At 36.1% G+C, this 57,671-nt stretch carries 44 protein-coding genes and 3 tRNA genes; 29 read left to right on the top strand and 18 right to left on the bottom strand.

Annotated features, from left to right (window positions below):
* Positions 1-60 precede the first annotated feature (60 nt).
* A complete protein-coding gene (locus AC2A1G_RS14295) occupies positions 61-1,416 on the top strand; it encodes a deoxyguanosinetriphosphate triphosphohydrolase (RefSeq protein WP_484047928.1) in 1,356 nt (451 codons plus the stop codon).
* A 1-nt stretch (position 1,417) separates the two neighbouring features.
* On the opposite strand, the gene AC2A1G_RS14300 is transcribed toward AC2A1G_RS14295, so the two are convergent.
* The 3 genes from AC2A1G_RS14300 to AC2A1G_RS14310 are packed head-to-tail and all read right to left on the bottom strand — an operon-like array spanning position 1,418 to position 7,681.
* Positions 1,418-3,010: a hypothetical protein gene (locus tag AC2A1G_RS14300; RefSeq protein ID WP_484047593.1), complete on the bottom strand. Its 1,593-nt coding sequence runs from the start codon at positions 3,008-3,010 to the stop codon at positions 1,418-1,420.
* Between the two features lie 3 nt (positions 3,011-3,013).
* Positions 3,014-4,828: an amidohydrolase family protein gene (locus tag AC2A1G_RS14305; protein ID WP_484047594.1), complete on the bottom strand. Its 1,815-nt coding sequence runs from the start codon at positions 4,826-4,828 to the stop codon at positions 3,014-3,016.
* Between the two features lie 6 nt (positions 4,829-4,834).
* On the bottom strand, positions 4,835-7,681 hold the full coding sequence (locus tag AC2A1G_RS14310) for a S8 family serine peptidase (RefSeq protein WP_484047595.1): 2,847 nt from the start codon (positions 7,679-7,681) through the stop codon (positions 4,835-4,837).
* 234 nt (positions 7,682-7,915) lie between these two features.
* Between AC2A1G_RS14310 and AC2A1G_RS14315 the strand changes: the two genes are divergently transcribed.
* Together AC2A1G_RS14315 and AC2A1G_RS14320 are read left to right on the top strand one after the other, a co-directional pair.
* On the top strand, positions 7,916-8,824 hold the full coding sequence (locus AC2A1G_RS14315) for an SPFH domain-containing protein (RefSeq protein WP_484047596.1): 909 nt from the start codon (positions 7,916-7,918) through the stop codon (positions 8,822-8,824).
* 172 nt (positions 8,825-8,996) lie between these two features.
* Positions 8,997-9,806 (top strand): T9SS type A sorting domain-containing protein, encoded by an 810-nt coding sequence (locus AC2A1G_RS14320; protein ID WP_484047597.1) that lies wholly within the window; start codon positions 8,997-8,999, stop codon positions 9,804-9,806.
* A gap of 73 nt (positions 9,807-9,879) precedes the next feature.
* Here the strand turns inward: AC2A1G_RS14320 and AC2A1G_RS14325 are convergent, their stop codons facing one another.
* Together AC2A1G_RS14325 and AC2A1G_RS14330 are read right to left on the bottom strand one after the other, a co-directional pair.
* Entirely contained in the window at positions 9,880-10,410 is a 531-nt protein-coding gene (locus AC2A1G_RS14325) for a DUF4136 domain-containing protein (RefSeq protein WP_484047598.1), read from the bottom strand.
* Position 10,411: 1 nt separating this feature from the next.
* Positions 10,412-10,594: a C1orf53 family protein gene (locus AC2A1G_RS14330; RefSeq protein WP_262148096.1), complete on the bottom strand. Its 183-nt coding sequence runs from the start codon at positions 10,592-10,594 to the stop codon at positions 10,412-10,414.
* Positions 10,595-10,637: 43 nt separating this feature from the next.
* Here AC2A1G_RS14330 and AC2A1G_RS14335 point away from each other — a divergent pair, with 43 nt between their 5' ends.
* A complete protein-coding gene (locus tag AC2A1G_RS14335; RefSeq protein WP_484047599.1) occupies positions 10,638-10,967 on the top strand; it encodes a hypothetical protein in 330 nt (109 codons plus the stop codon).
* A 4-nt stretch (positions 10,968-10,971) separates the two neighbouring features.
* Here AC2A1G_RS14335 and AC2A1G_RS14340 read toward each other — a convergent pair whose 3' ends face one another.
* Entirely contained in the window at positions 10,972-11,574 is a 603-nt protein-coding gene (locus AC2A1G_RS14340) for a hypothetical protein (protein ID WP_484047600.1), read from the bottom strand.
* A 67-nt stretch (positions 11,575-11,641) separates the two neighbouring features.
* Between AC2A1G_RS14340 and AC2A1G_RS14345 the strand changes: the two genes are divergently transcribed.
* The 3 genes from AC2A1G_RS14345 (at position 11,642) to hemL (ending at position 15,037) form a co-directional block, all read left to right on the top strand.
* Positions 11,642-12,544 carry a 1-aminocyclopropane-1-carboxylate deaminase/D-cysteine desulfhydrase gene (locus AC2A1G_RS14345; protein ID WP_484047601.1) on the top strand — a complete coding sequence of 301 codons (903 nt, stop codon included), beginning with the start codon at positions 11,642-11,644 and terminating at the stop codon, positions 12,542-12,544.
* 66 nt (positions 12,545-12,610) lie between these two features.
* A complete protein-coding gene (locus AC2A1G_RS14350) occupies positions 12,611-13,660 on the top strand; it encodes a glucosaminidase domain-containing protein (protein WP_484047602.1) in 1,050 nt (349 codons plus the stop codon).
* A gap of 102 nt (positions 13,661-13,762) precedes the next feature.
* Positions 13,763-15,037 (top strand): glutamate-1-semialdehyde 2,1-aminomutase, encoded by a 1,275-nt coding sequence (gene hemL / locus AC2A1G_RS14355; RefSeq protein ID WP_484047603.1) that lies wholly within the window; start codon positions 13,763-13,765, stop codon positions 15,035-15,037.
* Positions 15,038-15,342: 305 nt separating this feature from the next.
* Here hemL and AC2A1G_RS14360 read toward each other — a convergent pair whose 3' ends face one another.
* Both AC2A1G_RS14360 and AC2A1G_RS14365 read right to left on the bottom strand, forming a co-directional pair.
* On the bottom strand, positions 15,343-19,938 hold the full coding sequence (locus AC2A1G_RS14360) for a fibronectin type III domain-containing protein (protein ID WP_484047604.1): 4,596 nt from the start codon (positions 19,936-19,938) through the stop codon (positions 15,343-15,345).
* A gap of 158 nt (positions 19,939-20,096) precedes the next feature.
* Positions 20,097-21,017, bottom strand: coding sequence for an AraC family transcriptional regulator (locus AC2A1G_RS14365; RefSeq protein ID WP_484047605.1), 921 nt, complete (start codon positions 21,015-21,017; stop codon positions 20,097-20,099).
* A gap of 184 nt (positions 21,018-21,201) precedes the next feature.
* Between AC2A1G_RS14365 and AC2A1G_RS14370 the strand changes: the two genes are divergently transcribed.
* Together AC2A1G_RS14370 and AC2A1G_RS14375 are read left to right on the top strand one after the other, a co-directional pair.
* Positions 21,202-22,731 carry an aldehyde dehydrogenase family protein gene (locus AC2A1G_RS14370; RefSeq protein ID WP_484047606.1) on the top strand — a complete coding sequence of 510 codons (1,530 nt, stop codon included), beginning with the start codon at positions 21,202-21,204 and terminating at the stop codon, positions 22,729-22,731.
* 291 nt (positions 22,732-23,022) lie between these two features.
* Positions 23,023-23,412, top strand: a complete 390-nt coding sequence (locus tag AC2A1G_RS14375; RefSeq protein ID WP_484047607.1) for a DUF779 domain-containing protein — start codon at positions 23,023-23,025, stop codon at positions 23,410-23,412.
* 339 nt (positions 23,413-23,751) lie between these two features.
* Here the strand turns inward: AC2A1G_RS14375 and AC2A1G_RS14380 are convergent, their stop codons facing one another.
* Positions 23,752-24,945 carry a dicarboxylate/amino acid:cation symporter gene (locus AC2A1G_RS14380; protein ID WP_484047608.1) on the bottom strand — a complete coding sequence of 398 codons (1,194 nt, stop codon included), beginning with the start codon at positions 24,943-24,945 and terminating at the stop codon, positions 23,752-23,754.
* A 211-nt stretch (positions 24,946-25,156) separates the two neighbouring features.
* Here AC2A1G_RS14380 and AC2A1G_RS14385 point away from each other — a divergent pair, with 211 nt between their 5' ends.
* From AC2A1G_RS14385 to ychF, 3 genes are all read left to right on the top strand, one after another.
* Entirely contained in the window at positions 25,157-25,708 is a 552-nt protein-coding gene (locus AC2A1G_RS14385; RefSeq protein WP_484047609.1) for a ferritin, read from the top strand.
* A gap of 96 nt (positions 25,709-25,804) precedes the next feature.
* Entirely contained in the window at positions 25,805-27,772 is a 1,968-nt protein-coding gene (locus tag AC2A1G_RS14390) for an AAA family ATPase (protein ID WP_484047610.1), read from the top strand.
* A 99-nt stretch (positions 27,773-27,871) separates the two neighbouring features.
* Complete coding sequence (ychF, locus tag AC2A1G_RS14395) at positions 27,872-28,963, top strand: redox-regulated ATPase YchF (RefSeq protein ID WP_484047611.1); 1,092 nt, start codon at positions 27,872-27,874, stop codon at positions 28,961-28,963.
* 87 nt (positions 28,964-29,050) lie between these two features.
* Here the strand turns inward: ychF and AC2A1G_RS14400 are convergent, their stop codons facing one another.
* A complete protein-coding gene (locus AC2A1G_RS14400; RefSeq protein ID WP_484047612.1) occupies positions 29,051-29,926 on the bottom strand; it encodes a hypothetical protein in 876 nt (291 codons plus the stop codon).
* 273 nt (positions 29,927-30,199) lie between these two features.
* Between AC2A1G_RS14400 and AC2A1G_RS14405 the strand changes: the two genes are divergently transcribed.
* Positions 30,200-31,147, top strand: a complete 948-nt coding sequence (locus AC2A1G_RS14405; RefSeq protein WP_484047613.1) for a helix-turn-helix domain-containing protein — start codon at positions 30,200-30,202, stop codon at positions 31,145-31,147.
* An 89-nt stretch (positions 31,148-31,236) separates the two neighbouring features.
* A complete protein-coding gene (locus AC2A1G_RS14410) occupies positions 31,237-32,001 on the top strand; it encodes an SDR family NAD(P)-dependent oxidoreductase (protein WP_484047614.1) in 765 nt (254 codons plus the stop codon).
* Positions 32,002-32,086: 85 nt separating this feature from the next.
* Here the strand turns inward: AC2A1G_RS14410 and AC2A1G_RS14415 are convergent, their stop codons facing one another.
* Positions 32,087-33,235, bottom strand: coding sequence for a methionine aminotransferase (locus AC2A1G_RS14415; protein ID WP_484047615.1), 1,149 nt, complete (start codon positions 33,233-33,235; stop codon positions 32,087-32,089).
* Between the two features lie 86 nt (positions 33,236-33,321).
* Between AC2A1G_RS14415 and AC2A1G_RS14420 the strand changes: the two genes are divergently transcribed.
* The 5 genes from AC2A1G_RS14420 (at position 33,322) to AC2A1G_RS14440 (ending at position 40,014) form a co-directional block, all read left to right on the top strand.
* Positions 33,322-34,092, top strand: a complete 771-nt coding sequence (locus AC2A1G_RS14420; RefSeq protein ID WP_484047616.1) for a TIGR00266 family protein — start codon at positions 33,322-33,324, stop codon at positions 34,090-34,092.
* 249 nt (positions 34,093-34,341) lie between these two features.
* Entirely contained in the window at positions 34,342-36,240 is a 1,899-nt protein-coding gene (locus tag AC2A1G_RS14425) for a DNA topoisomerase IV subunit B (RefSeq protein ID WP_484047617.1), read from the top strand.
* A gap of 36 nt (positions 36,241-36,276) precedes the next feature.
* Entirely contained in the window at positions 36,277-36,756 is a 480-nt protein-coding gene (locus tag AC2A1G_RS14430) for a hypothetical protein (protein WP_484047618.1), read from the top strand.
* Positions 36,746-39,331, top strand: a complete 2,586-nt coding sequence (locus AC2A1G_RS14435; protein ID WP_484047619.1) for a DNA gyrase/topoisomerase IV subunit A — start codon at positions 36,746-36,748, stop codon at positions 39,329-39,331. The genes AC2A1G_RS14430 and AC2A1G_RS14435 overlap by 11 nt, the downstream gene beginning before the upstream one ends.
* A gap of 11 nt (positions 39,332-39,342) precedes the next feature.
* The gene (locus tag AC2A1G_RS14440; RefSeq protein ID WP_484047620.1) at positions 39,343-40,014 is read left to right on the top strand and encodes a rhomboid family intramembrane serine protease; all 672 of its coding nucleotides are present in this window, start codon (positions 39,343-39,345) and stop codon (positions 40,012-40,014) included.
* A gap of 89 nt (positions 40,015-40,103) precedes the next feature.
* On the opposite strand, the gene AC2A1G_RS14445 is transcribed toward AC2A1G_RS14440, so the two are convergent.
* The 5 genes from AC2A1G_RS14445 to AC2A1G_RS14465 form a co-directional block, all read right to left on the bottom strand.
* The gene (locus AC2A1G_RS14445; RefSeq protein ID WP_484047621.1) at positions 40,104-42,602 is read right to left on the bottom strand and encodes a pectate lyase family protein; all 2,499 of its coding nucleotides are present in this window, start codon (positions 42,600-42,602) and stop codon (positions 40,104-40,106) included.
* Between the two features lie 648 nt (positions 42,603-43,250).
* The gene (gene prmC, locus AC2A1G_RS14450) at positions 43,251-44,129 is read right to left on the bottom strand and encodes a peptide chain release factor N(5)-glutamine methyltransferase (RefSeq protein ID WP_484047622.1); all 879 of its coding nucleotides are present in this window, start codon (positions 44,127-44,129) and stop codon (positions 43,251-43,253) included.
* Between the two features lie 5 nt (positions 44,130-44,134).
* The gene (locus AC2A1G_RS14455; RefSeq protein ID WP_484047623.1) at positions 44,135-45,973 is read right to left on the bottom strand and encodes a hypothetical protein; all 1,839 of its coding nucleotides are present in this window, start codon (positions 45,971-45,973) and stop codon (positions 44,135-44,137) included.
* 3 nt (positions 45,974-45,976) lie between these two features.
* Positions 45,977-46,735: a peroxide stress protein YaaA gene (gene yaaA, locus AC2A1G_RS14460; RefSeq protein ID WP_484047624.1), complete on the bottom strand. Its 759-nt coding sequence runs from the start codon at positions 46,733-46,735 to the stop codon at positions 45,977-45,979.
* A gap of 103 nt (positions 46,736-46,838) precedes the next feature.
* The gene (locus tag AC2A1G_RS14465) at positions 46,839-47,450 is read right to left on the bottom strand and encodes an L-threonylcarbamoyladenylate synthase (RefSeq protein ID WP_484047625.1); all 612 of its coding nucleotides are present in this window, start codon (positions 47,448-47,450) and stop codon (positions 46,839-46,841) included.
* A gap of 102 nt (positions 47,451-47,552) precedes the next feature.
* Between AC2A1G_RS14465 and AC2A1G_RS14470 the strand changes: the two genes are divergently transcribed.
* From AC2A1G_RS14470 to AC2A1G_RS14490, 5 genes are all read left to right on the top strand, one after another.
* A tRNA-Met gene (locus tag AC2A1G_RS14470) sits at positions 47,553-47,625 on the top strand.
* Between the two features lie 46 nt (positions 47,626-47,671).
* Positions 47,672-47,744: transfer RNA gene (locus AC2A1G_RS14475), tRNA-Met, on the top strand.
* 46 nt (positions 47,745-47,790) lie between these two features.
* Positions 47,791-47,863 (top strand) — tRNA-Met (locus tag AC2A1G_RS14480).
* Between the two features lie 242 nt (positions 47,864-48,105).
* A complete protein-coding gene (locus AC2A1G_RS14485; RefSeq protein ID WP_484047626.1) occupies positions 48,106-48,501 on the top strand; it encodes a hypothetical protein in 396 nt (131 codons plus the stop codon).
* Between the two features lie 208 nt (positions 48,502-48,709).
* The gene (locus AC2A1G_RS14490; protein WP_484047627.1) at positions 48,710-49,072 is read left to right on the top strand and encodes a DUF2200 domain-containing protein; all 363 of its coding nucleotides are present in this window, start codon (positions 48,710-48,712) and stop codon (positions 49,070-49,072) included.
* Between the two features lie 73 nt (positions 49,073-49,145).
* On the opposite strand, the gene AC2A1G_RS14495 is transcribed toward AC2A1G_RS14490, so the two are convergent.
* A complete protein-coding gene (locus tag AC2A1G_RS14495; RefSeq protein WP_484047628.1) occupies positions 49,146-49,715 on the bottom strand; it encodes a hypothetical protein in 570 nt (189 codons plus the stop codon).
* 309 nt (positions 49,716-50,024) lie between these two features.
* On the opposite strand from AC2A1G_RS14495, the gene AC2A1G_RS14500 reads away from it, so the two are divergent.
* From AC2A1G_RS14500 to AC2A1G_RS14520, 5 genes are read left to right on the top strand one after another with little or no spacing between them, the layout of a single operon-like run.
* The gene (locus AC2A1G_RS14500; protein WP_484047629.1) at positions 50,025-50,390 is read left to right on the top strand and encodes a BlaI/MecI/CopY family transcriptional regulator; all 366 of its coding nucleotides are present in this window, start codon (positions 50,025-50,027) and stop codon (positions 50,388-50,390) included.
* A gap of 1 nt (position 50,391) precedes the next feature.
* Positions 50,392-52,242, top strand: a complete 1,851-nt coding sequence (locus AC2A1G_RS14505; protein WP_484047630.1) for a M56 family metallopeptidase — start codon at positions 50,392-50,394, stop codon at positions 52,240-52,242.
* Between the two features lie 12 nt (positions 52,243-52,254).
* Positions 52,255-53,949 (top strand): M56 family metallopeptidase, encoded by a 1,695-nt coding sequence (locus AC2A1G_RS14510; protein ID WP_484047631.1) that lies wholly within the window; start codon positions 52,255-52,257, stop codon positions 53,947-53,949.
* Positions 53,950-53,961: 12 nt separating this feature from the next.
* Positions 53,962-54,786, top strand: a complete 825-nt coding sequence (locus AC2A1G_RS14515; protein ID WP_484047632.1) for a GLPGLI family protein — start codon at positions 53,962-53,964, stop codon at positions 54,784-54,786.
* A gap of 1 nt (position 54,787) precedes the next feature.
* A complete protein-coding gene (locus tag AC2A1G_RS14520; protein WP_484047633.1) occupies positions 54,788-55,693 on the top strand; it encodes a GLPGLI family protein in 906 nt (301 codons plus the stop codon).
* 51 nt (positions 55,694-55,744) lie between these two features.
* On the opposite strand, the gene AC2A1G_RS14525 is transcribed toward AC2A1G_RS14520, so the two are convergent.
* On the bottom strand, positions 55,745-57,601 hold the full coding sequence (locus AC2A1G_RS14525) for a M61 family metallopeptidase (RefSeq protein ID WP_484047634.1): 1,857 nt from the start codon (positions 57,599-57,601) through the stop codon (positions 55,745-55,747).
* Between the last annotated feature and the right edge of the window lie 70 nt (positions 57,602-57,671).

A 57,671-nucleotide genomic window follows, 5' to 3' on the forward strand; every position in this document is an offset into this window, starting at 1 on the left:
TCTATAAAAAGTCAAATATTATTCCTTTAAAAATAAAATTTACTTTAATTTTGAAAAATGATGAATTTGAATCAGATTTTTACCAGTCAGCGTACCGGCAACAATCCAAATACAGCGGCCTCCCGCACCGATTTTCAGAGAGATTACGACAGAATTATATTTTCTTCTGCCTTCAGAAGACTGCAGAATAAAACTCAGGTTTTTCCACTTCCCGGAAGCGTTTTTGTACACAACAGATTAACGCATTCACTTGAAGTTTCCTCTGTAGGAAGAAGTTTGGGAAGTATTATCGGGGATTTTATTGTTAAAAATTTCGAATCCGTTTTGACCGAAGATTCAAAAAGCTTTTACACTCATAATCTCAGCAACGTAATTGCCGCAGCCTGTCTTTGTCATGACGTTGGAAATCCGGCTTTCGGACATTCGGGCGAAGATGCAATTGCCAGCTATTTCGATAGAAATGAAAATCAGATTAAAGATAAATTCAATGCAAAAGAATGGGCAGATCTGGTGAATTTTGAAGGAAACGCCAATGCTATCCGTGTTCTGACGCATCAGCAGCAAGGCAAAGATTTGGGCGGAACTCAATTGACCTATTCTACACTTTCTGCCATTGCCAAATACCCTTGTGAAGCCGTTGCCAGAGATAAAAAAATTCTTCACCGCAAGAAATTTGGTTTCTTCCAGAATGAGAAAGATACTTTTCTGAAAATTGCTGAAGCAACCCAGCTTGTAAAGGAAAATGATGAACCGTATATTTTCAAAAGACATCCTTTCGTGTGGCTGGTAGAAGCAGCTGACGACATTTGCTACAACATTATAGATATGGAAGATGCACACCGTTTGGGAATTGTATCGACCGCCGACTGCGAAAATCTTTTCTTTGAACTCGTGAAGTCTGAAACAGATGACATCAAAAAAGTAAAAGATAAACTAAGTTTAATTTCAAACGAAAACGAAAGAATTTCTTATTTAAGAGCCAAAGTTATTAACGCTTTAATTAATCAGTCATTGGAAATTTATAAAGCCAATTTCAGCAAAATTCTTGACGGAAGTTTAGATAAAGCCTTACTCGATATTTATAAATCTGAAAAAAACACTTTAAAGGATATTGAAACTTTTTCTATCAATAAAATTTACAATCATAAAGCGGTTGTTGAGATTGAAAACGCCGGATACAACGTAATGTATGAACTTTTAGATCACTTTATTCCATCAGTTTTAAAGTCCAAAAATGAGATTAAATCTTATGATAAAATGGCGTTGAAACTTCTTCCGCAACAGTTTGTTTATGAAGAAGGTTCAGATTATCAGAAGGTTTTGGGCGTGATCGATTTTGTTTCGGGGATGACAGATAACTATGCGACTGATTTATACAGAAAAATCAAAGGGATTGATATTGGAATGACGATGTAATTTAAAGTTTAACTTTCTTCATATTTTCACGGTTTCCATAGATGTTGAAAAGGTCGAGTTTAAAAACATAAGGCAGTTCGATCGTTTTGTTGTGATAGGAAAATACAATTTTAAAAGTGTGAATTCCCGATTGTTTTGCACCCAAGAGAAGCGATATTCTGTCGAAATCTTTGGGTTTTAAAGCATTTGAAATCGGGATGTCGAGGACATAATTTTTCTCTTGTGATCTGAGTTCCGCATTGTAATTGGCAGAAAATTCAAATCCGGCACCGTAACCTTCACGGTAAATGTCAATCGGCGTACTGAAGCGAATTTCCTGAGTTTTATTTTTGTCATCAAGATACGTTACAGTTCCGTAGACGTTGGCACCTTTGTCGACAAAATCGATATTCTTCAGCCTTGCAACTTTAATCACATTTTCGTTGTAGTAAAACCGATTGTATCTGTCAAAATCTTTTTCGAAAAAACGGCGGTCGATATTCTTTAAACTTACATTATCAATGAATTTTTCGTCTAAGTCAACACTTCCGCCTGGTCTTAATTCGGAAATATTTACTGTTGATTCAAAAGGTTTGTTCCAGTCGGGTTTTTGGTTGTTAGGAACAGTATTAAACTGGATTTTTAAATTTTTTGCAGTTCCGAAGCCGACGTTGTTCAAAGTGAATTTATCGTGTTTTCCGGGAACAAGCACAGGAGCGTTATTCGGACTGCTTTCGATAATTTTCAGATCAATTCTGTCAAAGAAAATTGCATCATCAGAATTGTTGGTGATCTTGATGTCAAACTGAGGAAAGTAAACATTAAAATAATCGATGAAACCGCCTTCGTAAGCACTTTTTCCTTTTACAATTCCGCCCGGTTTCTGTTCCGCAATAAGTTTCGATGAAGGATAGATTTCAATCGTGTCGTGATGCTGTTTAAAATGATAATTGGTATAATCGAAATCGCCGGAAAAGATGGAGGGATCTTCAAGTGCCTCAGTGGCTTTCGTTTTCAAATCTAAAAGAGACAGGTTAATATTGATGTCATTGTATTCAAAATTCATATTATTTCCGGAAAAATCTGTCTTAATTTTTTTGTTGGAAATCAATTTAAATGTCATCTTTTTTTCAAAATTTTGAATAGCAAAAGTGCTGTCAACCTCATTTTTAAAACGGAAAATAATATTCGAGGGATATTTAATCTGAGAATTTGAGAACTCGATGTTTGCATTGCCAAATTCATCCGTCACAAACTTTTGTCCGATATCCGGAATAATAATTTGAACGTCCTGAGTGGGCTTTCCATCAACAAAAACTGTGGCTTTCATATTTCTTAGATCACAATCAGAATCCTGCCAGCCGGGAGGATTTATAAGAAAAACGACAGCGAAAACAGCGATGGCACCACTGGCGGAAACAATTTTATTATCAAATTTAAAACTTCCGGGAATCGTTGCCGCAAAAGCCGCTGCCGCCAAAGCTAAAATTACCCTGAAAAATAATTTCTGCGACGAAGTGGGACAGGGAATGAAGATGAAGACCGCCAATAAAATCAGCAGGAAAACTGTACCCAAAATGATACTCCATTTCTTGAAATTCGTTCTCTTTTCCATGGTTTACTGAAAATTATTCTTCCATTTTTCTGAAAAATCAATTCCGTTTTGTCCCATAATTCCGGTGATGATTTTGTTGATTTCCTTTTGAGGTTTGTCGGCAAGTACAGCTTTTCCGCCGTTTTGATCCACGTAGGATTTTTCTGCGATCAAAAGCCATTTGTGAAGATTGGCTTCGAGTTCATCCAGAGATGATGCGTCGGGACATATTTTTAAGGGTTCAATCAATCCGTCAAAATCACTTCCGATGCAGATGTTTTTCCATGGCTCGCTCATTCCAACCCGTACAATTCCAACCTGAATGATATGGATTACATTAAAACAGAACACCAGCGGATGGCGTTCTTCCTTAGTTGGAACCAACCAGCTTTCCTGCTCCATCATCGATTCCATAGTTTCAGTACGGAGATTTTTAACTGAAATTTGCGGGAAATGGGTTTGAAAATCCGGTGTACTCAGATATTCTTCGTCGCCGGCCATATTTAAACCAACTTTAGACTGAAAACCGAGAATTCTTACATCCAGACTTACCCCTAGAATTCCGCCACTTTTTAAAATTTCAATAATATCTTCATCCATTAAATTAATCGACCACGGATTAAAACTGAAATCGTTGTTGATGGACGAACCCCATTTTCCGGAAGGTTTTCTTTTGGTTTCCACCGAAACTGCACGGGCACCGTTGTAATGATAAACCTTGCATTTGTCGGTTTCCAAAGCATTTTTCCATTCGTTGACACTGTAGCCGGTAACGCCGATGTGTGAAGCAATCAACGGGATTTTAGTATAATCCGGACTGCCTTTGGGGAATTTTGTTGTTAAAAACTTTTTTCTCCATTCATATAAATCCTGTCTCGATTTCAGGCCTAAATGTTTAATGTCAATTAAAACAGGTCGTGCTTCTCCCAGATGATTTGTCATGGTAAAACATTTCTGAAGCATCTGATATCCCAGATTGGTAAAACCATTTCCGAAAGGAAAAAATGAAGGGTGTTTCAGCATTTTCATTCCAAAAGCGTGGGTTGCCAAAACCTGTTCTTTGATGTGGGTTAAATGTGTGACAGTCAGGTAAAAAAGATCCATTCCTGATTTTGAAAGGCTGTGATAGAAATATTCAAAATTTTCTGCGGGGTTTTGGCTGTGGTGTGGAAGACAGTCGGGATCGGTACTTCGGTAAGGGTCATTGTTGTTGCAGTTTCCGTTGTTTGCGGGAACGAGTTCTTTCCACAAATCATCCTGCGAAAGCATTTTTCCTGATTCTTCATCAATAATTCTGTCTTTTTCAAAATCCAGTTTTGAAGCATTTCCAACAAGATATTTGCTGATGTTGTGGCTTCCTTCGAGACTGAAACAGATTTCCATTTTGCCATTGTTCCGTTTCGGGGAATTTCTTGAGGCAAAATTGATCACATTCTGATCATGCAGAAAACGGAAAACACTCAGTTCCATCAGCATCAGACGGTAATAGGAAACTTCACCGTTCCGAACTTTATCGAAATATTTTTTATCCAAAGGATTGGAAAAATTACTTTTTAAAATTCCTCCAAACAAGCCTTTGCTGTCTGCAAAACCATATTCGAGATTGCAGATTCCGGCAACGGCAAATTTCAGATTTCCTTTGTCACATTGCGTTACAGAGCATTGACTTTTAAGTATATGAAGCAGAAGATCGTCCAGAACATTGGTAATGACATTGGTCATTCTGATCGGCTGTGTGTAATCTTTTACGCTTTTTGTGACTTTTGGAAGTGTCTCATCATAATTGCAGATGTGATTTTTGAAAATCGGATGCAGATGTAAATCAAAGTATGAAGTCATGGTGTTTTAGTTTTTGTAGCTGTCAAAATACATTTTTAAGATCTTCTCAGAATCGTGCGCAGAGTTCCCTGAATCTGATTCAAATACGCTCGAAACGGTATTTCCTGTGATAGCAGAAACGGCAATTCTTCCTCTTTCGGTCATCATCATTTCGCTCATATCACTTTCAAATTGTTTTCCAGGAGTTACTTTTTTAATCAAAGTCTTCCAGAGAAAATGAACACCTTCACGAATACCGAGATCCCATTCTGTCTGTCTGAAATTGGTGTAGGCATGCTGCAAATCCTTAGCTTCCGGAAGTTTCTGTTTTAGTAAACTGGAAATATCCAAAATTCCGGCTCCATAATTATCTGTATCCCAACTGTCCGGCTTGAAAACTGAATTTTTCAGACAGGTTCTGAAGGCTTCGACAATCTGCCATGGGAACTGATATTTTTTATAGATTTCATCAAAATTTTTGGCTTTCCAAAGTGCGGCAGCGGCGGCTACATGCGGTGTTGCGTAACTTGTTCCGCTTCCGTACGCCATGATTTCATTTTTTTCCTTATCCATTGAAGGTACGTAAACATCTTCTCCAGGAGCAGCAATGTCAACCGCTTTTCCGTAGCTACTTCCTCGCCATGGTTTTTGGTTAGGATTGATGGCTGCCACGGCAATTGTTCCGGGATAGAGGGCAGGAGCAACGATGGTTTCCACCTCATTTCCGGCGGCACAACACCAGATAATTCCGTTTTCGTAGGCAGATTTTGCAGCTTCGGAAATCATCAGTCTCGGATAACTTCCCATGCACATGAAAAGAATGTCTGCGCCTGTATTCACCGCTTGATTTACTGCATCAACCAGGTTTTTTCCTCTTCCGATCAAAACAACAGATTCTGCAATCCGGTAGGGGATGACTTCTATTAACTGTTCCTTGTTTTTATCAGTTAAAATGCCATAGTTTCCGTCGCTTTTGTAATTCATTTTTCCACCGCAGATAATGCTTGCTGTGCGGGTTCCGTGCCCGGGATGTTTCAGAAGTCCTTTTACCATTTCGTCGCGAGCGTCTGAACCGTCGATAAAATCTTCATCATTTTCATAATTAAATCTTCCTTTTACCTTTGAATGATCGGTATAACCTGTATCAAGCTGAATTAATTTTAAATTTTTAAGCCGTTTTTTTACTTCTTCAAAATTTCCTTTCTCAGATTTTATAATTTTTTCTAAAATCGTTTCAGCATCGGTTTCAACATCATTTAAAAAATCGACAGATCCATTGTTTGTGGTTAATCCAACTGCGATCCGATTCCAGCCGCGTTGTCTTTCTTCTTTTGTATCTGTTTTAATATCAAAATAGTGTGAAGCATTCCATTTTGTTTTAAAATCATCTTCACGTTCCACAACATTGCTGGTTTTCATGGTTTCCAAAATATCAGATTCTGTGACATGAATATTGCTGCCGCTGGGGAACTGCATATCTGTTTCCATCGGTAGATCCGGGTTTGCATTTTTTATCTGAGGTAAAGCTTCCAGTTTTGCTGAAATTTCCCATGGATTTTCCGAAGATTTTACAGTCACATAATAAATACTCCTTTGAGATTCTGAAGTTGAAAACGGAAAAACAGGCTCATTACTTACGATTTCAGGAATTAATTTCTGATAATTATCCACCCAATCATCCTGCATCGTCTGAATATTGACCAGTTCAATTTCAAAATATTGAAGCGCCGCATCTGAATCTGATGAAGGACTTTGCAGAATATTTACACTTTGATTGATAACCGTATTTTCTGAATTTTTCATGATGTTTTCAGGATTTGGATGTTTTTTTTCTTCAAGATCAGATTCTGTCTCTTTTTCCTGTTTTGTAAATGAACTTCTAAGCACAGAATCTCTGAATGCTTCCATACTTTGGGGAAGTTTAAATTTCCGGATGCATTTAATGATCGAACTGATTCTTACCCCTTCATTTCCCATCCAGTCGATCGATTCATCGGGATCGCCATTGCTGTAAACGCCACCGTCTTTTCTCAGAATTTGTCCCTGAGCATTTTTTCTCGGAACACTGCTGTGGTGGAGTGCAACAATTTCTCCGGTGCCCAAACCAATCACAACCGCTCCTGAAGAGCCGGGAAGTGTGTCTGATTCGTATATCAGAAAATCATCTTTCAGCGTGAGCATTCTGATGTCTTTCATCACGATTTTTTTGTAATCTCCTTTGGGATGCTGAATGATAACACAGCTTTCTCCGTCAATGATTTTACCCAAATTTTCGTTGAGTGATGTGTAAGGTACTTCCGAAATACTTTTGCCCTCATCCGACCTTTCTGAAACGGCAACTATTGTAAAATCCAGACCGTTGAGCGGATTCTCCTCTGTGGTTTTGAATGATGAAGTGATGAAGAATTTTTCAGGTTCGAAATTGAAGGAAAGGGTACGTTTCGAGGTTTTTTCTCCGTCCATTTCATAGAAAAACTGCACCGTAGAGTTTTTGGCAGTATCCTGATCAGGAAAGACGTGGTTGTTTGTGATCAGAATTCCCGGAGCAATCAGAAATCCTGTTCCGTAGCCCGTATTTCCGTATCGGGTTTTGATGGTGATTCTTCCTACAGATTCAGCAATTTTAAAGATTTTATTGAGAATATGGATGTCCTGAAAATTAGGAACACCATTGATTCTTTCTAATGCATCAGGTATAGAAGTATGTTCGGCCGAAATTCTTCGGGCCAAAGCTTCAGGATCAGATTGTAAGTCTGTGAGTGATTTTTCTCCGTTACGGTTTTCCTGAATCCCTTTTTTGATGGTTTCTATTTTCCGGGTGGCATCGGTAAATCTTTCGTATGCTTCATCCAGAATGTTTAACTGGAAAGACATAAGTGGTTTGGTGTTTAGTTTTATTTAAAAAAAATCGGAATTTTTATAGTCTTTTCCGGTTTTGGAAGCCGGAAATTCAATTTTCATATGAACATGAAATTGTGCAGTTGCTCGATGTTTAGTTTTTGGGTTATTGTTTTCTCAAATATATAAAAAATAAAAGTATGTTGCTGAAAATTCGTAAAAAAAATAATTATTGTGTATATTTAAAGACTAACTATTAAAAAATATTGTATGATTTATTTAGGTATTATAGTCTTTTTTGGACTGATCACTTTATTTGCTTCGTTTTTCACCGTAAAGCAGGAGTCTGCGGCAGTTGTGGAAAGGTTGGGTAAATTCCTGAAAGTAAGCCACGCAGGTTTACATCTGAAAATTCCTTTTCTCGATCAGATTGCGAAACGTCTGAATCTGAGAATCCAGCAGCTGGATGTTATTATAGACACCAAAACTTTGGATAACGTTTTTATTAAAATGAAAGTTTCAGTACAGTATCAGGTTATCCGGGAAAATGTAAAGGATGCGTACTACCGTCTGGAAAATCCTGAAAATCAGATTACTTCATATGTATTTGACGTTGTGCGAGCTGAAGTTCCAAAAACGAAATTAGACGATGTCTTCGTAAGAAAAGATGATATCGCTATTGCGGTGAAAAGTGAATTGCAGGAAGCAATGCAAAGTTATGGATATGATATCATCAAAGCTTTGGTGACTGATATTGATCCGGATGAGCAGGTGAAACATGCGATGAACAGAATCAACGCTGCGGAAAGAGAAAAAACAGCTGCGGAATATGAGTCTGAAGCACAAAGAATCAGAATTGTTGCTGTTGCAAAAGCTGAAGCAGAATCCAAAAAACTTCAGGGGCAGGGGATTGCAGACCAGAGAAGAGAAATTGCCAAAGGTCTTCAGGAATCCGTGCACATGCTGAATTCTGTGAATATCAAACCTCAGGAAGCTTCTGCACTAATCGTGGTTACGCAGCATTATGATACCCTTCAGTCTATCGGAGCTAATAACAGAAGTAATTTGGTATTGTTACCAAATTCACCAACTGCAGCAAGTTCTATGTTGAATGATTTAGTGGTTTCCATGGCTGCCACGCAAAATCTGGATGATTTAAATCTTCCACCTAAAAAATAATCAGAGTTTGGCAATATTCTGAATCTTAGTAAATATTATCAGACGGACTTTTTAAAATTGTCCGTCTTTTTTGTGTTTGATATTAATTATTTTCGAATTGATAAATGTCATGTATAATCGGTTAAACAAATTCAAACATTAAATTAAATTTGCCTAACTATTTTTATTTAGAATGATTAAAAATTTATCTTTTTCGATTGTGACTTTTTTAAGTCTTGGAAGCGTTACGAATTTCAATGCTCAGTGTAATGCAATTGACAGTTTTGCTGAAAACTTTGATACACTTTCGTGTTGTACTATGGGTGTAGTTCCACCTTGCTGGAACAGTTTGAGAACAACAAATGGGAACCAAATTATCTCATCAACGACCCCGGCTTCCGGTACATCAAATGTGTATCAAACAGGTTACGGTAATGGAGTGATTTCTATTGTTGTGATGCCAGAATTAAGCAATGTAAATGCCGGAACTCATCATTTTAAGTTTAAGGTGAGAGTGAATTCGGGACCGGGAAAATTGGATTTTGGCTATGTTACAGATGCTAATGACATCAATTCTTTTGTTACTTTACAGTCATTAACAATTACTAACAGTACTTACGACAGTTCCGCGGAAAGAATTCTGGATGTACCAACTTCTGTTCCGGCAACGGCGAGACTGGCGATTCGAAATCCGGGGACAACATGGGCTGGACATTATTGGGATGATGCGGTTTGGGAGGCAAAAACAAATCTAGGTGTAAACGAAGAAATTATTAAAAATGTAAAAGTTTACCCAAATCCTACCTCTGATTTTATTGAAATTTCAAATCCTGAAAAAATTAAAGAAATTATTATTGCTGATGCTTCAGGGAGAATTGTGAAAACTGTAAAAGATCCTAATGCACAAATTTCAATCAAGGATTTTTCTGCAGGAATCTATTATTTAAATATCACTTTTAAAAATAATTCTAAAACGATTATTGAAAAAATAATTAAAAAGTAGAATAGAATTTATTATAAAAAGAAAGCTGGTCGATCTGACCAGCTTTCTTCAGTAAAGAGATTACTGTTTTGTATTATTTCTTCATTCCCGGAGGATAGTTCGCCATAATTTCAGACATAATCTGAGGAATTTGCTTTTGCTTGGCTTTAGGTCTGTCAACAGAAATTCCGCTTCCGATACCCTGCCAAACCAGCTTTTGAGTTTTTGCATCTACCATATCCACTATGATGGCACCTTCGTTGTAGTTGCTCGTCCAGGTTCTGTTCATCCCGATTCCCCAACCGAAACCGCCGCCCCAGCCCCACATTCCTCCGTACGGATTGGTGGTGTTGATATCAGTGATTTTTTTGTGATTGGCTTTCACGTTAATGATTACATCAGGATTTTCACCAGACTGTAAACCTTTTGCCTGAAGCTGTTTTGATAACTCATTTAAAACTCTGTCTTTATCGATGTCGTTTATTTTCAAATCATCAATTCTCAGCTTGTACGTTCTGTAATTGCTGAAAGTAGCAGTCTGAGCATAATCTGATCTTACCTGAAACGGGCTGCACGATGCAAGACTTAGGCTTGCTGCAAGTAGAATAAAAATATATTTCTTCATTTTATTTATTTTTTTTAATGATCTTTATAAATGTGTCTGTCTTTTTATCGTATCCGTAAGGGCAGTGTCTGCATCCGCTTTTGCAGCAGTGGCCGCGCTTCAGATGAAATTTTTCTGTAAAAACTTTATATCCCTGTTCGTTATAATAAAAGTCTTCATTCTCTTTGATATCAAATAGAGCCATAAAGTTAAATGCTAAAATTCAAAAAACCTATATATTTGTGTTTATGATAATTGTATGCCAAAAACCCCTAAAACGCTTGAAAATAAGTGGCATAACACTTTTTCCGTTTATTTTTATTAGGAATCCCGAAGATAAGAAAAATAAAATACTGATCAACCATGAAAAAATTCATTTGCGGCAGCAGTTGGAGTTACTGATTATTTTCTTTTACATCGCTTACCTGTTTGAATTTTACTACTGGCTTTTTAAACTTAAAAACAGCCACAAAGCCTATCGCAGAATATCTTTTGAACGTGAAGCGTATGCAATGGAACGAGACATGGATTACCTTAAGAATAGAAAATTGTGGGGTTTCTGGAAATATATCAAATGAAATTTTACTTCTGCTTTTCCCATTCTTTTTCGAAATCGTTTTGCGTCTTTTTGGGTGGAAAATAGCCTTCGTAATTTCTGTCTATGTCGTAGGAAATTGATTTTTCAATTAAGATATTCAAATCGTTGATGATCCAATCCGGAGATCCTTTTTTCTCCTGTCCGTTTGTGAAAACACTCACAACTTTTCCGTTCTGCAATTCAACTTTCATCAGAAGACAGGGATCTAAAAAACCGCTGCAGCTGTGTCCTGTGTATACTTTTTCAGCAACAGTTCCATCATCAAATATTATTTTCAGCTCCAGATTATTTCTGACTCTTTTAGACTCAACACCGTATCGGGCGTAGCTTTCAATAGATTTAATGGTCTTTAGAAAATCAATGGTTGTTTGTCGGCTTTTTTCACTGTAGCCTGGATACATAGTAGATTGTGTATGATCTTCAATCTCTTTATCAATCTGAATATTCAACATATTCACAATTTTATCGTTCTGCTGATCAGGAACATCAAATTTTGACTTTTGCTGCCATTTATTCTCAAAAACCAGAAAATAAAACAGGATGCCGAGCAAGGGAATTCCCAAAAGAATGTAATGTTTAAGTTTCATAGCGATTGTTTTTCATTTCTAAAGATAAAAATTCTTCATTAAAAATAAAATAAAGAAATTTGCATCAATGAAAGTTCCCGTAATACAGATTCCCATCGTGGAAATTCCGGTAGAAAAAAATGTGAAGCTCTTTATGAAAAGAGAAGATCTTATTCATCCCGAAATTTCAGGAAATAAATACTGGAAACTTTTTTTTAATATCAATAATTATTTAGGTCTAAAACCTGAAAATCCTTTAATCATCACTTTTGGAGGAGCGTATTCAAATCATATTTCAGCAGTTTCAGCTCTAGGAAATCAGTTTAATTTAAAAACTTCAGGCATAATCCGGGGCGAGGAAATAGAACAAAAATGGCGTGATAATCCTACTTTGGTGTATGCCAAAAGAAACGGAATGAATCTTAAATTTGTTTCCCGTGAAGAGTATCGGCATAAAGAAAAATTTACAGAATTTTTAAAACAGGAATTTCCCGAAGCACTGATTATTCCTGAAGGCGGAACTAACAAAAACGCTGTTCAGGGCATTAAAATGATGCTCAATAACGATACAAAAGATTTTGATTATCTTTGCACAGCAGTCGGAACCGGAGGAACTGTTGCCGGACTTTCTCAGTTTTGTGAAGACAATCAGAAAGTTATAGGTTTTAAAGTAGTGGATGATGCTTCATTGGATGAGAAAATTTCGGAATTAACCTCAAAAAGGAATTTCCATCTAACTGATGCTGCTTTCGGAGGTTATGGTAAAATAAGTGATGAAAATATCAGTTTTATCAATGACTTTAAAACAAAATATGAAATCCCGCTGGAGCCGATCTATACAGGAAAAATGATGCAGAAAGTTTTTGAAATGATTGATGAAAATTATTTTCCTGAAGGAAGTAAAATTCTCTGTTTTCACACAGGTGGATTGCAGGGAATTGAAGGTGCCAACCTGCTTCTGCAGAAACAGAACAGAAATTTAATTATATAAATTTAAATCTGAAAAATGAAACGCATGAGTGTTCCATCTTTCTTTTAAAACAATAAAAATAATAAGATGAAAAGACTTTTCACCGTCGTAAGCCTTTTAGTTTTATCTAAATTCTCAGCCCAAACCTGGGCAAATGATGATCAGTACATCCAAAAGTTTGCACAATATGCGGTAGAGGAAATGGAAAAATATAAAATTCCGGCTTCAATCACGCTTGCACAGGGGCTTTTGGAAACGGGTGGCGGACAAAGCCGACTCGCTCAGGAAGGAAAAAATCATTTTGGAATAAAGTGTAAAGAAGAATGGACTGGAAAGACGATGAAACATACAGACGACGCTCCCAATGAGTGTTTCAGAGTGTATGACGACCCAAGACAGTCTTATGAAGATCACTCAGTTTTTTTAGCGACGAGAAAGTATTACGCCAATCTTTTTAATTTGGATATGAAAGATTACAAGGCTTGGGCTCATGGTCTTAAAAAGGCAGGTTACGCCACAAATCCTAGATATGCAGGCATTCTCATTAGCAAAATTGAAAAGTACAGATTGTACGAATTTGATCAGGTGAATTCTAAAGAAGTCAATTTTGCGATTCTCAAAATGTATCCCGGCCTGAAAGATGACCAGGCGTACATGGCAAGTCTGGAATCTTCAAAAGTTATTGAAAAGAAAAAAGTTTCAAAACCCGCACCTGCTCCTAAAAAAGTTTATGCTGAAGCTCCCAAAAAGGAACGTGTGAAGACCAAATCAGAAATTCTGAATTCTATTTTAATTAAAAGTCATCCTAATGGCGGTTTAAAATTTGTGATTATTCCGGAAGATACAGATATTCAGTTTATTGCCAACAAATTTAAAATCAGTGAAGAAAAACTGATGAAATGGAATGAGTTGAAAACCAATCAATTAAGTAAAAACGAAATTGTCTTCCTTGAATCTAAAAATTCAGACGGAAATACTGCTACTTACAAAGCCGAATCGTATGAAGATATGCACGATATTGCCCAGAAATTCGGAATTAAACTTAATAAACTTTACGCAAAAAACAGAATGGATGAAGGCCAAAAGCCCGCACCAGGACAGTTAATATATCTGATTTCAAAAAAGCCAAGAAATTAGTTGTATCGAATGGTGAAAAGTAAATGGTGAATAGTCAATTTGGTCTATCACAAATAATTCATCAATCATCATTCATCACTTATCATTTATCAAAAAATATCAATGAGATACCAGAGAAGTTCAGCTTTATTTGATGAAGCATACCAATATATTCCCGGCGGAGTAAATTCGCCCGTTCGCGCCTTCAAATCTGTAGGCGGAGTTCCCGTTTTTATGAAATCTGCAAAAGGAGCTTACCTTACAGATGCCGATGACAACGTTTATGTAGATTACATCAATTCGTGGGGACCGGCTATTTTAGGTCACACGCATCCTGAAGTTTTAGAGGAACTTAAAATTCAGGCTGAGAAAGGATTCTCTTTCGGTGCGCCGACAGAATTGGAGACAGAAATCGCAAAATTCATCACAGAAAATGTTCCGAATATTGACCAGATCAGAATGGTTTCTTCGGGTACGGAAGCCTGTATGAGTGCTGTGAGACTGGCAAGAGGTTTCACAGGAAGAGATAAAATTGTGAAGTTTGAAGGCTGTTATCACGGTCATTCAGATTCATTTTTAATAAAGGCGGGGAGTGGTGCTGCTACTTTTGGTAACCCCAATTCTCCGGGAGTTACTGCCGGAACTGCGAAAGATACTTTATTGGTGAGATACAATGATTTTGAGCAGGTTCAGGAGTTATTTAAACAGAATCCAAACGAAATTGCAGCAATCATCATCGAACCGGTGGCCGGAAATATGGGTTGTGTTTTGCCTGAGAATGATTTTCTTCAAAAACTGAGAATTTTGTGTGATGAAAACGGAGCTTTATTGATTTTTGATGAAGTAATGACCGGTTTCAGACTGGCTTTTGGCGGTGCACAGGAATTATTTAATGTAAAAGCAGACCTTGTAACTTACGGAAAAGTAATCGGAGGTGGACTTCCGGTAGGTGCTTTTGCAGGAAGAAACGAAATCATGGATCACCTTGCTCCAAAAGGCGGCGTCTATCAGGCAGGAACTTTAAGTGGAAATCCTTTGGCAATGAGAGCAGGTTTGAAAACGCTTCAGCTTATCAAAAATGACTTTGAATTTTTCAACAGACTCGAGGAAACAACTGAAGTATTAGATATTGAAATCGGTAAAATTTTAACTGAAAAAGGAATTCAGCACAAGATCAACAGAAAAGGTTCGATGATGTCTGTTTTCTTTGATACTGATCAAGTTTCAGATTTTGATGATGCTCAGAAAGCAAATCATACTACATTCAATAAATTCTTCCATCACATGCTGGAAAACGGAATTTATCTTCCGCCGAGTGGGTATGAAACGTATTTCATCAGCGATGCCATCAAAGATTCAGAAATCAATCTTACGCTGGATGCTGTAAGAACTTTTTAATACTGGAATTGAGACAGAAAAAAAGATGAAGTCAGTTTTGGCTTCATCTTTTTTTTGAATAGAACAGCTGATTTTGCGATAGCTGTTTGATTTAAATTAAATCATTGTTGTTACAGAAATTTTTGCGAACAGCGATTTTCCCATAAATGAAATCCATAATTTTGAGAACCTTTGCCAGGCTGCACGCTGTAAGATTTATAACAAAAATTCAAATATAAAAAAAGATGAAGTCAGTTTTGGCTTCATCTTTTTTAGTCAAAAAAACAGCTGCTTTTTACGGCAGCTGTTTGATTAAATTTAAATCATTATTCTTTAATGAATTTTTTCTGAACAGTAATGTTTCCATCAACAACATCAATGACGTAAAGACCGTTGATAAGCCTTGAAACATCAATTTTATTGTTAACAATTAATCCTGAAGAAATAAGTTGTCCTGATGCACTATAAATCTTGTAGTTTGCTTTTGCACTGATGTTTTTGATATTTAACACCGTTTTTACAGGGTTTGGATATAAAATAATTTCAGTCTGATCCAAAGCATTCACCACAGGTTTCTTCTGAATTCTTACTGTGTAATCTTCAACCTCACCGTCAGCAAAGTTGGTACAGTTTACAGGTATACCGTCTTTCTGCATAGCCACTCTCATTACAACATATTTATAATCTGTCATACTTACGAAAGCATCTTCAGGTACAGTAAATGCACCACTCACAGAGGTCTGGTTGTTCGGTCCGTTAGAAAGGATTTTTTCATTGACGTCAAAATATCCGTTTCTGTTGAAGTCAATCCAAACCGCAACACCAGTGTTTGAACCTGCTGCTGAAGTTTTATCGATTTTAACAACGTTACCCTGAGATCCCTGAATTAAAGTGATATACGTAGATGGAACTCCAGTAAAGTCAGTGTAAGTTGATGCTCCGGAAGCATTTTCTTTCGCTGCACTGTTGATAGGAGTAACGGTTACTTTATTAATGAATTCTGCTCCTGAGTTCGTTGAAGACATTTGGCAGTACACAACGGTTGGAGTGGTGAAATAATAAAGCGGTGTAAAGTTCCCCGGAGTTCCCGTACAGACGTTTGCAACCTGCATTTCATATTTTGTTAATTCAATTAATCCTGTAATCGTGTACGTTGTCGTATTGTTTACAGTAATAGTAGTCCAGCTTGGAATTCCAACTTTTCTGTATCTTAAAATGTAACTGTTAGTAGCTCCTGTTCCTGTGTAAGGTTCCCAGGTTACTTCCGCTGAAGTAGGATTCAACTGAGTAATTGTCAATCCCGGTGGCGGAATTTCACAGGTTCTGACAGTTGTAAATACCTGCGGACTAGACCATGGGTTTGGAGTAGTTTCTCCGATACAAGTGTTTCTTACCATTACTTCATACGTTGTGAACGGATTTAATCCGTTTAAAACATAAGAGTTTAAAGGAGGTTGAGGAATTGTTGGAGTATTCCAAACTGTTGTTCCTACTTCTCTCCACTGTAATTCGTAAGTTGCATTTACCGCTAAAGGATTCCATGTTACCAACGCTGAATTTGAAGTGATGTTGGTCACTAAAACGTTCGGAGGAGTTGGATCACATCTCGTGATGAATGTATTGTGTGAATAAACACCTGCCACGTTTTTACAAACTGCTGCAATTTCTACTTCATATTGAGTAGCAGGAAGCAAGTTGGTTAATGTAAAAGTATTAGTCGTTGCAGGGTAAGGTGCTGCAGGTGCAGATTGAGTCAGCCATGTGGTAGATCCTACAGGTCTGTATCTGATCTCGTAAGAAGCACCGTTTACATCCTGATTCCAGTTTAATACTGCTGTATTCTGAGTTATAGTTCCTACAGTTACCGTTGGTGTTGCGTTGTTACAAACTAATAATCTTACATTATCAATTGCAACAGGAGGCTGAGCTCCGCCACTTCCGTCATTTCTCCATTCAAATACAACACGCATAGTTGTACCGGCAAAGCTTGTAATATTTAGTGTTGGATTGAGGAAGTTTTGCCAGGTTGTCTGCAAATTATAGTTTGCTCCCACCTGAATTCTTCCTGCTCCTGCGGTAATCTGAGTACCTGCAACAGGCTGATAAGAAGCTGGTACTAACCAGACTCTTAAATAATCATAAGTGCTTTCTCCGGCAGCTTTCCAGTCAAAACCAAACTGTGCTTCTGTAGTTCCCGCTGGTACAATAATATCTCTGTAAGCCTGTACAACTGAAGTAGAGCTGATTGTATAAGCGTTAGCAGTTCCGTTATTTGAAATGTAAAGTGAGTTTCCTGTATTTCCTGTTGCAGATCCGTAAACCCATTTGTTGGTCTGAGTTCCGTTGCTGAAACCGAAATCATTAGGTCCTGTAAAATTCTGAATATAAGGAATAGTCGCAGGAATCTGAGTCGTTGTAAATGAAGGTCCTGCAGACCATACACTCGTACCGTTAGTACCACAATTTGAACGAACCCAAAAATAATAAGTTGTATTTGGAATTAAATTATTTAAAACTACAGAGTTTGCTGTTGCAGTTCCCGTGGGCGTAGTTGCTGCCGTAGGCGCTGTGTTGGTCGTAGTAATAAAATACTGATATCCACCAGTAGGTACTGGTGTTGGTGCTGTCCAGTTTAGGGTAGCTCCGTTTGCAGTAATTGTACTTACGGCTAATGCTGTAGGCATAATACAAGTCGGAATTGATAAATTCACGTTATCAATCGCAATTGGTGGCTGCGTTCCTACACTTCCGTCGTTTGTCCATTCAAAAACAAGTCTCATTGTAGATCCTGCAAAGCTGGTAATATTTAAATTTGAATTTAAATAATTCAACCATGTTGCCTGCTGGTTCATAAGTCCACCTACCTGAATTCTTCCTGCTCCTGCCGTGATTGCAGTTCCTGCTGTAGGAACAAAAGTTGCAGGCACTAGCCAAACTTTCAGATAATCGTATGTACTTTCACCCTGACCTTTCCAGTCAAAAGAAAAAGTAGCAATAGTAGTTCCTCCAGGAACTGTAATATCTCTGAATGCATGTGTTATGGAAGAGGATCCTGTATCATAAGCATTCGCAGTTCCGTTATTATTAGAAATATAAATTGAATTGCCTGTATTTCCTGTAGCTGCGCCAAAAGCCCATTTGTTGGTTTGAGTTCCGTTTGCAAATCCGAAATCATTTCCTCCCGTAAAAGCTTGCGTGTAAGGAATTGTTGCAGGTATCTGAGGTGTTGTAAATGAAGGCCCATCTGACCAAATACTTGTACTAGTGGTTCCACATACTGAACGAACCCAGAAATAATACGTTGTATTTGGGCTTAAAGTTCCTAAAACCACTGACGTTGCCGTTGCAGTTCCTGTTGGGGGAGTAGTTGCAGTAGGAGCTGTATTGGTTGTTGTAATATAATACTGATATCCGTTCGCTGGAGCTGGAGTAGGTGCTGTCCAGCTGATAGTTGCTCCACTTGGCGTGATACTGTTAACCGCTAAAGCAGTTGGCATCACACATGATGGAATTGAAAGATTAACATTATCAATAGCAATCGGTGGCTGGGTTCCTAAACTTCCGTCATTTGTCCATTCAAAAACAAGTCTCATTGTAGTATTTGCAAAACTGCTGATATTTAAATTTGAATTTAAATAATTCTGCCATGTTGCCTGCTGGTTCATAATTCCACCTACCTGAATTCTTCCAGCTCCTGTAGTAATTGCAGTTCCCGCTGTAGGCATGAAGGTTACAGGCACAAGCCAAACTTTCACATAATCGTAAGTACTTTCGCCTTGACCTTTCCAGTCAAAGGAAAAAGTAGCGATAGTGCTTCCTCCGGGAACTATAATATCGCGGTATGCATGTGTTATAGAAGAAGATCCTGTACTGTATGCATTCGCAGTTCCGTTATTGTTTGAAATATAGATTGAGCTTCCTGTATTTCCAGTTGCAGTTCCGTAAGCCCATTTGTTAGTTTGATTTCCGTTGACGAATCCAAAATCATTCGCAGTATTGAAATTCTGCGTGTAAGGAATTGTTGCAGGAACTTGGGTAGTTGTAAAACTCGCAATAGCAGACCAAGAGCTGATATCGGTTGCACTACAAACAGATCTTACCCAAAAATAATAGGTTGTATTAGGTAAAAGACCATTAATAATCGTGTTGTTTCCTGTACTTGTTCCCGAAGCAGGTGTAGTTGCCGTCGGTGGCGTATTGGTCGTAGAATAATAATATTCATATCCGTTGGCAGGAGCTGTTGCAGGAGCAGTCCAGCTAATTGTTCCTGTATTGGAGGTTGTTGCCGTTGTCGTAAGAGCCGTTGGAGGGAAACAAGTTACTAAAGATAGATTAATGTTATCAATAGCAGCAGGAGGTTGTGTGCCAAGGCTGCTTCCGTTTCTCCATTCAAAAACCAATCTCATGGTATTGTTTGCAAAACTCGTTACCGTAAGGTTGTTGATTACGTAGGTTTGCCATGTCGATTGATTGCTGAATTCTCCGCCCACCTGAATTCTTCCACCACCTGTAGTGATAGCTGTTCCCGCAGTTGGAGTAAACGTAGCAGGTACCAGCCAAACTCTCATGTAGTCGAAGCCAACCTCTCCGATTGACTTCCAGTCGAAACTAAAATTAGCAAGTGTAGATCCGGTTGGGATGGTAAGCTCCTTGTAAGCATGCACAGTGGTCGCAGAGTTGACGTTGTACTGATTATTTGCACCACTGTTGTCGGAAATATAGAGAGAGCTTCCCGTGTTTCCGATGGCAGAGCCGTGTTGCCACTTGTTGGTTTCACTGCCATTCACCAGGGTAAGATCGTTAGCAGTATTGAAATTCTGCGTATAGGGCAATGGGGAAGGACTCTGAGCGTAAACATGGCTCATCATACCAGCCTGCGTTACCAGCCACAGCATCATAAATGAAGTAAAGATTTTCTTCATGATTAAACGATTATTTTTGAATTATTATTTTCTAAAACAAAAATAATCAATTAAAAAATTGAGCACTGCAAAAGACGTTGCGGGATTTTTCTTAAAACAGTTAGAAATGATTGGAAATCAGTAAGTTTTTAATTTAATTCTTGATGATGAATCAGCGATTATAGAAATGTGTATTTTTTTTGATAATTTTTAGGTGTGTCGCCGACCAGTTGCTTAAACACTCTGTTGAAGTAATTTGCGTCTGAAAACCCCGTCTGAAAGGCAGTTTCTTTAATGCTGTTATGGCTTGCTAAGAGTTCTTTTGCCCGGCTGATTCTTTCCTGTAAAATGAAATCATTTGGTGAAGTTCCCAATTCATCTTTAAACATTTTAAAGAAATTAGATTTGCTCACATAAGCCAGTTTTGCAATATTGTCAATAGAAAGTTTCTGATGAAGATTTTTTCTGATATAATCTACTACAAAACCAATTCTTGATTTATTTTTAGCAATATTTTTCTCTACCATTCCCCTTGCCTGAGTCTGCATTAATCTTATCAAAAGTTCCTTTAAAGCAAAATCTGCCATCACGTCTTTCTGGGAATTATCATCCATCGCAATTCGCATAATGTTGCTAGTGGCTGAAGCTAAAGATTGATTATTAAACAGAAAATATTCATTTAAATCTAAATTCCAATTAGAACTTTCATCAATTTTTGGAAGATGGTAGTTTAAATGATTCAGAGAATCTTCAATAAAATCAGGATTTAAACTTAAAGAAATACACTGCGAAGGCGTTTCATCGGCTTCCGGGAAATCAATCACCATCGTTTCTCCAGGCGATACTAAGACACTTTCTCCCGGAAAATAATCAAAATACTGGGCTTTGCTCTCCAGTTTTAAATGTTTTTTACCCCTGATCATTGCCGTGAAAGCAATAGTGTCAAAGTGTAGTTTTACATTATAAGCAGATTTGTGGGTTTCATAAATACTGAATTCGCAATTCTTTAAATTGAATTTTGTCTGATTCTCTACCAGTGTTACCAACTGATTTTCTACTTTCAATTCAGGTTTTTGCAGTAAATATTTATGGTCTTGCATTGTGATGATTTTTGAGGTGTGCTCTTTATCAAATATAAAAATTTAATCACAAACAGAAATGTTAACTAAAGCATAAAGTTTCAATCTCTGCACGATTTTACAGTTTTTCTGCACGATTTTGCTATTCAAATAAAACACATCAGTGTAACTTGGCGTAACAGAAAATTTAAAAATTCAAATAAAAATGAGTACAGCAACGCAAAATCAATCAGACACACTATTGCAGTGGCCCGAATTTAAAGGTCAGTATAACAACTATATCAACGGGCAGTTTACCGCACCTGTGAACGGGAAATACTTTGATGTAGTTTCTCCTGTAGACGGAAATGTTTTCACCCAGGCAGCTCACTCTTCAAAAGAAGATTTAGAATTAGCTGTGAATGCCGCAACCGAAGCATTCAAGACATGGAAAAACACTTCTTCAACTGAAAGAAGCATTATCTTAAACAAAATTGCCGACAGAATCGAGCAGAATTTAGAATATCTTGCCACTGTAGAAACCATCGACAACGGTAAGGCTGTAAGAGAGACTCTCGCTGCCGATATTCCTTTGGCTGTAGACCATTTTAGGTATTTTGCTTCAGTGATCAGAGCAGAAGAAGGTTCTCACAACGAATTGGATAAAGACACGGTTTCTCTAATCGTTCATGAGCCCCTTGGAGTTATCGCTCAAATAATCCCTTGGAATTTCCCGATTTTAATGGCAGTCTGGAAGCTGGCTCCGGCATTGGCAGCAGGAAACTGCGTCGTTCTGAAACCGGCGGAAAGTACACCGGTATCGATCTTAGTTTTAGTGGAATTGATCGGTGATTTGCTTCCGGCAGGCGTTGTGAATATTGTGAATGGTTTCGGTGCAGAATTGGGAAGAGCGTTAGTAACAAATCCTAAAGTAAACAAAGCGGCATTCACAGGTTCTACCGTAACAGGTCGTCTGGTAATGCAGTATGCAACAGAAAACATCATTCCGGTAACATTGGAATTGGGTGGGAAGTCTCCCAACGTATTCTTCAGCTCGGTAATGGATGCGGATGACGAGTTTTTAGATAAAGCCATTGAAGGAGCAGTATTATTTGCTTTAAATCAGGGCGAAATCTGTACCTGTCCGTCAAGATTATTGGTTCAGGAAGACATTGCAGATGCCTTCATTGCTAAAGTAATCGAGAGAGTAAAAGCAATCAAAGTAGGAAATCCCCTTGACAAAACTACGATGATGGGTGCTCAGGCTTCCCAAATTCAGAAAGATAAAATCCTTTCATACATAAAATTAGGTAAAGAAGAAGGAGCCGAAGTGCTTGTTGGTGGTGATGTAAATAACGTAGGGGAAGGCTTGGAAAACGGATACTATATCCAGCCGACCATTTTCAAAGGCAACAACAGAATGAGAATCTTCCAGGAAGAGATTTTCGGACCTGTATTGGCTTTCACCACTTTCAAAGATGAAGAAGAAGCTTTAAAAATTGCAAATGACACCATTTACGGCCTTGGAGCAGGAGTTTGGACGAGAGATGCGCATCAGTTGTACAACATTCCACGCAACATAGAAGCGGGTAGGGTTTGGGTCAATCAATACCATGCTTATCCTGCGGGAGCACCTTTTGGAGGTTACAAACAATCGGGAATAGGAAGAGAAAATCACAAAATGATGCTCGACCATTACCGTCAGACTAAGAATATGTTGATTTCTTACAATAAGAACAAATTAGGTTTCTTCTAAGGTAATTTGGGCGTGCCCCTTTACAATCTGCCAACGCTGGCAGGGTTCAAAACCCTGCCAGCGTTTCCCAAGCCAATGCAAGCGGGTCGGGCTATTCAGGGCTCCACTTCGTTCCGGTACTCCGCTTTGCTGTGTACTGGCTCGTTCCTCGCCACCCTTACCATCCCTCACGCGGGAGAGACAGTAATTTAAACCTTCAAGTTTCAAAATCCTTGAAGGTTTAAAAAAAGCATAATTAACCCGACAGCATTTCAATGTCGGGTTTTTGCTTAAATTTAAATTAAAAATAAAATGGAAACACAGAATAAAGTATCACGACTTTCCGTCACCGAAAAGGCTCTTGAAGTCATTTGGGAACTCGAAAAACTACATGGCGACCTTATGTTTTATCAGGCAGGAGGCTGCTGTGAAGGTACGCAACCCCAATGTTTTGAGAAAGGCGGCTACTTCCCAAGAATGAACGATGCCATGATTGGTACCGTCAATGGTCACGAGTTTTGGATTGATCGTGATTTGTTTGAGTACTGGCAGTATTCTCATTTCAATTTAGACATTTCAGAAGGCTTCGGACCCGGCGGATTTTCTTTGGAAACACCATTGGGTAAAACTTTTAAGGTGCATTATCGGTTGTTTACGCCTGAAGAATTAGAAAACCTCGAACCTGTAAAACGGAGTGAGTAAGTTTTTTAAAGAGCCAGGGAAAAAGGAAAAAGAGCCAAGTATTAAGACTGTTTTTATAACTAAAGTTGTTTGATCTTCCCACAAAACCCGATAGGGTTTAATGTCAGTAGCCGTGGGTGCAACCCATGGAAATAAACGATAGCATCATCAGAACCACGTCGTGTTTCAACAAAATAAAAACATATTTAAATATCAATAAATCTGTGAAATCCGTGCGCAATTTTATCTCCCGCAAAAAGTGATCTTCTACGTTCAAAATCTTCTGCTAAATTTAAGTTTAAAATAATGTAGCGAGCACCAGACGATTTGTTAAATTCGCCCAAATTCGTGAAATACGTATCATACAAACCTACTCACAAACATCGAAGCCACCAACTGTCCCACTGCATTCAAAACTGTTGCTAATGGATCTACCAAAGTTCCGATAATCATCACTGCAGGAATCGCTTCTTGTGGTAGTTGATATACTGAAATCATCAACATTTCACCAATATATCCGCCGTTAGGAATTCCACCTGCGACGATACTTACAAAAACCGTTATTCCTAATGCTAAAAGTAAATTCATAGGATCAAAAAAATCTCTTCCGATAATTAAAAATGCTACATAAATTTTAATGATTGAAGACATTGACGATCCGTTTTTATGCAAAGTCGTTCCTATTGGAATGACCAAATTGGCAATCTGATTCGGAACACCAATTTTAGATGCTGCCTGTAAATTGGCAGGCATTGTGGCAAAACTGCTGCAGGTACTCAAGGCTGTTAATGTAGGATAAATAGCATTTGTCCAAAAGCTTTTGATTCCATTCTTGCCCTTTGCCATGAAAGCGTAAAGTGAGAAAAATATCAAGAAATAAATGATTCCGGCAATGTAATAAAGTCCTAAAGGTTTAGCATAAAATCCGAAAAGCTGAGGTCCTAATGTTGCTACCTGATATGCAAAATAAGCTCCCAAACCAATCGGTGCAATCTTCATAATCATCAACAGTAATTCTTTCATTACTTCATATCCTGATGCGATAAATGATCTGAAAGCTTGTCCTTTTTCTCCAGCTTTCCTCGCCGAAAATCCTGTCATAAATGAGAAAATCAGTAGAGCAAGCATATTCTGTCTCGAAAATAACTGAGTAAATTCACCAACAGTAAAAAAGCTTACAATTCTATTGCCCCAGCTGTCGCTATTGGTAACTTCTTCTACAATTTCCTTACTTCCGGAAACTCCCGAAACAGGAAAAAAGTAAACTACAAGTATGGTGAAAACTGCAGCCGTGATAATGAAAAATAAAAAGGTAAAGCACATTACTAACATGATTTTACCAAATTTGGATTGCTGCTCCAGTCCGGCAATTGAATTGGCAACCGCAAAAAACACCAACGGAACAACACTTACAAAAAGTAAATTCAGAAAGATATCACCTAATGGTTTTAGATAATCTACAATGTTTGGCGCAACAATTCCGATGATGCTGCCAACTGTAATTCCGAAAAGTAAAAGAAGAATTCCGTAGTAGTTTTTTAATACCTGTTGCATTTCTGGTGATTTTAGATCAAATATAAGTCAATAAAAGCGATTCTTCATTCTTGATTTTCCATTGATTTCATGGATGATAAATGAATAACTGTGATTAAAGTTAAATACCTACCACTTTTTAGAATAACTATAAATTAAACCATTTCCAACATATAGTTTACCACGGAATCATTTTTGTATCATTAAGTACATCACTAAAAAATATACAATTATGAATACCAACAGACTTTCACAAAGACTCGAGCAGGCACTAAGTGACCAAATGAATACCGAAGACTTACAGTCAAGAGTTTATTTCTCGTACGGAATTTGGGCAGCCGATAAGGGTTATGGTGGAATTTCAAATTTTCTCTTTCGCCATGCTCAGGAAGAAAGAGACCATGCCGTAAAGTTTATGCAATATATCTTAAACAGAGGGGGTAAACCAAAAATCACGGCTTTAGAGTCGCCGGGACCAGAACCTACCAGTCTTTCCAACTGTTTTGACCTTGTCTTTCAGCATGAAGTTGACAATACAACAGCGATCTATAACTTAGTTAATATTGCTTTCGAAGAAAAAGACTGGGCTTCCTGGAATTTCCTTCAGTGGTTCGTAAAAGAACAGATTGAAGAAGAAACATTCGCAATGAACCTGATTGATAAACTGAAAATTGCAGGTGGAGACAGAGCCAGCGACGAATCGTTATTCACGCTGGATAAGACTTTGGAAACGCTTCCGGATGATGCCGAACTGGCACAAAATGCGACAGGGGCCAACCCATAAAACACTTTGTGGAAATACTATTTCACGGAAATCTGTCATGTTATTGGCAGATTTTTTTTGTGATTTAGTTTTGCTATTTTTGAAGAAAAACTAATAATGAGATTTGATTTAATTCTAGATAATTACGATACATTAAAGTCTTACCATAATGAATGTAATGAAATTTTGGAAAGATTGTGCGATGCATCATATATCAATATTTTGATTGGTGCTAACAATAGTGGCAAAAGTAGATTTCTCAGAGAGATAATCTTAAAAAAAATTAGATATGAAAGTTTTGATGAGATTGAGAAAAAAATAAAATACATTAATTATATTATTACTAACTTAAAATTCGATGCATATTTTACAGGAACTAGAGTTTCTGTACCCGGAGTTAATGTAGATTTGATAATGGATATTACAGGTCATATTACATTCAAATTATTTGAAATTAAAAGAAGAAATGATAAGCAAGAAATTTTATCTACCGTAGCAATTAATTTGGAAGTTGTTAAATTCATAAAGTCTTATACAGAAAACTATTATAATTTAAAGTATTATATAAATGGGGCATTTGTTGAAACTAAAAAATTAGATTTATTAAGTAATCTTTTTAATTTACTTTCGAAAATGTATGATGTATATCTTAACAGAATCAATGTTAAAAATATTTTTATCCCAACACTCAGAACTGCTCATTCCATTTTTAATAAAAAAGAAAAGACATCATATTCTAAAATTTCTGAAGATATTTTTAAAAACACAATTATTAAAAGTTACGAACTTAATGACGAAGAAATAGAAATTTTTACAGGTTTGGATTTGTATTATCAAATTGTAAATATTAGAAACGATGTAAAAGACAAAAGGGAATCTTTTGAAAAATTTGAAAAATTTCTTTCAGAGAATTTTTTTCACGGTAAAAGAATTGAAATTGTTGCAAAATTTAATATTTATGATAAACATAATGGTAAGGATGAAGCGGAAATAATTAATGTTTATATAGATGGAGAAAGTAATGATTTACATCATTTAGGAGATGGAATTCAGGCATTATTTATCTTAATGTATAAAATTTACACTTGCGAAAATGAAAGCTTAATTTTTATCGATGAGCCGGAAATAAATCTTCATCCGGGAATGCAGCGACTGTTTCTGGAGCAGATTACAAAAAATAAGTTTCTAAAAGAAAAAAAGCTGACTTACTTTATTTCTACACATTCAAATCACTTTTTAGATCTTACAATTGAAAAAGATGATATCTCTATTTTTCTGTTTAATAAAATCAACAAAGATAAATTTGTAGTAAAGAATGTAAATCACGGCGATAACTCCGCACTTCAATATTTGGGTGTGACCAATTCTTCAGTCTTTCTTGCAAATTGCTCAATTTGGGTGGAGGGAATTTCAGATAGGAATTACTTAAAAGCTTTCTTAAAAGCATATTGTAAAAGTACGGAAAAACCTTATCCAAAAGAAGACATTGAATTTGCTTTCATTGAATATGCAGGAAGTAATATTGATCATTATAATTTTGATAAAGAAGAATTGCAAGAAAAGATCAATGCTTTTTCCATCAACAATAAAATATTTTTAATTTCTGATTATGATGGTGAATACAAGGATAGTAAACATAATGTTTATGAGATGATAGCAAAAAATAATCAAAACTTTGAATATCATACAACAAAAGATTACAGAGAGATTGAAAACCTTCTACCTTTTAATGTTTGGGATAAAATCTTAATTCATTACTGTAATAAAAAAAAGATAAAAACAAATGAGGATTTAAAGAGAGTTCAAAACTCAATATCAAGTTCTTTAGTAAGGAAGAAAGAAGAAACTTACAAGAATTCATATATTGGAAAACTTTTGAGAAATATCAAAGCTAATGTTCCGGAGTTAAATAAAATTTGGGATAAAACCGAAGGGACTTTAATGAATAAAGCAGAAGTAAGTTATAAAGTTTTAGATTTAGTTGAAAAAGAAGAAATAAGCTGGGACGATTTTAAAACAAACGAAAAGATTGTATCGATTATAGAAAGAATGTACGATTTTATTCAAAAATCCAATTATAAATAAATCATTTTTTAATACAGTTTAACTTCACTATATTTGCACGCTAAAAGTGAAAGGTAAAACAACCTTAAACTTCAAACCTTAAACATTGAACTTTATCATATGAAATGTGGAATCGTAGGCTTGCCAAACGTAGGTAAATCAACTCTTTTTAACTGTCTGAGCAACGCAAAAGCACAGTCAGCGAACTATCCTTTCTGTACCATCGAACCCAATTTGGGAACAGTTTCTGTACCGGATCAAAGACTATTTGAGCTTGAAAAAATCATCACTCCGGAGAAAGTAATTCCTGCTGTAGTGGAGATTGTAGATATTGCAGGTCTTGTAAAAGGAGCAAGTAAAGGTGAAGGTCTTGGAAATCAGTTTTTGGCAAACATCAGAGAATGTGAAGCGATTATTCACGTTTTGAGATGTTTCGACAACGGAAATATTGTACACGTAGAAGGTTCTGTGGATCCTTTGAGAGATAAAGAAATTATCGACATTGAGCTTCAGCTGAAAGATATGGAGACTGTAGCGAAAGCGGTTGAAAAGGCTAAAAAGTTCATCAAATCTGGAAAGAAAGAAGATATTTTGGCCTACGAAACACTTCAAAATCTTCAAAAACATCTGGAAGACGGCAAAAACGCAAGAGAGTTTGCAACGAATGATGCTACTGCTGCAATCATTAGTGAAGTACAGTTGTTGACCAATAAACCGGTTCTTTATGTTTGTAATGTTGACGAAAACTCAATCAAAAACGGAAACGACTGGATTGCAAAAATTGAAGAAATGGCTAAAAATGAAAATGCTGAAACTGTAGTTTTAGCTGCTCAGATAGAAGCCGACATCAACGAACTGGAAACTTTCGAAGAGAGAGAAATATTCTTAGACGAATTAGGTCTTACTGAGCCGGGAGTTAACCGTCTTATCAGAAAGGCTTATGATTTATTAAAACTTCAAACGTATTTCACTGCCGGTGTAAAAGAAGTAAGAGCCTGGACCATCGGACAGGGCTGGACGGCGCCTCAATCGGCAGGTGTAATTCATACAGACTTTGAGAAAGGTTTCATCCGTGCAGAAGTGATTGCCTACAATGATTTTATGACTTACGGTTCTGAAGCAAAAGTAAAAGAAGCAGGAAAAATGAGAGTGGAAGGTAAAGAATACATTGTAAAGGATGGTGATGTGATGCACTTCAGATTCAATGTTTAAGATGACCAAGTAAAAGTTAGTTATATAGAAAAACGCTTCCGGATTAATTTTTGGGAGCGTTTTTTTTTTTTTTTTTTTCAAAGATTTTTAATTGAATTTGTACAATCCGATACTTATGGGTATGTTATCACCATATCCCACCTCATACCTAAAAACAGCCATCATATCATTACTTTTCCAGATAACCTGTTTTGTGGTTAATCCGCTCGATTCTCCTTCTACAAAATTATTTGCTTTTGCCCATGATTCAAAAGCGTTGTATTCATCTTTTGTAATTCCATTAACTTCAATCCCTACAGATTTTCCTGCATCGAAGGCGATTTTAATATCCAAATCATAATCCTGATCAGTAAAGTATTCATAATTTAGTCTTCCATTTTTTTCGTCCATGTCTTGCTGATAGTAGTATTTTTTATTACTCAGAGATTTTTTCACGGATTGATTGTTGAGTCCGAATAAATCTTTCATTTTACTGTAAGTGACTGGTCTGTCGCTTTTTGAAGGGATTGTTTCGTAATATTCCTGCGTCAGCAGCATGATTGAACTATCTTCTTTACCCGGATACACACGGTACCAATTTTTATAACCTTCTTTTTTATATTCGTCATCAGAATCATCAACCTTTTGAAAACGGTTTTCTTTTAGTTCAGATTGGGCTCCCGAGATGCTGCTTTCTGTTTGGAATGTGATTCCGTATGGCTTACTTTTGTTGATATATGCCAACGTAATACTCTGTTTGTTTGATGAGTTGGCAAACTGATACATAGATGATCCGTTCACTTCCGCTGATTCTTTTAAGCTGTATCCCTTTTCTTTCAGGACGCCTTTGATATCATTTTTAGAAACGGCTGATAATTCATCTAAAAGTTTCAGCTTTTCATCTTTAAAATTCAATTGTGCAAATGTAGAAATCCAGCCTGCAGATAATGCGACAATAAATAGGCCTTTGGTAAAAGTTTTCATAGTTATTAATTTTTGACTGTATAAAATTAGACTAAAACAAATGATTTGAAAATCACTCAAAAGGGGCATTTTTGATTGAATAAAGCAATTTTTAGAGCAAGTTTTATTCAATGAAATAAGTAATTTAAATAATCAAGGAATTTTTTACATGACAAAATAAAATTGACTAACTCATATCATCATTCTCAGAATAAAGGATTTATAATGTATTTTGATAATTAATTATGCTTATATTATCAAAATCTTTATATTTGATTTTTACAAATCCACATCATGGAAAAATCCGCACACACTTCTTACGCTTCCCTTGAAGATTTTTACAGAGAAATTGCCATAAAAATGGGAAAAGATGTAGAAACTCTTCTTCCAAAAGGTCTGCATAAAGAGATTGGTCATTTTAATGTTTTTGATATTGATAAAACATTAGAAAGTGTAAAGAAAACCTCTGAAATGCCATATAACAGGAGAAAATATTATAAGATAAGTTTAATAAGAGGTAAAAACAGAGCAGAATATGCGGACAAAATAATTTCTATCAAAAAGAATGCGCTACTTTTTGCAACGCCCAAAGTTCCTTATCATTATGTTCCGGAAGATGAAAATCAGGCGGGAACTTTTTGTGTTTTTACTGAGGATTTTTTTCTTCAAAACCGTACACACAGCAGTTTGCAGGATTTGCCGATTTTTCAGCCAGGAAATATTCCTGTTTTTGAGATTGATGATGTACTTGCTGATGAGATTCAGCCATTATTCAATAAAATGAAAAGTGAAATTGAATCCGATTATATATTTAAATATGATTTAATTCGGAATTATGTCGTAGAGCTCATTCATTACGGGCAAAAACTTCAGCCAGCATCAAAGCTTTCCACTTCAAACGATTCTTCGATGAGAGTGGTTTCTTTATTTATCGAATTACTTGAAAGACAATTTCCGATTGAAACATCCGAGCAGAGACTTCAGTTAAAATCTGCAAAAGATTTCGCAGACAGATTAGCTGTTCATGTAAACTATTTAAATAAAAAATTAAAAGAAAGCACAGGAAAAACCACCACAGAAATTATAGCTGAAAGAATTATTCAGGAAGCAAAAATTCTTTTAAAACAAACACAGTGGACGGTTTCTGAAATTGCTTACGCATTAGGTTTTGAAGAAATTGCCCATTTTTCAAACTTCTTCAAGAAAAAAACATCTCTCGCTCCACTCGAATTTCGGGTATGATTTGAATTTTGCAAATTTTGGTTTGATTAGGACAAAAACTTTGGTCTGAATTTGTCTCAACTTTGTATTGTCAAAAACAAACAAAAAAAATGGAAACAAGAACAAAAATTGCTTTGGTGACAGGAGGAAGTCGCGGTTTAGGAAAAAATTCAGCCTTAAAAATTGCTGAGAAGGGTTTAGATGTAATTATCACTTATAATTCCAATAAAGAAGAAGCCGATAAAACGGTTGCTGAAATTCAGGCTTTGGGAAGAAAAGCAATTGCGTATCAGCTGAATACCAAAGATGTAAAATCTTTTGATGAATTTGTGAAAAAAGTTGGCGATCATCTGGAAGAAAATACAGGAAGCAGAAACATCGATTTCTTAATCAATAATGCAGGAACAGCTTTATACCAGCTGATTGCAGCAGTTACAGAAGAGCAGTTGGATGATATGGTAGATATTCACTTTAAAGGAGTTTTCTTTTTGACTCAGAAATTTTTACCATTCATAAATGATAATGGCGGAATCGTAAATCTTTCTTCAGGTCTGGCGAGATTTGCAATGCCGGGTTCTTCGGTGTATGGCTCTATGAAAGCTGCCGTTGACCAGTTGAGTAAATATATGGCGAAAGAATTGGGAGCAAGAAAAATAAAAGTCAATGCAGTTGCTCCAGGAGCTATTGAAACCGATTTTGGTGGTGGAAGAACAAGGGACGATGAGAATGTGAATGCGATGGTTTCAAACAATACTGCTTTAGGAAGAGCAGGTTTGCCAGATGATATCGGTGGAGTGGTGGCCTTTCTTTGCACAGAAGATGCAAGATGGATCACGGCTCAGAGAATTGAGGTTTCGGGAGGAATGTTCTTTTAGATCAAAGATTTAAATTTTCCCGCAGATTAAACAAATTGAGCAGATTTATATCTGTAAAATATGTTTAATCTGCGGGATTTTTATTTTAAAGTTTTCGAAGATTCTCCAAAGCCTTTTCCAAAGTCTCATCTTTTTTGGCAAAACAAAGTCTGATTACATTTTCATTCAATTTATCTTTATAAAATGATGAAAAAGGAACTGTGGCAACTTTATGATTGATGGTTAATTCATGTGCAAAATCCAGATCTTTTTTGTCGGAAATTTTATCGTACTTCACAGCCTGAAAATACGTTCCTTCACAATCAAGAAGTTCAAACGAAGTTCCTGAAAGTCCGTTTCTGATCAAATCTCTTTTTTGCTGGAAAAACTGGTTTATATTTAAGTAATTCTCTTCATTTTTCATATAATCAGCAAAGGCTAACTGAATTGGTGTGTTGACAGAAAAAACATTGAACTGATGTACTTTTCTAAATTCATCAGTCAAATTTTTCGGAGCCGCACAATATCCTATTTTCCAGCCTGTGACGTGGAAAAGTTTTCCGAATGAAGCAACAAGAAAACTTCTTTCTTTCAATTCGGGATATTTGCAGACGCTCAAATGTTGTTTACCATCAAAAACAATGTTTTCATACACTTCATCGCTCAGAATAAAAATCGAAGTTCCTTTTACAATATTAATGAGTTCTTGAAAGTCATTCTCATTTAAAATCTTACCAGCCGGATTATTCGGATTGTTGAGAATAATCAGTTTTGTTTTCTCCGAAACTAATTTTTTCACCTCATTCCAATCGATTGAATAATCGGGAGCGTTCATTTTAAATCTCTTTACAATTCCTCCGAAAAGCTCTACAGTTGGCTCGTAACAATCGTAGGCAGGTTCAAAAATAATCACTTCGTCGCCATCTTTTACCAAAGTTGCTATAGCTGTGAAAATCGCCTGAGTTCCTCCCGCAGTAACCGTGATTTCTGTGTCGGGATGATAAATTGCCTGATGGGATTTTTCAATTTTTTTCGCAATTTCTTCTTTTAATGGTAACATTCCGCCCATCGGTGCATACTGATTAAATCCTTTTTTGAGGTAGTGATCTACAAGATTCAGTAATTCGGGATCTGCAGGAAAATCTGGGAAACCCTGAGAAAGATTGATGGCTTCATTTTCATTGGCAAGTTGTGTCATCTGGCTGAAAATGGTGGTTCCCACATTAGAAAGTTTAGATAAAGGAAGTTGTATCATCGGGCAATTTTTAATTTGAATATCTAAAATTAGGGCATTTTTAAAGAAAAGACAGAAAAATTTAACTAAATAAAAATAAATTAAACATGAATAACCACGAAATTGACTACAGGATTCACGGCGAAGAAATGCAGTGTGTGGAAATTGAGCTTGATCCTCAGGAAAGCGTCATTGCGGAACCGGGAAGTTTTATGATGATGACCGAAGGTGTAAAGATGGAAACACTTTTTGGCGATGGAAACGAAAAAGGTTTAATGGGAAAACTTTTTTCTGCCGGAAAAAGAATGCTGACAGGCGAAAATCTTTTTATGACGGTCTTTACCAATATTGATAAAACGAAAAAACAAGTCACATTTGCGGCGCCATATTCCGGAAAAATTATTCCGTTGGATTTGAAAGCGCTTGGTGGAAAAGTGATTTGTCAGAAAGATGCCTTTCTTTGTGCTGCAAAAGGAGTTGCGGTAGGAATTGAGTTTCAGAAAAAACTGGGTACAGGACTTTTTGGAGGCGAAGGCTTCATTATGCAGAAACTGGAAGGTGACGGGATGACTTTCGTACACAGCGGCGGGCACGTAATGGAAAAGGAACTTCAGCCCGGGGAAATTTTGAAGATTGATACCGGCTGTATCGTAGCTTTTACTAAGAATGTGGATTACGATATTCAGTTTGTGGGTGGCGTGAAAAATACTTTATTCGGAGGTGAAGGGTTGTTTTTTGCACAGTTGAAAGGGCCGGGAAAAGTCTGGATTCAAACCTTACCCATTTCACGTCTTGCTGGTAAAATTTTGCAGTTCGGAAGCGGAGGTCGTAAAGAAGAGGGTGGTATTTTAGGTGGTTTAGGAAGTATTTTGGATTAAAATTTTAATGAAAAAATATCGAAGGCGTAACAGATTTTGTTGCGTCTTTTTCTTACAGGTTCAATGGATTTTGTTTAATGTAATTTTCAATATTCAATTAAATTCCGGCTAAAAATCTGGGTGGCTTTTTAAAATTAAATCAAACATCCCACTTTTTGGTTATTTTTAATAAATCATAGAAAAATAAGTAGGAAAAATTCGTATTTTTTTTGTCAATTTCGTATTTTTGTATGTTTACTGATTTTATATATGTCACAAGATTTACAGTCGAATTATAACGAAGGAAATATAAGAACTCTCGAGCCCCGGGAGCACGTACGCCTCAGACCTGGAATGTACATCGGAAAGCTGGGAGATGGCTCGTCTGTGGATGACGGAATCTATATTTTGCTGAAAGAAGTTCTCGATAATTCCATCGACGAATTCAGAATGAAGGCAGGAAAAAGAATTGATGTGAAAATCAAGGATGGTACTGTGATTATACGTGATTATGGCCGTGGGATTCCCTTGGGTAAAATCGTAGACGTGGTTTCCATCATGAATACGGGAGGGAAATATGATGACGGTGCTTTCAAAAAATCTATCGGATTAAATGGTGTCGGGACAAAAGCTGTCAACTTCCTATCGACTTATTTCAAAGTAAAATCAGTGCGTGAAGGCAAAATGAGAATTGCCGAATTCCGTGAGGGAAGATTGGATATTCTTCATGACGAAACTGAAACTTCCGAGAGAAATGGTACAGAAATTACTTTTACACCTGACGAAAGCATTTTTATAAACTTCAAATTCAGAAATGAATATGTAGAGAAAATGCTCCGCAATTATACTTATCTTAATTTAGGTTTAAAAATATATTTCAACGGTGAAGTCTATGAATCACAAAACGGTCTGAAAGACTTATTGGAAGAGGAAATTGACGGCGAAATCGTTTACCCAATCATTCATATCAAAGATGAAGATATGGAATTGGCGATTACCCATTCAGACAAATCTCAGTCCGAAACTTACTTTTCTTTTGTTAACGGACAATACACTTCTCAAGGAGGAACGCATTTAAATGCTTTTAAAGAAGCGTATGTGAAAACCATTCGTGAGTTTTTCAATAAAAATTTTGAAGCTACAGATATTCGAAAAGCGATTATTGGTGCGGTTTATATTAACGTTGGTAATCCTGTTTTTGAATCTCAAACCAAAACTAAATTAGGTTCTGCGACGATGGGGCAGGACAGTGAAGGGAAAGAATTGGAGACGATTAAGACCTTTGTTATCAATTATTTAAAAAACAAACTCGATAATTTTCTTCATAAAAATCCTGAAATTGCGGAAGCTATTCAGCGTAAGATTTTGATTTCTGAAAGAGAAAGAAAAGAACTTTCCGGAATCCAGAAACTGGCGAGAGAAAGAGCGAAAAAAGTGTCGCTTCACAACAAAAAACTTCGTGACTGCAGACAGCATTATAACGACCAGAAAGCCGAAAGAAAGGCTGAAACTCAGATTTTCATTACCGAAGGAGATTCTGCATCAGGTTCCATCACAAAATCCAGAGATGTAGAAACTCAGGCTGTATTTTCATTAAAAGGAAAACCATTAAACTGCTACGGTTTAACTAAAAAAGTGGTGTATGAAAATGAAGAATTTAACCTTCTTCAGGCTGCTTTGAATATTGAAGAAAGTCTTGAAGATCTAAGATACAATCAGGTTATTATTTCTACTGATGCCGATGTCGACGGAATGCACATCCGCTTGCTGATGATTACATTTTTCCTTCAGTTTTTCCCTGATGTGATCAAAAACGGACATTTATATATTCTTCAGACACCTCTTTTCAGAGTAAGAAACAAGAAAGAAACAAGATACTGCTACACTGAACTGGAAAGGGTGAAAGCTTTAAATGAATTAGGCAAAAATCCTGAAATCACTAGATTTAAAGGTCTTGGAGAGATTTCTCCGGATGAATTTAAAAATTTTATCGGAAAAGATATTCGCTTAGAGCCTGTTGTTATCGGAAAAGATCAGACGATTGATCAACTTCTGGAATTTTATATGGGTAAAAATACACCCGACAGGCAAACCTTCATCCTTGAAAACCTTGTAGTGGAAGATGATTCTGAAATAGATAAAAAAGAAGTTATTTCTGAAGCGATATAAACAACCACGACTAAACTAGACAACTGATTTTAAAAAATGAGACTCAGTAACAAACGGAAAGCACCGCTGTATAACTTTATAAACACCGCATTGATCATGTTTCTGATGATTGGGATTTTGGCATTTTTTGCCGAAGAAATGCGGTTTCAATTACTTGGTTTGGAGGCATATTTGTTCATTATAGTACCCACAATATTGCTCATTATCTTTTATCTCAATGGAAAACAGATTTTTGAGTATGACAGCGATGGCGAAGCGTTACATTTCAGAAACAGAAGTATTGTACCGTTTATGAGCAAGGCGTTCAGTGATGAGTTTCCCAAATATAAATTTGTGAAATTTGAAACTTTCACTTTCCTTTTTTTTAAAAGACTGTACATCACCATCGACAGCAAAAGCGGAAATGCCATATTAAAGTATGAAATTTCTTATCTGACGGGAAAAGAATTAAATGATCTCAAATTTTCACTCAATAAAGTGATCAAAAACAATAAGGAGAAAGTAAATGATGAATGAAGAACACGCTCACGAAAGTGAAAGTCTAAAAAAAGTATCAGGACTTTACAAAGACTGGTTTCTCGACTACGCATCTTATGTAATTCTAGACAGAGCTATCCCCTCTGTCTTTGATGGTTTTAAACCCGTACAGCGAAGAATCATGCACTCGATGCGTGAGTTGGAAGATGGCAGGTACAACAAAGTAGCCAACATCGTAGGAAACACCATGAAATACCACCCTCATGGCGATGCATCTATTACTGATGCTATGGTAGGAATTGGGCAAAGAGAATTGCTGATTGATACTCAGGGAAACTGGGGGAACATTTATACAGGAGATTCTGCCGCCGCGGCGAGATATATCGAAGCACGACTTACCCCTTTTGCTCTCGAAGTTGTATTTAATCCTAAAACTACGGTTTGGTCTAAATCTTATGACGGAAGAAATAACGAACCGGTAGATTTACCCGTAAAGTTCCCATTGCTTTTGGCTCAGGGAGTCGAAGGTATTGGGGTAGGGCTTTCTACCAAAATTCTTCCGCATAATTTTAATGAGTTAATCAGTGCTTCAGTAGCTTATCTTAAAGGAAAAAAGTTTGAAATCTATCCTGATTTTCTTACGGCAGGTTATCTTGATGTTTCAGAATACAACGATGGGCACCGAGGCGGAAAAGTGAGAGCCAGAGCCAAGATTTCTCAGAGTGACAAAAATACTTTGGTTATTACCGAACTCCCTTTTTCTAAAAATACTTCAGATTTGATTGATTCTATTCTGAAAGCCAATGAAAGAGGGAAGATTAAAATCAAGAAAATTGAAGACAACACCTCAGATGCTGTAGAAATTCTCATTCATCTTCATAATGATGTTTCGCCGGATAAAATGATTGATGCGCTTTATGCATTTACCGATTGTCAGGTTACAATTTCGCCGAATGCCTGTGTGATTGTAGGAGATAAACCCATGTTTTTGAACGTTTCGGAAATTCTCAGAATGAATACCGATCATACCGTTTCTTTACTTAAAAAAGAATTGGAAATCGAGCTTCATGAATTGCAGGAAAGCTGGCATTTTTCTTCACTGGAAAGGATTTTTATTGAAAACCGGATTTACCACGATATTGAAGAAGTAGAAACCTGGGAAGATGTTCTACAAACCATTGATGATGGCTTAAAACCTCACACAGCTCACCTTTTAAGGGCGGTAACGCAGGAAGATATTTTAAGATTAACTGAAATCAGAATCAAAAGAATCTCAAGATTCGATTTAGATAAGTTTAAAGAAAATATTGCTGCATTGGAAGGGAAAATCGAGCAGGTGAGATTTAATCTTGCCAATTTGATTCAGTATGCGGTTGATTATTACTTAAACATACAGAAAAAATACGGAAAAGGAAGAGAAAGAAGAACTGAACTCAGAATTTTTGATACGATTGATGCTACAAAAGTTGCTGTGGCGAATGAGAAATTTTACGCCAATTTTGAAGAAGGTTTTATCGGAACTTCGCTTAAAAAAGATCAGTATCTGTTCGACTGCTCAGACATTGACGATATTATCACTTTCAGAAAAGACGGAAGTATGAAAGTCGTAAAAGTGGAACCAAAAACTTTCATCGGAAAAGACATTCTGCATGTTGCCATCTGGAAGAAAAACGATAAACGCACGGTCTACAACATGATTTACCGTGAGGGCAGGGAAGGTCCTTATTACATGAAACGCTTTTCTGTGACGGGCGTGACGAGAAATACAGATTATCCTTTAGCTTCAGACAAAAAGTTTTCAGAAACGCTTTATTTTTCGGCAAACCCGAACGGTGAAGCAGAAACTGTGAGTATTTTACTGAAACCAAACCCAAGAATCAGAAAAAATAAAATGGATATTGATTTCTCTGAACTCGCCATTAAAGGAAGAGATTCTAAAGGAAATTTAGTTACCAAATATTCAGTTAAAAAAGTTGATTTAAAGGAAGAAGGTGTTTCTACATTAGCTCCGAGAAAAATCTGGTACGATGACACGGTGAGAAGGCTGAATGCAGATGTGAGAGGAACTTTCTTAGGTAATTTTAAAGGTGATGATAAAATTCTGACAGTCAATACCAACGGTGAAGCGAAATTGGTTTCATTTGATCTTGGAAACCGTTTTGATGACGAATATTTAATCCTCGAAAAATGGAAACCCGAGCAACCAGTAACCTGCATCTATTTTGACGGAGAAAAGGACATTTACTTCATCAAAAGGTTTTTATTTGAAAACAACACACATATTCAAACCTTTATGCCTTCGGAACATCCAAAATCATTTATTGAAAATGTGATTGTAAGCAACGGTGCAACTGCTGAGATTATTTTTGCGAAAGACAAAGGGAAAGACAGAGATCCTGAGACCATCAATATCGACGAATTTATTACAGTAAAGGGAATTAAAGCCATCGGAAATCAGTTCACTAAATTTAAAGTGAAAACAATCAATATCACCATTCCTGAGCCTGTAGAGGAGGAGCCTGAAGTGTATGAAGAGCCTGATTTTACTCCATCTCCGGATGATGAAGGTGGAACTATCGGAGATCTTTTTCAGGAAGATGAAAATGAAAATTAGAAAAAAATAAGATGAATCCTATATTGATCGGCTTAATCGCCATAACTTGTATTATTAGCTTCTATGCGTTCAGAAATGAAGCTTTTAAACAAAAATATCTATTCAGAGTAAGCTCGATTGAGAATAGAAAAGAATACATTCGATTGCTTTCTTCCGGTTTTTTGCATGCAGATGAAATGCATTTAATTATGAATATGTTTTCTCTTTACATGTTCGCTGGAACGGCAATTAACGGAGCACTTACAGGTTTAGGATATGTGCAGGGTTTCGGAATTTCTGGCTTTTTAATTATTTATGTTGGAGCGATTTTAACAGGAAATTTATTCAGTTTATTTATCTACAGAAACCAACCTTATTATTCAGCTTTGGGTGCCAGTGGAGGAGTTTCCGGAATTATTTTTGCGGCTGTAGCTTTGGCTCCGAATGATGTTTCGATCAATTTTGTGCCGGGATATTTATTTGGTGCACTTTACTTTGGGTATTCAGTTTATATGATGTTATATCCTAAACAATGGGATAATTTGGGGCACGCTGCACACTTAGGAGGTGCGTTTTTCGGGTTGATTTATGCGGTTTTAGTGAAGCCTGATGTAGCGATGACAAATTCACTGTATCTGGGAATAATGTCATTACCTCTTTTATATCTGGCATTCGAAATATTTGTAAGAAAAAAAATCGGTTAAATAGCTGAATTTAATTTTGTTTAAATTCTTAAAAACATAAAAGCCATCTCAATTTGAGATGGCTTAGTTATTTTAGAAAAGCAGGTGTTTTACTTTTTAATTATTTTTTGGTTAAACATTCCTTCCTTCGTTTTGATCTGTAAGAAATATAAGCCATTGCTGAGATTACTCATATCAACTTTTGTGGTATTCTCAATGATTGTTCTCAAAACTTGCCCTACTGAATTAGTAATAATGATAGATTCTACAGGATTATTGTTCGGAGTAGAAACCGTAAGTATTGACGTAACAGGATTAGGGAATACTGTTAGTTTTTGCAGTTTGCTTTCCTGTGTTGCTAAAGTTCCGGTTGTATTGAACACAGTTTTGATGTAAAATAAATTGGCTACACTTCCTTTAGTAATGGTATGTGCTCCCGCAGCAACATTTGGAATATTGATGATACCTGATGAGGCAGTGTAATTTACATTGTCAAATTTTACAGTTCCTGTAAATGTAGGATCAAGAACTAAAGTAAGGGTCGAACTTTGAGTTGTATTATACGCTATCGAAGTAGCTGATTCTAATTTTAGACGTTTTGTTAATGTCAGTCCGTCGTAACTTGCAGATCCGTCTGTGGAATTCATATTCGCTGACGTAAATGTGTAGAAAGTACTTCCGGTTCCTGATGTCGTAAAATTATGAATTTCATTTCCCTGTGGAGTTCCGGCAGGAACTACGCTGATGCTGCCCGTTCCCGAAACCGATGTCCCGGATGCGCCAACGGTATTCACTGTAAAGCTGACGTCATCTGTTGGATTTCCGGAAACAGTAATGGTTTGATTAGCTGTATTTTTCACAAAACTGATGCCCGAAGCAGGCAATCCCGTTACTGTAGCATCCGTTGCAGTTCCTCCCCAGGTGAATATCATCGGTGCTATTGCAGTTGATGTGGTTACTGTTTGATCGTTGTTTGCCGGTATTGTCAATGTTTGAGAACTCGCTACCGGAGCGGCAATTCCCTGTACAGAAACCAACTGCGATGTATAGTTCTGTAATACTGCCATCAATCCTGTATTTACAGAAGAGTTTGTATCGTCTACCGAATTGTTGAATGTCCAGCTGATGTCCCCACCAGAAACTCTGCCTGAGTATTGCATGGTTTTATCTCTACCAACAACAGGAGTATCAATTACAAGAGAATTGATGTATAATGCCGTGTTTGTGTCAAAATTATTATAAACAGCGCTTCCCTGAAATGCGGTAATGCTGCTTGGTACAACGTCACTTCTGTTGGTTGTCACATAAGCATCAAATTGGGTTAATGCTGATGAGCTGTAAGGTACAAAAGCAGTTTGACCTGTCATAAAATTATTGTGAGCTTTTATCATTCCTCCGTTTTCGTTAGAAAAAGTTCCTGGTGCACCGCCGGCAATATCTGTCCCCTGTTTAGAAATCAACATAGGATATTTACAGTTTCTGAAGTAATTTCCTTCAACGAAGAGAGAAGAACCTAAAGTTGATCCCGCACCGTATTTGGAATTTCCATCATAATAATTGTTGTAAATATGTGCCGAAAAATAGCGTACACGTGGATGTCTGGAGTCAGAATGATCAAACCAGTTGTGATGATAAGTAATGTAAAGATCTGTTGTTGTGCCTTCACTCAAACCTAACAGACAGCTTTTCCCATTGTCCCAGAAGTGATTGTAAGAAAATGTTACATAAGATGATTTCTTAGAATCAAGAGCACCGTCACCTTTTGCCTGATCAGCATCAGATCCCGGAGCGCCGTAAAATAAGTCATTGTTGTGAGCCCAAATGTAAGTATTGTCTTGCTGAAGACTCAAATTATCACCTTCAGAAGCATCCGTCAGCATAAAACCTAAGTTACGAACCTCAATGTTGGTCGCAGATTTTATTCTGATTCCCCAACCGTTGACCAAAGCGTCAGACCCTACACCTTCGAATGTGATCGAACTGGCTGCTATTTTTTTGTTTTCAATCACAGCATCCCCGTTAAGCAGGTAATTTGGGTCAGTAACATTTCCAATAAGTCTGATGGCAAGTGGACGTGTGTCCAAACCTTTTTTAAAACCATCCAAAATCGTCTGTAAACCAACACATGGATTTGCGTTTGCTCCTGTTACGTTTAATGAAATTGTGTTTTTTGTATCCTGGGTTACATATAAAACCACGGCATTGGCTTTCAGTGTTCCGTCAAGATTATAGGCTCCGGGAACTCTTCCGTTGCTGTGCGCAAAACCTGATCTGTCATGAGCGGTAACCGTAATCGGGCCTGAAACTGTTGCTGGGCCATCCACATTTCCTGTAACCGGTACAACTTTGAGCGTGTAAACACCAGGACTCAATCCCAATGCATCGGCTCTGTAATATGTTCCATAATTACGAATCAGTTGCGTGTCAATGATTTTGTCTGTAAAATTTCCGCCTGTGTAGTAAACCTTGTAGCTGTCAGCTCCGCTAACTGGTGTCCATTTGATGTACGCTGTTTCCATCCAGCCGGTTTCCTGTGTAATCGTGACGTTTTGTGCACTGATGTTTACAAAACCGAGAAATAATAATAAATAAAGTAGCTGTTTATTCATGATTAGTAAGTTTTAATTTGTTTAACATTAATTTTTATTTGCTGTATTGTAATCGATTGCACTAAATATATATATTAAAATAATATGAAATTAATTTCTTGTTAAAATTTAATGAAATGAATTTTCTGCTGTCGATTTTGTAATGTATGATGGTCCTCGATGTAAAAAATATATCGAGACTAGAGTGCTTTAGAGTTACTTTTACGATAATCTTTATAGAAAAATTTAAGTAGATTTAATTTAATTATTCATAATTATAATTGACTTTTAGTGATGATAATTTCGCAAGTCAATTAATGAATGTTAACTAAATATTACGCAAAATGTTAAGGAATTTATCAATTTTGAATGATTTAAAAATTTTATGATAAATATCATGGATTATTTCGAGTTGAGATGTTTATAGCTTCTTTTTAAGCAATAATGAAGGGTAGAAAATGATGATAAACAATTATAGCAATGAAAATACAATGAAGTTTTGGAATTGATAGATGAGAGTGAATAGAGTAAACCAGAATTTATATTTGAAAAAGAATTGAATCATTTAAATATAAAAACATGTATTTACTGATTTTCTGGAATCAAAAATAATTTTAAGTCATATTTCAGAAAAATAGGACAAATTAATTACAAAAATAACACCAAAGTTTATCTGATTGCAAAAACGAAACGGTCATTTCCGCTCAGATCTTGAATCAGTTCAGAATGCGCTAAATTTTGATATAAATCTAAAGTTTCCTGACCCAGTTTCTGATTGATTTCAAGGAAAACCAAACCGTTTTTATTTAAATATTTCCCGCAGTCATCTGCAATTTTTCTGTAAAAAATCAATGCATCTGAAGTCGGAGAAAAAAGAGCCATTTTCGGCTCAAATTCTTTTACAGAATCAGCGATTTCCGTTTCTTCATCTACTCCGATGTAAGGTGGATTTGAAATAATAGCATCAAATTTTTCATTTAAATCTAAATTCAAATAATCTGCATGAATAAAATTAATATTTAAATCATGAAATTCTGCATTTCTCTTTGCTGTTTCCAGAGCTTTTTCCGAAAAATCAATGGAGGAAACTTCTGCGTTGGGAAAATGCTTCTTCAAAACCAAAGGAATGATGCCGCTGCCGGTTCCTATGTCGAGGATTTTGAGATTTGAGATTTGAGATTTAGCAACGCTCAGTTCGGCTTTGCTTCGTGTGAGATCTGAGATTTTTTGAATAGCAATTTCCAGCAATTCCTCAGTTTCAGGTCTTGGAATTAAAACGTTTTCATCTACAAAAAACTTCATTCCATAAAATTCGGTTTCGCCTAAAATCTGAAGATAAGGTTTTCCGGTTTTCAAATCTGAAATAATGTTTTCAAATTGAATCTGAATATCTTCCGAAATATTTTCGTTAGAAAACTGCCGCTGCTGAACTGCATTCAATTCAAAAATTGATTCAGCAAAAATCTGAAAAACAAAATTGCTTTCAGATTCGGAATAAATCTCTGAAAGTTGCTGTACAAAATTTTTTTTTAAATCTGAAAATGTCATTTTTTCTAATAAAACATCTCTGTTTTTCTTGTTTTTAGTTCAATCCTATTTTCACCGACAGAAAATTCATCCATCAGAGGCAACTGTATTGTTTTGTTGACTTTTTCTTTCCAGCGGCTTGTTTTCGGTTTGTCTACATTGTCACTGCAGTCTTCCGAACTGTGCTCAAACACGGCGATTCCCGTCGATAAATTGTAATCTAAAGAGTCAAAGTAATCGCACGGCGACCCAAAATTTACGCTTGCACCAATGAGGTACCAGTTTTGATTTTGAAATCTGTACCGATGGGTGTAGCTCCATTTTTGCCTGCTTCCACCAAAATGACTGACAATTATTGTATTATTTCTAATGCTGATTCCCTCAAACGGATTTCCCATCATTCCGCCGTGGGCTGTAGATAGTATGGGATTGGTAGATTGATGCCACAAAGTCCAGTCTTCACCTGCTTTCTTAAAGATTACAAGTGCCTGTTCGAATCCCAAATCTCCTTCAACCGGAGTTTCATAAACGCAAACGGCTTCATCGCCGGGTTCGTCATCCAAATTACCAAATTCTTTGACTTTTAAAGTCCAGAATTCCGGAGTAAAATCCTCAATATTTTTGGCTTTTTTCAGATTAATTTGGCTTTCAAAATCACCGTTTTTTACTGCGTTATCAAAATTTTCAATTTTCTTTTTCTTTTGAATTGCAATTTTAGGAATATTATTTCGTATCGAATTTGCTATTTCAGGAAGTTCAGGTAATTTAAAATTTCTTTGAACAGTGGCAGAACTGTAGTATTTTATCTCACGATATTCGTAATCTATAAGTTTTTTTTCTGCATTAATTCCCAAATCCACATCTTTTCTGAAATGTTTTTTTGAGGTCCAGTTTCCCTGTTTATCGTATACGTATTCAAACGTATTTTCGCTCAGTGGATGCCCTGTATACTCTATACTTTGCTCAAAAACCAGGTTTTTGTGCTCATCATATTGTCGGGTTATTTTTGTAGACTTCTCAGTTCCTAAAAGATGATATTGCTGTTCGGTTTGGTTCTTATCATTGTCTGAATAAGAAAATTCGGTTTTATTTTCAAGACTGTTGTGATTCTGATACCAAATTTCTGATGTCAAACGACCGTTTTCATCGTATTCAAAGGTTACGTCACGATTTTCGACAATGTAATCTTTTATTTTAGTCGGTTGATATTTTCCGTTGATCCAACGGTATTCGTGAACTTTAGATTGGTAAAGAGGAGTTGTTTTAGTAAGTATCGGGAATTCAAATTCGTATTTTTCTTCGTTGGCCAAAGAATCATAACCGTAATCAATTATTTTAACAGTAGTTTTTTTCTCATCTGAAGAATAGTGATATTTGGTGTAGCCTTCAAAGATATTTTCCTTTTTCTGATCAGATGTATAATAAATTTCTTCATCTAAAAGTCCGTCAGGATTATAGAAAAGCCATTTATAAGAATTTCCATATTTACTTTCAACAGTTTCTTTCAGAATCAACTCATTTTTATCATAATGAAATTTCTCAGTTATAAAAGTTTCTGAAGATTTGTACTGCCTGTACTTTTTCCTTCCATCCTGTAAATATTCTGTGTAGGTCTGCTTCGCATATGGCAATCCGTTGAATCTGGCAGAAATGCTGTCTTTATTCTGGGGTTTTTTATATTCAGTTACAGAGAAAATATTTTTTGAAGTATATTCTATTGTGTCTCCGTAAGCACTGTTATAAGTATGATTGTCAAGAAATCCGTTGATAGAAAGGATTTTCTTTTCCTGCGAACAGCAAACCATGAAACTCATTGTGAAAACAAGTTTTAGGGCGAATTGTAAGAGTTCAGTCAGGACTTTCATGATTTACCTGACAAAAACTAAATTAGTACCTGTCGATTTTTCCTCATCAATCCTGTAGCCTTCATAGTTGAAAGCTTTTACATCATTTAAATTTTTTGCGTTGGTTTCAGCACAAAATCTTACGACCAAACCTCTCGCGTGTTTCGTGTAAACAACAATAGTTTTAGGTTTCCCGTTTTTCAATTCATAAAAATCAAAATCGATAACCTGATGATTGAGTTTCTTTTTATCAATCACTTTAAAGTACTCATTGCTCGCAAGATTGAGAACAATTTCATTCTTTTTCAATTCAGAATTTAATTGCTCTGTCACTTTTTCTGTCCAAAACGAATAAAGATTTTTATACTCTTCAAATTCAAACGGTCGACCCATTTCAAGACGGTAAAGCATTACTTTATCCGAAGGTTTCAGCAAACCATACAATCCTGAAAGAATTCTGTAATTTTTCTGAAGATAATCCACCGCTTTTTTATCCAGAGTTTTCGCATCTAAACCTCTGTAAACCTCGCCCGTAAAGGCAAACATTGCCGGAGCGGAATTTTTTGCTGTCGGTTTGGCACTCCACTTTTGATTTCTTTCCCAGTTCTCGTCAGCGAGTTTTGACGAAATTTCCATTAAATCTGAAAGATATTTCGGTGTTTTCTCCTTTAAATATTTGTGAATATGTGCTGCGTCATCAATGAATTTTGGCGTAGAAGATCTCAGATGATCGGTCGTGTTTTCTACATTCATCAATTTTGCTGGTGAAGTAATGAGTTTCATGAATTAAATTTAAGATTTTGGACTCAAAATTCAAGATTTAAAATTTAAGATTCAAGATTTTCGCGAATATTAAATATTCAATCTTGAATTTTCAACATTGAATTTAGATAATACCTTTTCCCTGACGGATGATTTCCGGTTCCCCCGATGTCAGGTCAACAATCGTTGACGCAACATTATCGCCATATCCGGAATCAATTACGATGTCAACCAGATGATCATATTTCTCGGCAATCAGTTCCGGATCGGTAGAATATTCGATGATTTCATCGTCGTCGTGAATAGAAGTCGAAGCGATTGGATGTCCCAGTTTCTCCACAATCAGCTGCGGAATCGGATGATCAGGAACTCTGATCCCGATTGTTTTGTGATTTTTATAAGCTAAAGGTAAACTTTTGTTGGCTTCCAGAATAAAAGTGAACGGTCCCGGAAGGTGGCTTTTCAAAAACCTGAAAACTGATGTATCAATAGGTCTCGTAAAATCTGAAAGATGGCTTAAATCATTACAGATAATTGAGAATTTTGCTTTCTCGAGCTTCTGCTTTTTGATTTGGGCAAGTTTTTCCATGGCTTTGATGTCGAAAATATTGCATCCCAAAGCATAGATTGTATCAGACGGATAGATGATGAGTCCGCCGTTGTTCAGGGTTTTAATGACCTCGTTGATAAGGTTTTCCTGAGGATTGTCGGGGTAGATTCTGAGTATTTTAGCCATAGAACAAAGATAGTAATAATTAAAATTATTTCCTGTGAAATCCCTTATTTAAAAGAAATATTAGGAATTGTAAAATATTGTCGTATATTTGCAATCCAATATCGCGGGATGGAGCAGTAGGTAGCTCGTCGGGCTCATAACCCGAAGGTCATCGGTTCGAGTCCGGTTCCCGCTACTAATTTATTATAATCGTTACAGTCGGTACGATTCAAAAGAAACACCGCGGGATGGAGCAGTAGGTAGCTCGTCGGGCTCATAACCCGAAGGTCATCGGTTCGAGTCCGGTTCCCGCTACTAATTTATTACAATCGTTACAGTCGGTACGATTTAAAAGAAACACCGCGGGATGGAGCAGTAGGTAGCTCGTCGGGCTCATAACCCGAAGGTCATCGGTTCGAGTCCGGTTCCCGCTACTAGATTGAAAGAGAATTACGAAAGTAGTTCTCTTTTTTTTGTTTAAAACTTATTTTCATTTAAAAAAAATGGATATTTTGGATACTCTGATGAAAAAAGAAATATAATTTTCAAAATTTTATTGAAATTCAGAATTAAAATTTTTAGATTGCATTTGAATTTAGGTTGGAATTTAGAAATCAGATTTTTGAACCTAAATTGATCAGTCAACTACAATATAATTCACATTAAAATAAAATCTATGAGCACACAGCAGGAAAAGGTAGAGAAAATTGAAGCATTTATGAAAACGTGGTTCACGCGTTTTGATCAGCTTGACGAGAACAGTTACTTCACACAGTATCTTTCTGACGATGTAAAAATGAAGTTTCCGGGAAATGACGAGTTCACTGGTCACGAAGGATTCAACAACTGGTTTACAGAATCTAAAAACAACATGCTGGGAAATACCACGCACCATGTTTCAGACATTAAAGTAACAGAAACTTCCGAAGATGAGTTTGATATTGCTTTCAACGTGAGATATATTGCACCCATGAAGCAGGCAAACATCGATATGGATGTAAAAGAAGACTGGAAAATGAAGTGGGATAACGAAAAAGACCAGCCTGTTATCACTGAATACATCGTTAGCTAATTGGCAAATCATAAAAATTATAAAATGAGAATCAACTTTGGTTCTCATTTTTTTTTAACCACAAAAGACACAAAAGGTTTTTAGCGGAACGTAAAACCTTTTAAAAGTTCATATAAGCATACTGCCAAAGATCATAGATATTTTTGTACGTTTTAAAGCCCCAATTTTTATTTAGAAAATTTTATTTTTGATTAAATGAAATCTAAACATGAAAGAAACTGAGAAACATAACGAGCGGTTTGCCAAACTGACCTTCGCTTCTGTCTATCCTCATTACGTAACCAAGGTGGAAACTAAAGGGAGAACAAAAGAAGAGCTGCATCAGGTGATCGAGTGGCTTACAGGATTTGACGAAAAAAAACTGCAGGAAGTCATCGATGAAAAAATTACGTTTGAAACTTTTTTCGAAAGAGCAAACCTCAATCCCAATGCGGAACTCATTACCGGAACTATCTGCGGCTACAAAATTCAGGAGATAGAAAATCCGCTCACGAGAAAAGCAAGATATTTAGATAAATTAATTGACGAACTGGCAAAAGGAAAGAAAATGGAGAAAATTCTGAGACAGTAATTTGAAATTCTATTAAATCAGAAACTAAACTTTTAAACAAAAAAAATCCGCTTCGAAAAGCGGAGTGAATTTTTTAGTTTACAAGAGAACTGAAAGGCTGTAATTTCAAATCATCTGATTTCAGACTTTCAAAATATTTTGTTTTTTCAACACCTTTCATATTGGCTGTAGCGCCTGCGGCAGACGTAAAATCTTTATCAATTGTCGTTGCGATTTCTGTGGGCTTCAGGTCTTTTTTCACTTCTTCATCATCAACACCTAAGAAACCATTCTTTTTAGTCAGATATGAAATGAAATTATCATATTTAGTCAAAGTGCTTCTGAAATATTGCGTGTGATAATTTAAACACTTGGTAGCCACTTTTTTCTTTTTATTTACGATGCAGCTTGCAAGGTTTCCTTTATATAAATCAAATTCCTGAGAAACTGCGTTGTATTCTTTTCTCAAAGCTTCTGTTCCGTTGGTAAGAATAGTCTGGTCTCCTTCTTTTTCGCTAGTTTTCTTTAAATATTCAATTACGACAGGCACCGTAGCTTCAATTTTTGATTTTGCCTCAGTAATTGATCCAAATACCGATGACTGCGCAAATGTGAATGAAGATGTGCACATCAAAATTACAGCCAGTAGAGTATATCTTTTCATAAATAGATTTTTATAATTTTTTTCAGACCACTAAAATAGATATTTTTTCTTATTTTTTCTCACTTCCTCATCATTTTATTTAATAAATTTTAACAAGTTTTAAGAATTTGAATGAACTTGATTATTATCAATGAATTATTATCAGTTTCATTAAATACTAAATTGTGTTAAATATTAAAATTATTGTATTGAAAATCAGTTATTTGATTTAATTCAAATCTTTATCACTATAAAAATAGTTGTATGAATTGATTTAATTTCTACATTTGTATCACTAAGTAATTAGTTATATAAAATTGATATTTAAAAATGAAAATACAGAATCTTACCAAAGCCGAAGAGCAAATCATGCAGTATCTCTGGAAACTTGAAAAAGGTTTCTTAAAAGATGTTCTTGATCTCTTTCCCGAGCCAAAACCTCATACGAATACCGTTTCCACTATTTTAAAAGTTTTAAAAGACAAAGATTTTGTGGATTATAATGTAATTGGCAGACAGCACGAATATTTTGCTTTAATTTCTAAAGATCAGTATTCCGGAAAGACGATGAAAAGTCTTGTGAAAAATTATTTTAAAGGATCTTACAAAAGTGCTGTTTCTTTTTTGGTGGAAGAAAGTGAAATGAGCGTGGAAGATCTTGAAATGCTCCTTAATGAACTAAAAAACAAAAGCTGATATGGAAAATCTATTGATCTATTTTCTGAAACTTTTTGCATGTTCGGGTGTAATGTTTCTTTACTATCAGTTGTCTTTAAAAGACAAGACCTTTCATCACTACAACAGGTTTTATCTTTTGGCTATAATGCTGGTTTCGATATTTTTACCACTGTTGAAAGTTGAAGATTTTACCATCGAAGTGAGCGACCGGATTTACCTCCTTTTTGAGCAGGTACAAAGTTTTAAAACTCCAAAAAACATCAATAATGACCACACTTATTTTAGAATTATTTTTTCGGCTCTGGGACTGGTTTCTCTCTTTTTTATAGTCAAAATTCTTACAGGAATTTTTAAAATCGAGAAATTAAAAAGCAGTTTCCGCAAAGAACAGATAAAAGGCATCAATTTTTATCAGACCGACCTTACAGACGCACCTTTTTCCTATTTCAGAAACCTTTTCTGGAAAGATTCCATCACTTTGGATTCTGATGTCGGGAAACAAATCCTGAAACATGAAATGGTGCATATTGAGCAGAAACACAGCATCGACAAGATTTTTGCTGAAGTGATCACAGCAGTTTTCTGGTTCAATCCGTTTTTCTATTTAATAAAAAAAGAAATCAGTTTAATACACGAATATCTTGCCGACAACAAGGCTGTTGAGAAAAAAGACACCAAAGCATTTGCGCAGATGCTTCTGACCAGTCATTTTTCGGGGACTGCACTTCCGGCGGCGAGTCCGTTTCTTAATTCAAACCTCAAAAAAAGATTACAGATGTTACAAAAACCCAATACCAAATTTGGTTATACAAGAAGAATTTTAGCTTTACCTATCGTATTTACCGTAGCTTTTGCCTACTTGGTTAATGCAAAAAACACAGAAATAAAAAAGACCAATATTGAAATTGAAAAGGCAGTTTCAGAAATTATAAAAGATACTATCGTTCCAAAAGAGAAAATTGTTTTCAATGAAAATATTACTCCGCCAAGATTAAAAAAAGAGGTTGTTGCAGAAAAAAAAATCTCTGAACTGAGCACAAAAATTGAAAAAGAATCTAAAAATCTGAAAGCCTTAAAACCGGAATCGGAAGAGTTTAAAGCAAGTCTTAAAGAAATCGAAAAACTTTCGGGAGAAATCAGCAAAGCTGTGAATTCAAAGGAATTCAGTCTTCATATTCCGGATGTTGATAGTGAAAAACTCATGAAAGCATTTAATTCTGAAGCTTGGAAAAATGAGCTTGAACGTCTTAAAACGATGAACATCGAAATGCCTGATCTTTCAAAAATTGAAATAGATGGCGAAAAACTGAGTTTTCCAGAAGGAACCAATGTGAAAATTTACAGACATAATGGAAATTCTGTTGATTTTCCCAAAGGTGCAAAAGTAAAAGTGTATAAAAACGGACATAATATAGATACAAGCTGGATGCCTGGAAGCGAAGCTTTCATTGAAAAAAAAGAAAGCCCTGAAAATGCCAAACGCAGAGCTAAACTCGAAAAAGAAGCTGCAAAGCTCAATGCTAAAAGAGCTAAGCTTGAAGGTGAGCGTGCGAAAATTGAAGCAGAAAGAAGAATGCTGGATGGCAGAAATCCAATAGTAATCAGATCTGTGAAAAATATTTCAGCTCCTTTTCCACCGGTGGTTGGAAGAACTACAACAATGAGGTTTCCAAATGGAGGAGTAAATGTTTCAAAACCGAAAATCTTTAGTATGCATGGTGACTCAAATATCAAATACTATCTGGACGATAAGGAAATCACTGAAGCAGAATTTAAAAAACTTGACAGCAAAAATTTTAAAAGAATGACCGTGAACAAGCAAAACACAGATGGGAAAAGTTCTGGTGAGATAAGAATTGACACGAAATAAAAACAGCCAATCATGGAAATTCTTTTTTTCTACATTTTAAAAGTCTGCATTTGTTCAGCTGTTTTGTTTGGGTACTACTTTTTGGCACTAAGAGATAAAACATATCATCATTACAATCGGTTTTATTTAGTTGGGAGTCTAATAGTTTCGGTGGTTTTACCTTGGATTAAGATTGAAGATTTTACCATTGAAGTGAATCCTGATGTGTACAGACTTTTTGAAACGTTACATTTAGAAAACAGTATAAACGAAAATTCAAGCTATTTTTATCTGATTCCAATAGTTGTTTTAACGACAGTTTCGTCGATAATGTTGATTAAATTTATTCTGGGAATTGCTGAGATTCAGAAATTAAAAAAGAGTTTTTCTGGTGAAGTTTATAAAAATATAAAATTTTACCGTACCAATCTTCACAATGCACCTTTTTCATATTTCAAAAACCTTTTCTGGAAAGAATCTATTGATTTGGATTCTGATCTTGGAAAGCAGATTTTAAAGCACGAAATGGTACACATAGAGCAAAAACACAGTATAGATAAAATCATTGTGGAGATTTTTACGGCAGTTTTCTGGTTCAATCCTATTTTTCATCTGATAAAAAAGGAAATATGTTTGGTACACGAATATCTTGCAGACAAAAAAGCAGTAAAGCAAAACGATACCAAAGCTTTTGCGGAAATGCTTTTAGCAAGTCATTTTTCGGGAACAAATCTTCCGGCAACAAGTCCTTTTCTCAGTTCAAACCTTAAAAAAAGATTACAAATGTTACAAAAACCCAACACAAAATCTGGTTATGCAGGAAGAATTTTAGCATTACCACTCGTTTTCACAATTGCATTTACTTATTTGGTCAATGCGAAAAATACAGAAATTAAAGCAACCAATTCTATTATTTCTGAAATGGTAAAAACCATTGAAAGCGATACTTTAAGACCTTCAAAAAGAGAAGCCAGAAAAATGCAGAAAGCTCAGACAAAAGCCGAAAAGCAAATTTCTGAGGCAAGACTGGAAATTGAAAATGCCAAAATAGAAATTGAGCAAGCCAGAGTTGAAATGGCAGAAGCTGAAAAAGAGATAGCAGCAGCAAGGGTAGAGATGGAAGTTGCTAAAGAAGAAGTTTCAAAAGCTTCGGAAAATAGAAAAAATGAGTACGAAAAGTTTTACAAAGAAGCTGAGATTAAAAGAAAGGAAGCTGCTGTAAAAATGAAAGAAGCGAAAATAGAAATGCAGAAGCAAATTGAGATTTCAAGGGAGCAGGCTGATTTTAACAGGAAATTTTCTGCAAACAGAGACTACAGCAAGAAACCTCTGTCGACAGAAGAACTGGAATTTTTGAAAAAAGATGCTAAAACCATTGAAGATTTGGCGATTGAGAGCAAAAAAAACTATAGTAAAAACAATGCAGGCTTTTTCAAATTGGACAGAATGGAAAGCAGAGTGTATGATCTGAATGGAAATCAGCTGAAGAATGAATCTTCATCACCTGTTGGAAACAATATCTCCATGTTTGGAATTGCAGTAGATGCTCCCGAACTCTTTGTAAATGGCAAAAAAGTATCAAGAGAGGAGTTTTTAAAACATTCAATCGATAAGAATAATTTTAAAAATCCTGATTTAGAGTCTAATATTAAAGTATTAAAAGTAGACAGAATCGGAAATGAAAAATATTCCTACGCCAGAAGAATGGAAATTATTACCAAAAATTAATCTTTATACACTATGAAAAAACTTTTTATTGGTACTTTTCTTCTTGCCATTGCTATTTTTCAGGCTCAGAATAAACGTTTCTTTTACGACTACAAATATATTCCGGACAATAATGATAAATCTGATGTGAAAACCGAAATGATGGTTTTGGATATTGATGATTCCGGATCTAAATTTTACAGCTACACAGTTTATCAGGCAGATTCCTTGGTTAACGCTGATCTTCAGAAACAGCTTGCTGCAACCGGAAGAATTGAAATTAAATCAGATATGAAGAAAGCCGGAAACCGGTTTATTGTGTCAAAAAAATATCCTGAGTACAAAGTTTTTTTCCATAACAGGTTTTTGTCAGATTCTTATAAAGTTTCTGAAGAAAGAAAAATAAACTGGAAAGTAAGTAATGAAAAACAAAAAATAGGAAGCTGGAATACACAAAAAGCGGAAGCCGATTTTGGCGGAAGACATTGGGTTGCGTGGTTTTCAGATGAAATTCCCATTCAGGACGGACCGTATAAATTTCATGGACTTCCTGGTATGATTGTACAAGCAGAAGACGACACAAAATCTCACATTTTTACTTTACAGGGAATTAAAACCATTGACAAGATACCTCAAAATGTATTTCCTTCTAAAGAAATTTTAATCAGTCAAAAGCAATATGATAAGCTTGTAAAAGATTACGAGAGAGATCCTACAAAAGGCTTTAAACAAATGCAGATTGGAAATATTTCGCTTCAAATGGCAGATGGTTCAAATCAACATATGAAAGAGCAGGAAAACAGAATCAAAGAAGCGATTAAAAAAGATAATAACAGAATAGAATTAACTTCGAAATAAAATGAAAAAGAGAATCCTACATTTTAGCCTCTTGCTTTTATCCGTAATGGCTTTTTCTCAGACCAACCGATTTTTCTACGACTATAAATTCATTCCCGACATCAACGATAAAGCCGATGTGAAAACGGAAATGATGGTTCTAGATATTGATGCAAAGGGTTCGTCATATTACAGTCATGCCACTTTTGTAGCAGATTCTACGCAGAGGGCAGATATTGAAAAGCAGATTCAGATGAATCCGACCAGTATTAATATTAAAAGAACTGATACGCCTGGGCAAATCACTTTTAAAGTAACTAAAGAATATCCGGATTTTAAAACGTTTTTATACAGAAAGATATCAAGTGATCAGTATAAAATCGCTGAGGATTCTAAACCTGAATGGAAAATCTCCGGTGAAAAACAGAAAATCGGAGAGTACAACACCCAAAAAGCAACCACAAACTTCGGCGGCAGGGAGTGGACAGCATGGTTCACGCAGGAAATTCCTTTTCAGGATGGGCCTTATAAATTTTATGGTTTACCTGGATTGATTGTTAAAATTGAAGATGCTACAGGAACTCACGTGATGACTTTGGCAGGAAACAAAAAGATCAAAGCAGCTTCACAGGAAACTGAACTTAATCTTCCCACTGAAGTCCGTGTTTTTGGCATGGGTGGAAAGGAAATTGAGGTGACAGAAGACCAGTTCAAAAAAGCCTGGAAAGCTTACGTGAACGATCCGACGAAAAATATGCGCGAAATGATGCAGAAAAATACAGACAACAACCGCGTAGTTTTTAAAACAAAAACTGCTGATGGCAGGGAGATTTCAGATCCAAACCAGGTTTTCAGGGAAATGGAAAAGAAAGCAAAAGAAGGATTTAAGAAAAATAACAATCCCATAGAACCGGATTTGCAGAAATAAACAAAACCAGCCCCGAAAAGGCTGGTTTTTTTATTGAAGTTTAAGTTTAAATTATTTCTTCCCGGTAATCCACTGATCCTGAAGTTTTTTCTCTGCAGCAGTAGGGTTGGCTTTGAAAACTAAATTTTCAACAGTCATTTTATCAAGAATGGCTTTGCCTTTTAAATCAATTTTTTCAGATTTTCCGTCTTTATTTCTCAACACGGTAAGCGTTACATTCTGTCCGTCTTTTACACCTTTAGCGTAATTTACAAACTCCTGAATATTCTGAATGTTGATGGTTTTTCCATCCAGAGCAACTACTTCATCGGTGATTTTAAATCCAATTGATTTTGCAAAAGGAGAAAGGGCAGAGCTTTCGTCAAAAATAAAAGTATTGTTTTTGTCGTTGTAACCCGTCTGATTCGGGTCTTTTACAAACCAGAAAATCGGTGGTGTATCCTGCTTTTGAACTTCAACTCCGACTTCTTTCAAGTATTTTTCATACGGTGTAGCCTCACTTCCAGCAATATATTTATTGTAAAAATCTCTCACCTGCGGATAGCCTGTAACTTCAACCAATTCGTCAATCAATTTATCATCTTTGAAAGGTTTATTTTCACCAAATCTCTGAGACAGTTTCCTGATCATATCACGATAACCCATCTCGCCGTTGGAAAGTTTTCTCAATTCGATATCCAAACACATCGCCAACAAAGCTCCTTTTTCGTAAACATTACGGTATTGATCTTTGTACTCGTCTTTCAGGATGTTTTTGCTCATCACTGTAAACGGCATTGTGTCGTTGTAATTTTTAGAATTAGTGATTTTGTCGGTCATTCTTTTCAGAAATTCATCTCTTGTAATCAAACCTTCCTGAATCTGGAAAAGATTGGCAAAATACTCAGTTCCTCCTTCGTACATCCAAAGATGCTGAGACATTTTCGGGTCTGCATAATCGAAATAATGAATTTCTTCAGAATGCACTTTCAGAGGATTTACTGTGTGGAAAAATTCGTGAGAAACTACGTCTGTTATGGTCTGGTCAATCGCTTCTTTCGGCATCATTTCAGGCAAAACAACGCTGGTAGATTCGTGATGTTCCAAAGCACCGAAACCTTTAATCTGCGGGCCGTCTGTACCTGCAAGATAAAGCATGATGGCGTACTTTTTATTGGTATTCATATCACCCAAAAATTTCTTCTGAGCAATCACCATTTTCTCTAAATTTTCTTTAAAATCTGCTGCTTTATACTTTCCCGTCGGAGAATAAACGCCCAAAACCAGTTCCATTCCTCCTGCGTTGAAGGTTACGTAGTCCGGTTTGGTGTACATCAGCGGAGAGTCCGTCAGTTTAGCATAATTTGCTAAGGTAAAAGTATCCGTATCTTCAGATTTATCCTGATCTACCAACGCTGTCGTTCCGTAGAAATCCTTTGGTTTTTTTACGATTAACTGGTAAGGAACATCCTGCATATTCTCAATATAACCAACGAAACCGTGGGTGTTGACAAGATAAACTTTACCTTCTTCGATATTGGTTCCTGATGGTGAAAATACTGCTTTATGCTTGGTATTATCCATTTCATCATCGAAACTGTCGTTTACCCAATAGGTAACTGTAGTTAAATTCTGCGCATTTTTTAAAGTATAAGAATTGTCATTCACCTTTGTGAAAGCCAGCTCTTTTCCTTTGTTATCGATGAATTTTATTCCTTCAATAAATCTTCCGTAATCGTCTGTGGAATATGTTCCCGGAACCGTCTTCGGAAAGTGAAATTTCACGTCGCCTGATTTCATTTTCGGAAATTCAAGGCTTACATTTACTTTATCGTCTTTAATATTAACAAGGTCAATTTGCGTCTTTACAGATTGTGCATTAAATGCTATTGCGGATAAAAGTCCTAAGCTGATTGCAATTTTTTTCATGCTGATTTTATTTGCTTAAGTAGTTGCAGTAAAACTGATTTTGTTACAGAACAGATGTTAAAAAAAAGCA

Source organism: Chryseobacterium sp. HNCC26DJ240, from assembly GCF_057180485.1.

Bases quoted from the DNA above. Each gene is read 5' to 3' on its own strand.
- AC2A1G_RS14295 (WP_484047928.1), top strand. From the start codon at position 61: ATGAATTTGAATCAGATTTTTACCAGTCAGCGTACCGGCAACAATCCA.
- AC2A1G_RS14300 (WP_484047593.1), bottom strand. From the start codon at position 3,010: ATGGAAAAGAGAACGAATTTCAAGAAATGGAGTATCATTTTGGGTACA.
- AC2A1G_RS14305 (WP_484047594.1), bottom strand. From the start codon at position 4,828: ATGACTTCATACTTTGATTTACATCTGCATCCGATTTTCAAAAATCAC.
- AC2A1G_RS14310 (WP_484047595.1), bottom strand. From the start codon at position 7,681: ATGTCTTTCCAGTTAAACATTCTGGATGAAGCATACGAAAGATTTACC.
- AC2A1G_RS14315 (WP_484047596.1), top strand. From the start codon at position 7,916: ATGATTTATTTAGGTATTATAGTCTTTTTTGGACTGATCACTTTATTT.
- AC2A1G_RS14320 (WP_484047597.1), top strand. From the start codon at position 8,997: ATGATTAAAAATTTATCTTTTTCGATTGTGACTTTTTTAAGTCTTGGA.
- AC2A1G_RS14325 (WP_484047598.1), bottom strand. From the start codon at position 10,410: ATGAAGAAATATATTTTTATTCTACTTGCAGCAAGCCTAAGTCTTGCA.
- AC2A1G_RS14330 (WP_262148096.1), bottom strand. From the start codon at position 10,594: ATGGCTCTATTTGATATCAAAGAGAATGAAGACTTTTATTATAACGAA.
- AC2A1G_RS14335 (WP_484047599.1), top strand. From the start codon at position 10,638: ATGATAATTGTATGCCAAAAACCCCTAAAACGCTTGAAAATAAGTGGC.
- AC2A1G_RS14340 (WP_484047600.1), bottom strand. From the start codon at position 11,574: ATGAAACTTAAACATTACATTCTTTTGGGAATTCCCTTGCTCGGCATC.
- AC2A1G_RS14345 (WP_484047601.1), top strand. From the start codon at position 11,642: ATGAAAGTTCCCGTAATACAGATTCCCATCGTGGAAATTCCGGTAGAA.
- AC2A1G_RS14350 (WP_484047602.1), top strand. From the start codon at position 12,611: ATGAAAAGACTTTTCACCGTCGTAAGCCTTTTAGTTTTATCTAAATTC.
- hemL (WP_484047603.1), top strand. From the start codon at position 13,763: ATGAGATACCAGAGAAGTTCAGCTTTATTTGATGAAGCATACCAATAT.
- AC2A1G_RS14360 (WP_484047604.1), bottom strand. From the start codon at position 19,938: ATGAAGAAAATCTTTACTTCATTTATGATGCTGTGGCTGGTAACGCAG.
- AC2A1G_RS14365 (WP_484047605.1), bottom strand. From the start codon at position 21,017: ATGCAAGACCATAAATATTTACTGCAAAAACCTGAATTGAAAGTAGAA.
- AC2A1G_RS14370 (WP_484047606.1), top strand. From the start codon at position 21,202: ATGAGTACAGCAACGCAAAATCAATCAGACACACTATTGCAGTGGCCC.
- AC2A1G_RS14375 (WP_484047607.1), top strand. From the start codon at position 23,023: ATGGAAACACAGAATAAAGTATCACGACTTTCCGTCACCGAAAAGGCT.
- AC2A1G_RS14380 (WP_484047608.1), bottom strand. From the start codon at position 24,945: ATGCAACAGGTATTAAAAAACTACTACGGAATTCTTCTTTTACTTTTC.
- AC2A1G_RS14385 (WP_484047609.1), top strand. From the start codon at position 25,157: ATGAATACCAACAGACTTTCACAAAGACTCGAGCAGGCACTAAGTGAC.
- AC2A1G_RS14390 (WP_484047610.1), top strand. From the start codon at position 25,805: ATGAGATTTGATTTAATTCTAGATAATTACGATACATTAAAGTCTTAC.
- ychF (WP_484047611.1), top strand. From the start codon at position 27,872: ATGAAATGTGGAATCGTAGGCTTGCCAAACGTAGGTAAATCAACTCTT.
- AC2A1G_RS14400 (WP_484047612.1), bottom strand. From the start codon at position 29,926: ATGAAAACTTTTACCAAAGGCCTATTTATTGTCGCATTATCTGCAGGC.
- AC2A1G_RS14405 (WP_484047613.1), top strand. From the start codon at position 30,200: ATGGAAAAATCCGCACACACTTCTTACGCTTCCCTTGAAGATTTTTAC.
- AC2A1G_RS14410 (WP_484047614.1), top strand. From the start codon at position 31,237: ATGGAAACAAGAACAAAAATTGCTTTGGTGACAGGAGGAAGTCGCGGT.
- AC2A1G_RS14415 (WP_484047615.1), bottom strand. From the start codon at position 33,235: ATGATACAACTTCCTTTATCTAAACTTTCTAATGTGGGAACCACCATT.
- AC2A1G_RS14420 (WP_484047616.1), top strand. From the start codon at position 33,322: ATGAATAACCACGAAATTGACTACAGGATTCACGGCGAAGAAATGCAG.
- AC2A1G_RS14425 (WP_484047617.1), top strand. From the start codon at position 34,342: ATGTCACAAGATTTACAGTCGAATTATAACGAAGGAAATATAAGAACT.
- AC2A1G_RS14430 (WP_484047618.1), top strand. From the start codon at position 36,277: ATGAGACTCAGTAACAAACGGAAAGCACCGCTGTATAACTTTATAAAC.
- AC2A1G_RS14435 (WP_484047619.1), top strand. From the start codon at position 36,746: ATGATGAATGAAGAACACGCTCACGAAAGTGAAAGTCTAAAAAAAGTA.
- AC2A1G_RS14440 (WP_484047620.1), top strand. From the start codon at position 39,343: ATGAATCCTATATTGATCGGCTTAATCGCCATAACTTGTATTATTAGC.
- AC2A1G_RS14445 (WP_484047621.1), bottom strand. From the start codon at position 42,602: ATGAATAAACAGCTACTTTATTTATTATTATTTCTCGGTTTTGTAAAC.
- prmC (WP_484047622.1), bottom strand. From the start codon at position 44,129: ATGACATTTTCAGATTTAAAAAAAAATTTTGTACAGCAACTTTCAGAG.
- AC2A1G_RS14455 (WP_484047623.1), bottom strand. From the start codon at position 45,973: ATGAAAGTCCTGACTGAACTCTTACAATTCGCCCTAAAACTTGTTTTC.
- yaaA (WP_484047624.1), bottom strand. From the start codon at position 46,735: ATGAAACTCATTACTTCACCAGCAAAATTGATGAATGTAGAAAACACG.
- AC2A1G_RS14465 (WP_484047625.1), bottom strand. From the start codon at position 47,450: ATGGCTAAAATACTCAGAATCTACCCCGACAATCCTCAGGAAAACCTT.
- AC2A1G_RS14485 (WP_484047626.1), top strand. From the start codon at position 48,106: ATGAGCACACAGCAGGAAAAGGTAGAGAAAATTGAAGCATTTATGAAA.
- AC2A1G_RS14490 (WP_484047627.1), top strand. From the start codon at position 48,710: ATGAAAGAAACTGAGAAACATAACGAGCGGTTTGCCAAACTGACCTTC.
- AC2A1G_RS14495 (WP_484047628.1), bottom strand. From the start codon at position 49,715: ATGAAAAGATATACTCTACTGGCTGTAATTTTGATGTGCACATCTTCA.
- AC2A1G_RS14500 (WP_484047629.1), top strand. From the start codon at position 50,025: ATGAAAATACAGAATCTTACCAAAGCCGAAGAGCAAATCATGCAGTAT.
- AC2A1G_RS14505 (WP_484047630.1), top strand. From the start codon at position 50,392: ATGGAAAATCTATTGATCTATTTTCTGAAACTTTTTGCATGTTCGGGT.
- AC2A1G_RS14510 (WP_484047631.1), top strand. From the start codon at position 52,255: ATGGAAATTCTTTTTTTCTACATTTTAAAAGTCTGCATTTGTTCAGCT.
- AC2A1G_RS14515 (WP_484047632.1), top strand. From the start codon at position 53,962: ATGAAAAAACTTTTTATTGGTACTTTTCTTCTTGCCATTGCTATTTTT.
- AC2A1G_RS14520 (WP_484047633.1), top strand. From the start codon at position 54,788: ATGAAAAAGAGAATCCTACATTTTAGCCTCTTGCTTTTATCCGTAATG.
- AC2A1G_RS14525 (WP_484047634.1), bottom strand. From the start codon at position 57,601: ATGAAAAAAATTGCAATCAGCTTAGGACTTTTATCCGCAATAGCATTT.